The organism is Amaricoccus sp., from assembly GCF_017995835.1.
Lineage (GTDB): Bacteria > Pseudomonadota > Alphaproteobacteria > Rhodobacterales > Rhodobacteraceae > Amaricoccus.
The window spans coordinates 1-44,752 of the sequence record NZ_JAGOID010000014.1 but is presented as its reverse complement, the minus strand read 5'-3'; the positions used below and the strand labels follow the sequence as shown (position 1 = coordinate 44,752).

Genomic DNA, 44,752 nt, shown 5'->3' with positions numbered 1-44,752 from the left:
TCGGGGTCTCGTCGACGGCGGTCTGGTCTTCACCCGGGGTCGGCGTCGGCCCGTCGACGGCCGTCGGGGTCTCGTCGACGGCGGTCTCGTCGCCAGAAGTGGGCGTCGAGCTGTCCCCGCTCGTCGATGCGCCATCATCGACCGCCCCGTCCTCGCGCGGCGTCGGGTCATCCACGGAGGTCGGGGTGTCGTCGGTGGCGGTCACCTCGGTGGCGGCGGAATCATCACCTGCGGTCGTCGCCTCGACGGCCCGAGCGGCGGCCCGCTCGGCCTGGCCCGAGGACTTCTTCGACCGCTCGGCGCGGCTCGCCGCCTTGCCGGACTTCTCGGAACGCCCGGCGGACTTTCCGGAACGGCTGGCCTTCTCGGACCGGCTGGCCTTCTCGGATCGGCTGGACTTCTCGGACCGGCTGGACTTCTCGGACCGGCTGGACTTGTCGGACCGGCTGGACTTGTCGGACCGGCTGGACTTGCCGCCGCGGTCCGCTGCGAGCTCGAGGGTTGCGCCATGGAAGTCCGCGGACTGCGAGAAATCCACTGCCTGGGCATGGGCGGGCGCCACTGAAACGAACCGCCCGGCGGCGCCCGGCGAGATCGCCAGCGCCAGCACCGTGAAACCGATGGAAAAGCGCCGAATCCACCCCATGCCGCACCCCTGTTCGACGCCGCATGAATACGGCCAGCCGCGGCGCCGATCAAGATAGGTGCGGAATAATTTCGCTGTCCGTGCGTTATGTCCCCAGAACGTCCTTCCCTCGGGTGTCAGTCTTGGACAGCAGTTTTCAGCGCGACCTCGTCGCCCTCGTCCCGCGGCTTCGGCGCTTTGCCTATACCCTTTGCGGATCGGCGGACGCCGGGGACGACCTCGTCCAGGCCGCCTGCGAGCGGGCGCTCAGGAACGCGGCCGCGTTCCAGCCCGGCACGCGGATGGACAGCTGGATGTTCCGGATCATCCAGAACCTGTGGCTCGACGACCGCCGCAAGCGGAAGGTGCGCGGGGCCCAGATCGATCCGGAGACGCTGGCGATGTCCGACGACGGCCTCGGCGCCCGCCAGGCCGAAGACCGGATCACGCTCGAAAGGGTTCGGGCCTCGGTCGAAAAGCTCCCCGACGAACTGCGACTCGTCGTCGCCCTCGTCGCCATAGAGGGCCACAGCTACCGCGAGGCGGCCGAGTCCCTCGACATTCCCATCGGCACCGTAATGAGCCGATTGTCCCGCGCCCGAGCCATGCTGCTGCCGCTCGTGAAGGCGCCCGACCAGAGGAGCCGGTCATGGACACAGTGATCGAACCCCAGACCCTCGAATCCTTCGTCGACGGCGCGCTGTCGCCGGAGGAATCTGCCCGCGTCGTGCTGCACCTCGCCGACAGCCCCCGGGACGCGGCCTATGTCGACGCCCTGATGGAACTCAACGCCATGCTGGGCGCCGCCTTCGCCGGCCCGACGAACCAGGCGATCCCGGAGCGCATCCGCGCGGCGATCTTCCCCGCCCCGGCCGCCACCGCCCCTGCCCGGCCGTCCGGCCGTGGCGGATGGCGCATGGCGCGGCCCGGCGCGCGGCGGATCGCCGCCTGGACCGCCGTCGCGGCCGCCGCGGCGCTGGCCGTCGGCGTCGCGATCGACCTGCGGCCGGCAGGCGACACGGTGCAGATCGCGGACGCTTCCGGTGCGGACGAGGCCCTTCGCATCGCGCTCGAGGGGGCGCCGAGCGGGGTGGCGCCGTCGGGCGGCGAGGAGAGGATCACGCTGATCGCCACCTACCGCGACAGGATCGGCCGGCCATGCCGCGAGTACGAGATCCTGCACGACGCCGATCGCGCCCTCACCCGCGGTCTCGCCTGCCGCAACTCCGGCGAGGACTGGGAGACGGAGCTGGCGGTGGCGAGCCGGCTGCCCTCGCCCGCAATGGCAGGAGGCGACGGTTTCGTCCCGGCGCAGGGGGCGGCCTCCGAGACGCTCGACGCCGCTCTCGACCGGCTCGGCATCGGGATGGCGCTCCCCCCCGAGGAGGAGCGGGCGTTGATCGGTTCGGGCTGGGTCGAGTAGTCCCGGCGCGCCGACCCAACCCGAAGCCCGTGCGCGACGGCCTCGACCGCCCGATCGTCCCCGAGGCCGGCGTCGCTCTGGAACGGCAGCAAGAAACCCCGGCTGGAAGGCGGCTGGAAAGGCTCGCCACTTCCTTAGGCGCTGTTAACCCGCGGCGGGCGCGTCAGTCGTCGCTGACGGGGGACCAGTCGGGGCCGGGATCGAACGACGCGATGGCCGAGGCGACGGCGAGTGTGTCCTCGCCGAGGTCGGCCTCGTAGACTACGCCCGCCTCGCCGACCATGAAGCTCATCACCCCGGTGTCGCCCCAGGCGGACGGGAAGGCGAGGAGCGCGTGACCGCCAAGGAGCCGGCCGCCGATCATGTAGTCGGCGACGCCGCCGGGCGCCGCGGCGCCCTGGCGGGTCAGAATGCGGAAATAGTAGCCGTGGAAGGGCTCGGGGTCCTGGTCCTGGCCGTCGACCGAGTAGCCATCGGCGGCGGCGCGGGCCATGAAGTCGCCCACGGGGCTCTCCGGCACGCCGGGCTCGGGCGGCCAGTAGAGCCCGTCGCGCGTGCCGGGGTCGCTGATCAGGCTGGCGGCGAAGGAGGGCGCGCCGTCGCCGTCGGGGTCGGCGGCGCGGTAGGCGCGCTGGGCGGCGACGTAGAGGCGCATCACCTCGATCACGTCGAGCTCGTTCTGGCCGATGCGGCGCATCAGCACTTCCTCGCGCGCCGCGGCGGCGTCGAAGGACCAGCCGGCGTCGCCCTCGACGATCGGGCCGGGGAAGGGCCACTGGTCGCGGCCGACATAGAGCGTCGCCTTGTCGCCGGCCGTCTCGATCCGGTGCATGGCGCGCCAGTCGGCGAGGAACTCGGCCCAGGCGGCGCGGTCGGCGACGTCGTCGCCGGAAAGGATCACGTCCTCGTTCTCGGGGCCGAACACGGCGACGAGCGCGTCGCGGTCCTTCGCCTCCAGCGCGGCGATCACCGCCTCGGCGGCGGCCTCGGGCGTGGGGAAGGTTTGCGGCGCGGCGAGCGCGGCCGGGGCCATCGCGAGGGCCGCGAGCCCGAGCGCGAGACGGAATGCGGTCATGGCCTCATCTCCCAGGGCTGATCTCACCGGCGTCGCCCGCTGCTGTGCCGGCCGCGCGCGCCGGCATGGCCGGCGCGGTGCGCTTTCGGCGGCTTCTTGAAGGCGGTGGGCTTCGCGGCGTGCTTCCTGACCGGCGGGCGCGATGCGGACGGCTTGCCGACCGGCTTGCGCTTGGCGGCGGCCGCCTTGGCCCCCGGGCCGGCGCTCGCCTTGGCGCGGGCGCGCGCCGCATCGACCTTGGGCGCGCCCTCGGGGCGCGGGGTGAAGGCGCGGTCCGCGGCGGGTTTGCGCGCCGGCCCCTCAGGCCGGTTCGCCCGCGCCGCGTCGAGCTTGGCGCGCGCCGCGCCGCCGCCGCCCGGGTGCGCCGCCTGGATCTTGTTGCGCGCCGCCCCGCCGCCGGCCGCCTGCGCGGCCTCGAGTCTGCTGCGCGCGGCTCCGTCGCCGCGGGCGGCGGCCAGTCCGGCCCCCGCCCCCGCCCCGGCGAGCGCGGCGGCGGCCGCGCCGCCGCCCGCCTCGTGGCGCGCCTCGAGCTTGGCCCGCGCCTCGTCGCGCCGGGCCGGGTCCGCCTTGAAGGCGCCTGCCCGCCGCGGGTGGTCGGGATCGACGCCGCCGAGCCGGTCGCGCGCCCCGTCGAGCCTCGGCGTGTCGCCGGCGTCGATTCGCGCGCGCGCCGCCTCGACACGATCGGGATCGAGCGGCCGGTCGCGGTCGACGATCACCCGGTCGCGGTCGATGTTGACGTCGCCGTCGATCCTGATGTCCCGGTCCGGGCGCGGGTAGAACTCGCCGTCGTCCCAGTCCACATGCACGTCGTTGTGGCGCCAGTAGTCGTTCCAGTCGTCGTCATCGTCGAAGATCTCGTCGACGAGGAGCGCGCTGCCGAAGGCGATCGCCCCCGTCGCGAGCCAGTTCCCCGGACCGTAGCCGACCGGGTCGGTGGTGACATAGGTCGAGCCGGCCGGAGCGGTCGCGTAGACGACAGAAGGATCGTAGCTCGGGACGTAGACCGTGTCGGGGTCGGCCGGGGCGATGCTGATGGCGCCCTCCTCGTCGACCTCGACGGTCTGCGCCTCGTTCGAGGCGAGTTGCCCGACCGCCTGCGCCTGGCCGCGCAGGCGCTGCACCGAATCGAGCACGTCGTCGGTCTGGGCGAGAACGGCGTCGCCGAGCGTCTCGGTGGCGTCGAGATCCTCGGCCATGCGCTGGATCACCACCGGGAACCCCGCCGCCAGCACGGCGACGCTCGGATCCCAGCCCGCGCCGTCGACGGCGGCCTCGCGATCGGCCGCGGGCAGATCCTGGTTGTCGGCGACCCAGCGATCGGCCTTGGCGACGTCGAGCGGGAAGGTCGCGGCGACGAGGATCTGGTTCATCAGCGAATCGGGGTAGAGCGCGTAGGGCGCGAGCAGCGCGTCGAGCTCGTCGTCGGTCAGCAGGGCGTCGGCCGGCGCGGCGGCGTCGGCGGCCGCCGGCTGCGCCAGCCCGGCGGGGCGCGGCTCTGGAGCAGGTTCCTGCGCGCTCGCCCCGGCCGCGACGGCCAGCGCTACGGCCGACAGGACGATGGCTGTCCGCATCGGGTCGGTCCTCCCCCACGCCGAGGCTCGCGCCTCGCCCGCCCGGATGATAGCACTCCCGCCCCCCACCACCAACGGGTTCTGCGTCAGCCGATTCTTCAGCCGACCCTGCCGCCGAGCTCGTCCTCGACATGGGCGGCGACGATGTCGTCGAAGGTGGCGTCGGCGCGGAACCCGAGGCCCTCGGCGCGGCTGGCGTCGAACTGCGTCGGCCAGCCGGCGACGATGCGGCGGATCGTCTCGTCGGGCTCGCGCCGGATCAGCGCCACCGCACCCTCGCCGGCGGCGCGGCGCAGCGCCTCGATCTCCTCGCCCACCGTCGCCGAGAGGCCGGGCATGGTCAGGTTGCGCCGCGGGCCGATCTTCGCGAGGTCCATGGCGAGGGCGTGGCGGAAGAAGCCCACGGCGGCGCGGGGGCTCGCGAACCAGTGGCGCACGTCGTCCTCGACCGGCAGCACCGCCTCCTGCCCGGCGAGGGGCTCGCGCAGGATGTTGGAGAAGAAACCCGAGGCGGCCTTGTTCGGCTTGCCCGGCCGCACGCAGATGGTGGGAAGCCGGATGCCGACGCCGTCGAGGAAGCCCTTGCGGGTGTAGTCGGCGAGCATCAGCTCGCCCATCGCCTTCTGCGCGCCGTAGCTCGTCAGCGGCGTGAGGTGGAAGTCGTCGGGGATCGTGTCCGGGAAGGGCGCGCCGAAGACGGCGATCGACGAGGCGAAGATCACCCTCGGGCAATAGTCCGGCAGGGCGCGGATCGCCTCGAGGAGCGCGCGGGTTCCGTCGAAGTTGACCTTGTAGCCCTTCTCGAGGTCCGCCTCCGCCTCGCCCGACACGACGGCGGCGAGGTGGAAGATCACGTCGGGCCGCTTGGCGATTCGCGCCGCGACGGCCGCCGCGTCGGCGATGTCGAGCGTGCTGGCGACGGTCGCCACCGACGCGCCGGCGGGAACCTTCGGCTCGACGACGTCGACGAGGGTCAGCCGGGTCAGGCCCGGCGGCGGGTCGCTCACCAGCGAGCGCGTGAGCTTGACGCCGACCATGCCGGCGGCGCCGGTGACGAGGATGTGCATTGCGGGGTCCTCCCGAGGCTTTTGTCGAGCTAGCACGCACCCGACGCCGCCGGCAACGGCGCAGGGCGCTGCGGATGCGACGCAGGCAGAGGTCAGACCAGCACCGGCTCCTCGACCTGGGCGCCGACGCCGAACACCCGCTTGTAGCGGGCGATCTGGTCGGCGGGGCCCATCGCCTTGGCGGGGTTGTCGGAGAGCTTCACCGTCGGGCGGCCGTTGGCGGAGACCGCCTTGCAGACGAGGCTGAACGGCGCGAGGGCGTCGCCGGGGGCGAGGCCGCGGAAGTCGTTAGTCAGCAGCGTGCCCCAGCCGAAGCCGAGCTTCACCCGGCCGTGGAACCGGGCGTAGAGCGCCTCGATGCGGTCGACGTCGAGCCCGTCGGAGAAGATCACGAGCTTCTCGCGCGGGTTCTGGCCGCGGCTCTCCCACCACGCGATCGCCGTCTCCGCCCCGTCCTCCGGCTTGCCGCTGTCGATGCGGATGCCGGTCCACGCCGCGAGCCAGTCCGGGGCCCGCTCGAGAAAGCCCTTCGTGCCGTAGGTGTCGGGCAGGATGACGCGCAGGTTGCCGTCGTAGTCGCGATGCCAGTTCTCCAGCACCCGGTAGGGCGCCTCGGCGAGCGCGGCGTCGTCCTCGGCGAGCGCGGCGAAGACCATCGGCAGCTCGTGGGCGTTGGTGCCGATCGCCTCGATGTCGCGGCGGAGCGCGATCAGGCAGTTGGACGAGCCGGTGAAGCGCTCGCCCAGGCCCTCGATCATCGCCTGCACGCACCAGTCCTGCCACAGGAACGAGTGCCGCCGCCGCGTGCCGAAGTCGGAGATGCGCAGGTCCGGCAGCGCGCGCAGCCGCTCGATCTTTTCCCAGACGCGGGTCATGGCGCGGGCGTAGAGCACCTGGAGCTCGAAGTAGCCCATGCCCTTGAGCACCGCGCGCGAGCGCAGCTCCATCAGCACGGCGAGGGCGGGGATCTCCCACATCATCACCTCGGGCCAGGAGCCGCGGAAGGTGAGCTCGTACTGGTCGCCGCGGCGCTCGAGCTCGTAGGGCGGGAGTTGGAAAGCCTCGAGCCATTCCATGAAGTCCGGCCCGAACATCTGGCGCTTGCCGTAGAAGGTGTTGCCACGCAGCCAGGTCGACTCGCCGCGCGAGAGGCGGAGCGTGCGGATGTGGTCGAGCTGCTCGCGCAGCTCGGCCTCGTCGATCAGGTTCGCCAGCGGCACCTGCGCCGAGCGGTTGATCAGGCTGAACTCCACCTCCACGTCGGCGTTGCGCTGGAACACCGTCTGGAGCATCAGCAGCTTGTAGAAATCGGTGTCCATCATCGAGCGGACGATCGGGTCGATCCGCCAGGCGTGGTCGTAGACGCGTTTCGCGATCTCGGTCACGGGTCTGTCCATGTCAGGCCGCGAACTCGGCGGTTCGGACGAACGCGACGCCCGCCTCCCCCATCGCAGCGAGCGCGGCGGCGTGCGAGCCGTCGAGGTCGATCTCGCGGCAGGCGTCCTCGACGAGCGTCACCCGGAAGCCGAGCCGCACCGCGTCGAGCGCCGAGTAGTGGACGCAGAAGTCGGTGGCGAGCCCGGCGAGCCAGACCGACGCGATCCCGCGCTCGCGCAGGTATCCGGCGAGCCCGGTCGGCGTGACGCGGTCGTTCTCGTAGAAGGCGGAGTAGCTGTCGACATGCGGCCGGAAGCCCTTGCGCAGGATCAGGTCGGCCGGCTCGAGGTCGAGGCCGGGGTGGAACTCGGCCCCCGGCGTGCCCTGCACGCAGTGGTCGGGCCAGAGCACCTGCATCCCGTAGGACATCTCGGTGGTGGAGAAGGGCGAGGCCCCCGGGTGGCTCGACGCGAAGGACCGGTGGTCGGCCGCGTGCCAGTCCTGGGTGTAGACGCGCACGCCGAAGCGGCGGGCGATCCGGTTGACCAGCGGCACGACGGCGTCGCCGTCCGCCACGGCGAGCGCACCGCCGGGGCAGAAGTCGTTCTGGACGTCGACGACGACGAGAGTGGCGGCGGAGGTGTCGGCTGGATCTGGCACAGGCGGTCGCGCCTCCGGTCGGATTCCACCGGAGATTGACAGGCGCGAGGCCGGTTTTCAACCGGCCTCGCGGAAGCGTCCCCGGAATGGTGGCGACGGCCTCAGTCGACCTTCTCGACCGTGCGGCCGATCACCTCGCCGCCGAGGCGGAAGATCCGGGTCGCCTCCTCGGAGTACTGGCTGACCGCCGTGCGGAAGAAACGCGACTGCACGTCGCGAACCTCGTCGAACGACTTGCAGCGCAAAAGCTCCTGCTGCGCCTCCATGTCCTGGCGGATGCGGTCGGAGACGAACTCGGCGATACGGCGCTGCACGCGGGCGACGCTCTCGAACATCGTCGCGCTCGCGGCTTCGAGGCTCTCGATCGCCTGCTGCTGGTTGACCGTCACCTGGTCGATCATCGAATCGACGGCGGTGGAGATCTCCTCGACGGGCTCCCCGCCGCGGGTGGCCGCAACCCCCGCGACAGATTCGTCGCGAACGCTCGCCTCCTCCGCCGGGACGGTGGTCGGCTTCGCTTCGATCGTGGACTTGGGGCTGGACATACTGGTTCCTCGCTGATTCGCGTCAGAGTAGAGAAGGAGATCTATTGCCACGGGGTTACGGCGCAAGCCTTGATCTGGCTCAAATCTCGGTTAGACACACAATTTTTGGGATGGACTTACATAACTAGTTGATAACGTGCCTCGAATGGATGGTCGCCTTGGTTGCGATCTGATCGTATTACGATCATGCGTGCCTAATTCTCGATCACCAGGTCGCCGGCGCCTGCCGGGCCGTCCGGCAGGGCGACGAGGGCGGGTCCGACGCCGAGATCGTCGAGTTGCTCGACCACGCCGAGCCGACGCTCGAGATGCCCCCTGCCGATCACGCCGACCGCCAGCGCCTCCGGCGTCTCGCCGAGGATTCCGGCGATCCCGCAGGCGAAGGCGCGATCCCACACGCCCTGGGCCCGGGCGAACCGGTCGAAGGCCGGATCCTCCGGCGACTGCGCCTTGCGGTCCGGGCGGACCCCCCCGGTCAGATCGAAGATCGCACGCCGGTAGGCCGGCGAGGCGGGGCGCGCCGGCGAGAGCCAACCGCGCTCGGCCTCGGGCAGCGCCTCCCAGCCGTCGCGCCCGATCAGCGACACCAGCGGCCGGTCGACGTTCAGGCCGCGCATCGCGATCCCCTCGGCGCGGCAAAGCTCGAAGATCGGCATGTAGAGATCCGGGTCCATGCCCCAGACCTCGCGCCAGCGCGCCGCCTCGAGAAAGCGCTCGCGGTCGAGCCCGCCGGCGACCCAGGCGTCGAGCGCCGGGCGGGCATGGCGCGGGAACATCTCGAAGCCGACCACGACGGGGCGACGCCGCGCCGCCAGTCCGGCGATGACACGCGCCTGCCACAGGTGATCCTCCACCCGGTCGTGCCGCTCGCCGAGGAGCGCGATCCGCGCCGTCGCCAGCCGGTCAAGCGCCGCGCCCTCGTCGAGGCGCGCCCCCGCCGCGTCGATCCAGCCCCCTGCGCCGACCATCGCAACCTCCCGGATTTCCGCGCGGATCCGGCCGAATCCGCCGCGGCCTGTCAACATCGCGCCGCCGCCGCGAAAGCGAGGATTGACATAGGCGAGTGATTTTGTCAGCTTTCAGTTCAGCCAGTTCGCAGGAACGAGCCATCCCATGAACCCACGACCGGAGTCGATGGCATGACCTGCAACCGCACCGCCGCCCCTGCCACCCCCACCCGTGGGGTCCGCCCATGACCGTCCATTTCGTCACCCGCCGCGACGATCCCGCCCGCGCCGACGACCGCCCGCGGCGCTTGTCGCACCCGGTGCGCGAGACCGTCGCCGTGCCGGTCCACGACGCGCGCAACCTCACCGACGGCGGAGTCGAGGCGCGCATCCTGCTCGACAACACGCCCTACGTCCTGCGCATCACCCGGCTCGGCAAGCTGATCCTGACGAAGTGAGCGCGTCGTGAGCGCGCTCGACCCCCGTCTCGCGAAGCTGCTCGCGGGCTGGCCGCAGCCCGCCCCGACGCGGGCGCTGTCGCCCGAGCCGCAGCCGCCCTGCCCCACGCGCGCCTGGCTCGTGGCCGGCCGCCTCGTCAGGACCGCGTCGCCCCGCCCGTCCCCGGAACCGGACGACGCCGCCCGGTGACCGACCCGCCGCCGCCGGCCTCGATCCGGGCCACGGCGGCGGCGAGCGGCTCGAGCGCCACCGCCATGTGGTGCGCGTTGGCGTGCAGAAGGGTCTCCGCATCGACCATCATTCCGACATGCCCGCGCCAGAACACCAGATCGCCCCGCCGCGCGGGCGCGTCCGCCGGCAGATCGACCCCGAGCAACGCCGCCTGCATGTCGCTGTCGCGCGGCGCCGGAACGCCCGCGGCCATGTGCGAGAGCTGGACCAGCGCCGAGCAGTCGAGCCCCCGCGCGCTGCGCCCGCCCCAGAGATAGGGCGCGCCGAGAAAGCGCATCGCCGCGTCGACGGCGTCCCCGGCCAAGGGCGCGAGATGCGCGGCCGGCACGAACCCGTCGTCGGCCAGCGCGACGAATCCCTCGCCCTCCCCCTCGGCCGCGACCTCGGCGAGGAACGGCAACTCGCCGATCACCCGGGCCTTGACCGCCGGCGCCGCGTAGCGATGGCTCCAGATCGCGCTCACCCGCCGCGCGCGCCCCGGCGCCGGCGCGCCGAGCCCGGCGGCGGCGACATAGCCGACATAGCCGTCCGCCTCCGCCTGCCCCCACGCCAGGCCGTCGTCGCGCATCTCGTAGACCGTGAACGCCTCGCCGTGCAGGAGTTGGGTCGCGAGCCCCGCGGTCGGATCGGCAGCCAGCCGCAGGTCGAGGAGCGCCGCCGTCACGCGCCGCCGCCCGCCGTCGGCGAACCGCCCGGCGGTGACCCGCCCCAGCAGGCGCCGCGCGGCGAGGTCGGGGCGGGCGGGCGTGAGCCGGCCGGCGAACTCGGTCAGGTCGTGGAACAGAACCGTTCCTCCAGCACGGCGAGGATCGCCCTCGCGGCCTGACAGGCGCCGCCCTTCGGCCGCGCCGGCCTCGCGACCGGCGTCCAGCCGTAGATGTCGACATGGAGATAGGGCGTCGCCGTGACGAATCGGCGCAGGAAGAGCGCGGCGGTGATCGCGCCGGCCATGCCGCCGCCCGGCGCGTTGTCGAGATCGGCGATCCCCGGCTCGATCAGCGGCTCGTAGGGATCCCAGAACGGCAGCCGCCACAGCGGATCGGCCTGCGCGCGCGACTGCCGGGCCAGCGCCTCGGCCAGCGCCTCGTCGTCGGTGAAGAACGCCGGCACGTCCGGCCCCAGCGCCACCCGCGCGGCGCCGGTCAGGGTCGCGAGGCTGACGATGAGCGCCGGCCCGTCCTCCTCGGCGAGCGCCAGCGCGTCCGCGAGCACGAGCCGGCCCTCGGCGTCGGTGTTGTTGATCTCCACGGTGAGGCCCTTGCGGCTCGGCAGGATGTCCCCCGGCCGCATCGCCGCGCCGGAGATGGCGTTCTCGACCGCCGGGATCAGCACGCGCAGTCGCAGGTCGAGCCCGAGGCCCATGATCATGTCGGCGAGGGCGAGCGCCGTGGCGGCGCCGCCCATGTCCTTCTTCATCAGCCCCATCGAGGCGGCCGGCTTGATGTCGAGCCCGCCCGTGTCGAAGCAGACCCCCTTGCCCACGAGCGTGACCTTCGGCGCGTCAGTCCGCCCCCAGGCGAGGTCGAGAAGCCGCGGCGGCTCGACCGCGGCGGCCCCGACCGCCGCGATCATCGGGAAACCCGCGTCGAGTTCCGGGCCCGAGACGACGGCGAAGTCCGCGCCGTGCCGTCCGGCGAGGGCGCGCGCCGCTTCCTCCAGCGCGGCCGGGCCCATGTCGCGCGCCGGCGTGTTGATCAGGTCCTGCGCCAGCGCCGAAGCCGCGGCGAGGCGCTCGACCCGGGCGGCGTCCACGCCCGCCGGCGCGACGAGCTCCGCCAGCCGCCGCGGCTCCTTCGGCGCGCGATATCGCTCGAAGCGATAGCCGGCGAGGAGCCAGCCGAGCGCCTCGATCTCCGCGTCGAGATCCGCCGGCTTGTCCACGAGCGCGTAGCGCCCGGCCGGCAGCTTCGCCGCCGCGGCGGCGAGGTGGAACCGTTCGCGCGCCCGCGCCGCCGGCTTGCCCCAGCCGACCGCGGCAGCGGCGGGAGCGCCGTCGGGTCCTGGCAGGACCACGATCTCGCCGAGACCGGCCTCGAAGCCGAGAGCGGCGGCCCAGGCCGCCTGGGCGGGCGGCAGCGCCTCGCGCCAGGCCGCGAGCCCGTCGGCCGGGACGATGTGGAGCGGAATCGCGCCCGGGTCGGGCGCTGGCGGCAGCTTCATCGGCGCGGGCTCCCGGGCGGCGCAGGTCGCGCCCTGTCTATCCGGCCCGCGCGCGTCGCGGCAAGGGGCGCGCCCGTCGCCCTGCCGGCGCCCCGTTCAGAGGGCGGACTGCTCGGCGTAGGCGACCAGCGAGGCGAAGGACTCCTCCCCCAGCCGGTCGAGCCGCGCCCCGACGGCGCCCTCGGCCGCCGGGTCGCCGAGGGCGAGACAGGCTTCTAGGTCGCGCGCGACCCGGGCGAAGCTGACGAGGCCGACCTGCTCGCCCATGGCCGCGATCCGCGAAGCGCAGACCCGCGCCTCATCGAGGTTGCGCGCCGCCCGCGCGGCGGCCAGCATCGCGAGCCGGTCGGCGAGGTGGAACGCCGTCTCCTCCAGGATCTCCCGCGCGCGCTGGTCGCCGAGCGACCGGCGCAGCAGCGTGATCCGCGCGGCGTCGAGCACGACGGCCTCGCGCTTGCGCCACTGGTAGACTTGCGCGCTCATTCTATCCTCCCTCGTCGGCCTTGGCCGGCCACCCGCGCAGGAGCATCGGGCGCCTTCGTGAAGGCATTCTTGTTGCAGCTGCGTGAAATTGTGCGAATGCCCTCGAATTCCCCCTCGCCTTTGAGGCAAAGTCGCGCGAGCAGCCGCCGCGCCGAGGAGCGACCATGCAACACGCCAGCCCCCTGCCCGCCTTCCTCGTCGGCCGCTACCGCGAATGGCAGGCCCGAATGAGCGCGCCCGAGCGCAGCCGCTTCTCGGAGCTCGCGAGCCACGGCCAGCGCCCCCGGGCGATGATCGTCGCCTGCTGCGACAGCCGGGTCATGGCGACGGAAGTGTTCGGCGGCGAGGTCGGGGATTTCTTCGTGCACCGCAACATCGCCAACCTCGTGCCACGGTCCCGGCCCGACGGCACGGAGCGCGGAACCTCGGCGACGATCGAGTACGCCGTGACGGTTCTCAACATCGACCACCTGATCGTCATGGGCCACTACGGTTGCGGCGGCGTCGCCGGGTGCTACGACATGAACGCGGGAAACGCGGGAGCGCCGAGCCCGGAGAGCTACGTCGGACGCTGGCTGACCATCCTCGCGCCGGGATACGCGCGCGTGGCGGGCCTCGGCCTCGACCGGGACGCGGCGCTGCGCGCGCTGGAGCGGCAGGCCATCGTCCTCAGCCTCGAGAACATGATGAGCTTCCCCTTCGTCGCCCAGCGCGTCGCGACCGGGCGGCTCCAGCTCCACGGCGTCTGGAAGGACATCGCGGAGGGCGCCCTCCAGTACTACGACGCGCCGAGCCAGTCCTTCCGCCCGGTCTGACCCCGGCCGTCAGGAGGCGAGTCGCACGAGGCGGCGGTCCCGCCCCCGGCCGGATGTCAAGAACGCCCTTTTCCGGCGGCGCGAACCCGCTAGAAATCATGGCGACAGCGAATCAGCGAGGGGCAACATGTTCAAGAAACTGACGGCGGAGGCGCTCGGCACGTTCGTGCTCGTCTTCGGCGGATGCGGCAGCGCGGTGCTCGCGGCGGGCTTCCCCGAACTCGGCATCGGCTTCGTCGGCGTCTCGCTCGCCTTCGGCCTTACCGTGCTGACCATGGCCTATGCGGTGGGCGGCATCTCGGGCGGCCATTTCAATCCGGCCGTGACCTTCGGACTCGCCATCGCCAACCGCTTCGAGTGGGCCGAGGTGATCCCCTACTGGGTCGCCCAGCTCGTCGGCGGCGTCCTCGCCGCCCTGGTGCTCTACGTCATCGCCTCCGGGCAGGCAGGCTGGACCGGGCCGGGCGGCTTTGCTTCGAACGGCTTCGGGGCGAACTCGCCCGGCGGCTACGGGCTCGTGTCGGCCTTCACCATCGAGGTCGTCCTGACGGCGTTCTTCCTCGTCGTCATCCTCGGCGCGACCCAGCGCGGCGCGCCGGCCGGCTTCGCCCCGATCGCGATCGGCCTGGCGCTGACGCTGATCCACCTGGTCGCCATTCCGGTGACCAACACGGCCGTCAACCCGGCGCGCGCCACCGCGGCGGCGCTCTTCGCCCAGGCGCCCGAGGGCAACCCGACCTTCCTGTCGCAGCTCTGGGTGTTCTGGCTCGCGCCGCTGGTCGGCGCCGCCGTCGGCGGGCTGATCTGGGACAACATGCTCGAGAACGACTGACGTCCCGACGGGGCCGGCTGTTCGGGCCGGCCCCTTTCCCGACCGGCCGGCCGGCCTCATACGGCCTCCGCCCGAATGCCTCGCGCCTGCATTGACGATTCAATTCTGACTCTTTTGCTTTGCATATGCGTCGTGCATACGTCGTGCATGGAGCGTGCATCGAAGGATCCGCCGCAAACCCTTGACGCCGAAGTCTTCGGACAGGGCCCCTATCAGCCCTTCACCAGCGGGTCGGTCAGCCGGCGATGCTCCTGCAGCGCGAACCGGTCGGTCATCCCCGCGATGTAGTCCGAGACCACCCGCGCCCGGCCCGTCTCGTCGAGCGCCACGCAGGCGTTCCAGTCCTGCGGCATCAGCTCGGGCGACTCGAGGAACGTCTCGAACAGCTCGCGGACCACGCGCTTGGCCTTGCGCCGCATCCGCTGCACCGTCCAGTGCCGGTACATCCGCGCATAGAGGAAGGCCCTGATTTCCTTCAGTTCGGCGAAGGTGCCGTCCGAGAACCGCACCATCGTCCGCCCGGCATGGCGCACGTCGCGCGCCGAGCGCGGATCGGCCTCGACCAGCCGCGCCCGGCTGGTCGCCAGCACGTCCTCGACCAGGAGCCCGAAGAAGCGCCGCAGCGCCTCGTGCTCGCGCCGCCCCGGCGCCAGCCCCGGCCAGCGCGCGTCCACCCCCGCGACGCACGGTCCGATCAGCGGCAGCCCGCGCAGATCGTCGAGGGTGAACAGCCCGGCGCGCAACCCGTCCGCGAGGTCGTGGTTGTTGTAGGCGATGTCGTCCGAGATCGCCGCCACCTGCGCCTCGACGCTGGCGTGGGTGTCGAGCTCGAGGTCGTGGCGGGCCGCGTACTCGGCGAGGCCGTAGGGCACGGGGCCGGTCGCGCCGCCTGTCACCGGGCCGTTGTGCTTGGCGAGGCCCTCCAGCGTCTCCCAGGTCAGGTTCAGCCCGTCGAACTCGGCGTAGTGCGCTTCCAGCCGCGTGACGATCTTGATCGCCTGGGCGTTGTGGTCAAAGCCGCCGAACGGCGCCATCAGCCGTTGCAGCTCGTCCTCGCCGGTATGGCCGAACGGGGGATGCCCGAGGTCGTGCGCGAGCGCCACCGCCTCGGCCAGATCCTCGTTGACGTCGAGCGTGCGCGCGAGCGTGCGCGCCACCTGCGCCACCTCGATCGAATGGGTGAGCCGGGTGCGGTAGTAGTCGCCCTCATGCTCGACGAAGACCTGGGTCTTGTGCTTCAGGCGACGGAAGGCGCTGGAATGGATGATCCGGTCGCGATCGCGCTGGAAGGGCGAGCGATGGGCCGAATCCTCCTCGGGGAACGACCGCCCGCGGCTCTCCTCCGGCCGGATCGCGAAGTCGGCGGTCATGAGGCTCCCTCGCGCGACACGGGAAAACACGTGCCGGAAACCGGCTTAGACCATCGCGAGCGGGACGTGAAGCTCCCCGCCCCGCTGGCTCATTCCCTCGGCGGTCCGGCCATCGCCCGCTTGCCCCTCCGGCCCCGTGCGCCTATCTGCGGAGAGAACCGAGAACGGGGGCCCGACCGATGTCCTTCGCCATTCCCCCGCGCGTGACCGAACGCGCCTTCGCCCGCCTCGCCGAGATCGGCGCCGCGCCCCGGGCGCTGCGCGTCGCCGTCGAGGGCGGCGGCTGTTCCGGATTCCAGTACGACATCCGGCTGGAGGAGGAGGCCGACGCCGACGACCTCGTGCTGGAGAAGGACGGCCAGCGCGTGCTGATCGACCCGGTCTCGCTGCCCTTCCTCGCCGACGCCGAGATCGATTTCGCCGACGAACTCATCGGCGCGCGCTTCGTGGTGAAGAACCCCAACGCCACGGCGTCCTGCGGCTGCGGCACCAGCTTCTCGATCTGACCGATTGCGGCGCGGGCGGGCGGGCCTACAGCCGGTCCCGGAACGCCTCGAACACCGCGCGATAGGTCGCGCGCTTGAAGGGCACGATCATTTCGATCAGCTCGTCCGGCGCCGCCCAACGCCAGGCCCGAAACTCCGGCTCCGGCGTGGCGATGTCGATGAGACCCTCGCCGCCCGTCAGCCGCATCAGGAACCAGCGTTGCTGCTGGCCGCGGAAGCGGCCCTTCCACAGCTTCGGCACCAGATCGTGCGGCAGGTCGTAGGCGATCCATTCCGCGGCCTCGGCCAGGATCTCGACCGCCGCGGCCGGCACGCCCGTCTCCTCGCGCAGCTCCCGCAGGGCGGCGTCGACCGGCTCCTCGCCCGGGTCGATTCCGCCCTGCGGCATCTGCCAGGCCTCGGCCGTGCTGTCGATCCGCTGCCCCGCGAAGACGAGCCCGTCGGCATTGGTCAGGATCACCCCGACACAGGGCCGGTAGGGCAGCGCGAGGATCTCGGATTCGGTCATCTCGCGCGGGCGCTTCGCCATCGGTTCAGTTCTGCTTGCCGCTCTGCTCGCTGTCGAGCACCGAGAGGCCGCGGAGGATGTCGATCGCATAGGAGAGCTGATAGTCCTCGGTGCGCAGCCGCGCCGTCTCCTCGCGCCGCTCGCGTTCCTGCTCCAGCGTCTTCTTCTCGTCCTCGGTCAGCGAGTCGTTGCTGAGCGAGCCGCGCAGGTCGGCCTCGGTGCGCTGCGGGTTGACGCTCGGCGTGGCGCTCTTCTCGCCCTCCGCCGCCGCCGTCGGGTCGACCGGGCGCGGCTCGACGATGATGTCCGGCGAGACGCCGAGCGCCTGGATCGAGCGGCCGGACGGCGTGTAGTAGCGCGCGGTGGTGAGCCTGATCGCGCCCTCGCCCTGCACCGGCATGATCGTCTGCACCGAGCCCTTGCCGAAGCTCTGGGTGCCGACGACAACGGCGCGGTGGTGGTCCTGAAGCGCGCCGGCCACGATTTCCGAGGCGCTGGCCGAGCCGCCGTTGATGACGACGACGATGGGCTTGCCCTCGGCGAGATCGCCCTCGGCGGCGTTGTAGCGCTCGCTGTCGCGCGGGTCGCGGCCGCGGGTCGAGACGATCTCGCCGGAATTGAGGAAGGCGTCGGCGACCGAGATCGCCTGGTTGAGCAACCCGCCGGGGTTGTTGCGCAGGTCGATGACGAAGCCCTTGACCTTGTCCATGCCGCCGGCGGCCTCGACCTGCTCCTTGAGCTGCTTTTCCAGACCCTCGTAGGTCTGCTCGTTGAACGTGGTCAGCCGAAGGACGACCGCGTCGTCCTCCAGCCGCGAGCGCACGGCGGCGATGGTGATGGTCTCGCGCGTGAGCGTGACGTCGAAGGGCTCGGGCGTGCCTTCGCGGGTGATGGTGATGGTGATCTCCGAGCCGACCGGGCCGCGCATCATGTCGACCGCGTCGTTGAGGTTCAGCCCCAGCACGCTCTCGCCGTTGACGTGGGTGATCAGGTCGCCGGCGAGGATCCCCGCGCGGTCTGCGGGCGTGTCGTCCATCGGCGAGACCACCTTCACGAAGCCGTTCTCCTGCGTCACCTCGATGCCGAGGCCGCCGAATTCGCCCTTGGTCTGCACCTGCATGTCGTCGAAGTCGTCGGGCGGCAGGTAGCTCGAGTGCGGGTCGAGCGACTGGAGCATCCCGTTGATGGCGCTCTGGATCAGTTCCTTGTCCGCGACTTCCTCGACATAGGAGCTGCGGATGCGCTCGAAGATGTCCCCGAAGAGGTCGAGCTGCTCGTAGACGCTGGCCTCGTCCTCGCTCTCCTGCGCGAGCAGCGGGCCCGCGAACTGGGCGCTCATGACGAACCCCGCGACCGCGCCGCCGAGGCCGGCCAGAAACACCTTGCGCATGCTGTTCGTCCTACCCGTTCCCGCCAGCGAACCACGGGGCCGGATCGACCGGTCCCTTCCCGTGGCGAAGCTCTATATACAGGGTCTCGGCGCCCGTCGCGCCGTTTCCGGCCCCCGCGAGCATCAAATATTCTTGGGCGTCGAGTTGCCGACCGCCGAGAAATCCGAGGAGCTGGCCCGCCTGCACCCGCTCGCCGGCCTTCGTCTCCAGCGTCGCGAGCCCGGCCAGCACCACCTGCACGTCCGGGCGCGCCTCGATCACGACCACGTAGCCGTACTCCAGGAACGGCCCGGCATAGAGCACCACGCCGTCGGCCGGCGCGACGACGAGCGAGAGCGGCGCCGCCTCGACGACGAGGCCGGGACGGCGGACGCCGGCGGAATCCTTCGCCTCGAACTCCGAACGCAGGCTGCCCACGACCGGCCACCGCAGCGCCAGCGGGTCGGACGACGCGGCGGCAGGGCCGGCGACGCGGGCCGCCAGCGCGCTCAGCGTCTCGGCCTCGCGGGCGAAGCCCGGCGGCGCGTCGCGGGCGGCGAGCCCGATCGGCGCCGTCGCCTCCGGGTCGGCCTCGTGCGCCGGGGCGAGCGCTGCGACGAGCGCCGCGCGGCCTCGCGCCAGCCGATCGAGCCCCTCGCCCACCTCGGCGAGGCCCGCCTCCTCCTGGGCCCGCGCCGCCTCGATCTCGGCGAGCCGGGCCGCGAGCCGCTTCGCCTCGGCCTCCAGCGCCGGCTTCATCCAGTCGAGCAGCCGCTCCGCGCGCGCCGCCGCCAGCGGTCCGCCGGGATGCGGCGCCGGGCCGGCCTGCCCCGCGAGGCTCATCGCCTCGAGCGTGGCGAGCAGGCGCTGCATCCCGCCGCGATCGGCGTCGAGCGCCTCCGCAAGCGCGCGCTCCTTCTCGCCGCCCGCCCACACGGAGGCGCTGAGCGCGACCAGCGCCGCCTCCTGCTCGCGCAAGGCCGCGACCAGTTCCGGCACCGTCCCCGGGGCGGCGGCCCCGGGCGCGACGGCGGCGGCGGCGATCGCCGCATCGACGCGGGCGGCGATCCGGCCCTCGGCCGGGCCGATGGTCCCCGCCGGCGCCGGAGCGGCGAGGACGAGACCGACGAGAACGAGCGCCCGCCGTCTCATGCCGCGTCGATCAGGCTGCGGCCCGACATCTCGGGCGGCTGCGGCAGGCCGAGGAGCTCGAGCAGCGTCGGCGCGAGATCCGCGAGCCGCCCGCCCGCCCGCAGCCGCGCGCCCGGCGGCCCGCCCACGAGGATCACCGGCACCGGGTTCAGCGTATGCGCCGTGTGCGGTCCGCCGGTCTCGGGATCGACCATCACCTCGGCGTTGCCGTGGTCGGCCGTGACGATCATCGCGCCGCCGACCTCGTCGAGCGCCGCCAGCGCCACGCCGAGGCCGCCGTCCACCGCCTCGCAGGCGCGGATCGCCGCGCCGAGATCGCCGGTATGCCCGACCATGTCGGGATTGGCGAAATTCACCACGATGAGATCATGCCTGCCCGAGCGGATCGCCGCGGCGAGCTGGTCCGTGACCTCCGCGGCCGACATCTCGGGCGCGAGGTCGTAGGTGCGAACTTTGGGGCTCGGCGCCATGTAGCGCGTCTCGCCCGGCGCCGGCGCCTCGACGCCGCCGCTGAGGAAGAAGGTCACGTGCGGATACTTCTCGGTTTCGGCCAGCCGGAACTGCGTCAGGCCGTGCGCCGCCACCCAGGCCCCGATCGGGTTGACGATCGGCTCGGCGGGAAAGACCGCCGGCATCAGCGCGTTCAACCGGTCGGAATACTCCACCATGCCGAGGGTCGCGGACCAGGCCGGTCGCCCCGCCACTTCGAAGCCGTCGAAGGCCGGGTCGAGGAGCGCGCCGAGGATCTCCCGGGCCCGGTCGGCGCGGAAGTTCTGGAAGAAGAGCCCGTCGCCATCGCGCGCGCCGGCGTAGTCGCCGATGGCCGTCGGGACGACGAACTCGTCGGTCTCGCCCCGGGCATAGGCCGCCGTGATCGCCTCGGCCGCCGTCGGCGCATGCAGGCCCTCGCCGCGCAGGATGACGGCGGCGGCCTTCTCGACCCTGTCCCAGCGCTTGTCACGGTCCATCGCGTAGAAGCGCCCGCTCACCGTTGCGATCCGCGCTCCCGGCGGCAGCGACGCCTCGAGCTCGGCGATCTGCGAGACCGCCGATTGCGGCGGAACGTCGCGCCCGTCGAGGAAGGCATGCACGGCCACGGGCACGCCCGCCGCCGCGGTCGCCGCCGCCGCCGCGGCGATGTGGCGCTGGTGGGCGTGGACGCCGCCCGGCGAGGCGAGCCCGGCCAGATGCGCCGTACCCGACGCGGCCTTCACCGCTGCGACGAAGGCCGCGAGCGCCGGGCTGGCGGCGAAACTGCCGTCGGCGATGGCGTTGTCGATGCGCGGCAGGTCCATCCAGACCACCCGGCCGGCGCCGATATTGGTGTGGCCAACCTCGGAATTGCCCATCTGCCCCTCGGGCAGCCCGACGTCTGGCCCGTGCGCGACCAGCGTCGCGGTCGGACAGGCCGCGCGGATACGGTCGAAATTCGGGGTTCGGGCCAACGCAACAGCGTTCGCCTCGATCTCCGGCCGGTCGCCCCAGCCGTCGAGGATGCACAATACAACCGGACGCGCCATCGTTCGTGGCCTTCTTGTTCGTTCACTGCTCTCGCCCGGCGCGATGTAACCAGAGGCCCGCCGCCTTGCCAACGCCAATCTGGCGCGGACGGGCCGGGCGGACCTTGATTGCGCGGCGTGGCGCCGATACCTCCCGGGAAGAGAACGGGGACTTCGTCATGCCGGAGAGACGCACGCTGCTGCTGACCGGAGCGAGCCGAGGTATAGGCCATGCCACGGTGAAGCGCTTTTCCTCGGCGGGGTGGCGGGTCATCACCTGCTCGCGCCATCCCTTCCCCGAAGACTGCCCCTGGGAGGCAGGCGCGGAGGACCACGTCCAGGTCGACCTCGCCGATCCCAACAGCGCGATGGAAGCGGTGGCCGACCTGCGTGGCCGGCTGCACGGCGGCCGGCTCGAGGCGCTGGTCAACAACGCCGGCATCTCGCCCAAGGGGCCGGGCGGCGCCCGGCTCTCGACGCTCACGACCGACCTCAGATCCTGGGGGCAGGTGTTCCACGTCAACTTCTTTGCGCCCGTCATCCTCGCCCGCGGCCTCGCCGGGGAGCTCGCCGCGGCGAAGGGCGCCATCGTCAACGTCACCTCGATCGCCGGCAGCCGCGTCCACCCCTTCGCCGGCGCCGCCTACGCCACGTCCAAGGCCGCCCTCGCCGCGCTGACCCGCGAGATGGCCCACGACTTCGGCCCGATGGGGGTGCGGGTGAACGCCATCGCCCCCGGCGAGATCGACACCGAGATCCTCAGCCCCGGCACGGAGGAGCTCGCAAACGCCATCCCGATGCGCCGCCTCGGCAAGCCGGAGGAGGTGGCGCGCACGATCTACTTCCTCTGCACTCCGGAAAGCTCCTACGTCACGGGCGCCGAGATCGAGATCAACGGCGGCCAGCACGTCTGACCGGACCCGCGCGCGATGCGACGACCCGACGCCGGTGAGATCAATCGGAGGTTGTAAAATGGAAATGTGACTTTCCGCGCACGTTCATTGCTTGCGTTTTAGTCAAGTGCGGTCGAATATCTGCGCGGGGGTCGATTGCTGGATGGGTATTCGGGTTGACGCCGCCCTGCGGCCGCCATCGGCGACGGTGGCGTGTGGGGACAACCTCTTCGATGTATGTGTGATGATGGTGCGTGGCCGCGTGAAATGGTTCGATACCACGAAGGGATACGGCTTCGTGGTGGCCGAAGACGGTGGCGGCGACATACTGCTGCATGGCAATGTGTTGCGTGTCTTCGGGTATTCCTCGGTCGCCGAAGGCGCCGAGATCCTGGTCAACGTCCAGCAGACCGAGCGCGGCCGCCAAGCGGTCGAGGTCATGGAGATCGTTCCTGCCGCCACCCCGCCCGAGGTGATGGCGGCGCTGTTCGACCCCGCCAACGGTCAGGCGGCCGGCCCGTTGCAGCCGGCGCGGGTGAAATGGTTCGACCGGGTCAAGGGCTTCGGCTTCGTGAATGTCTACGGCAAGGCCGACGACGTGTTCCTGCACATGGAGACGCTGCGCCAGTTCGGCTACGGCGAGGTGGCGGCGGGCGACGTGCTGGCAGTCCGGGTGACGGCCGGTCCGCGCGGGCCGATGGTCTACGAGGTCCGCAGCTGGGACTACGTGGCGCGGCAGGGCGCCGATGAGGCCTGACGGCCGGGCGCGGATCGCCGGCGCGCTCCTCCTCGCCATTTGCGCCGGCCCGGTCGCGGCTGCCTGCGCCTCCGACGTGGTAGAGCTTCGCCAGGGCGCGAGCGTCATGCGCTTTCAGGTCGAGGTCGCCGACGACGAGGCGGAGCGCGCCCGCGGCCTGATGTTCCGCGAGAGCCTGCCCCGATTCGGCGGAATGCTGTTCGTCTACGAGACGCCCCAGCCGGTGGCGTTCTGGATGAAGAACACCCTGATCCCCCTCGACATGCTGTTCTTCGACGCCGCCGGACGGCTGGCGGCGCTGCACGAGAACGCGGTGCCCGGCGACCTGACGCCGATTTCCGGCGGCCCGGCGCCGGTGCAGTTCGTGCTCGAGCTCGCCGGCGGTTCCGCCGCCCGGCTCGGCGTCGCCCCGGGAGCCGAGATGCGCCACCCCGCCGTCGCGGCCGACGCGGCCGCCTGGAGCTGCGAGGCCGGCTGACGCAAGCTCTGACGCCGGTGGCCCTCGAGACCATCGCCCCGATCCCCGATGATCCGTTCATCGGCCTGCCTCCCATGGCGGCGGGCTGATCAGCCCCGGCCGACGCCGGAGCTCGCGCTGGAACTCGTCAGCTACACCACGTCCGGGGACACGATCCCGCCCCATTCTTTCGGCGTCCCCTGCCCCGGCAACGGACATTCTCCGCCCGCAAGCGCATTCCGGGGGCGTTTCCTGTTGCGATGAGGGCGCACATGGGCCTACATCGCAACCGGTTTGAGTGAGACGGTCTGCGGAGGAGGTCTGTCCGATGAACGAGGCGTCTCACGGGATGCATGAACCCCATCACCGCGCCGCCGCCGATCCCGACGCGCTCGCCCGCGAGATCGTCGAGCGGCTGGTCTACCGCATCGGCAAGGATCCCAAGGTCGCGCGGCCGCATGACTGGTTGCAGGCGACCATCCTCATCGTGCGCGACCGCGCCATCGACCACTGGATGCGCTCGACGCGCGCCACCTATGAGGCCCGGGACAAGCGGGTCTACTACCTCAGCCTCGAGTTCCTCATCGGGCGGCTGATGCGCGACGCGGTGTCGAACCTCGGCCTGACCGAGCCGCTGCGCGCGGCGCTGAAGACGCTCGACGTCGATTTCGACATGATCGCCGAGCTCGAGGCCGACGCGGCGCTGGGGAATGGCGGGCTGGGGCGGCTCGCGGCCTGCTTCATGGAAAGCATGGCCTCGATCGGGGTGCCGGCCTATGGCTACGGCATCCGCTACCGGCATGGCCTTTTCCGGCAGGAGATCGTCGACGGGTTCCAGGCGGAGCTGCCGGAGACCTGGCTCGAGCACGGCAACCCCTGGGAGTTCGACCGGCGCGAGAGCGCCTACGAGGTCGGGTTCGGCGGGTTCGTGGAGTATCTTGAGGCGAACGGCTCGGAGGCGCACTTCGTCTGGAAGCCGTCGGAGCGGGTGATCGCCACGGCCTACGACACGCCGATCGTCGGCTGGCGCGGCAAGCGGGTGAACACGCTGCGACTCTGGTCTGCCGACCCGATCGACCCGATCAAGCTCGACGCCTTCAACGCCGGCGACCACATCGGATCGCTCCGGGAGAGCAACCGGGCCGACGCGCTGACCCGGGTGCTCTACCCCGCCGACGCCTCGCCCTCGGGGCAGGAACTGCGGCTGCGGCAGGAGTATTTCTTCTCGTCCGCGGCCTTGCAGGACATCCTGCGCCGGCACCTCCAGCAATATGGGACGCTCGCCAACCTGTCGGACAAGGTGGCGATCCAGCTCAACGACACCCATCCGGCCGTCTGCGTCGCCGAGCTGATGCGGCTCCTGACCGACGTGCACGGACTGGAGTTCGCCGAAGCCTGGGAGACGACGAAGCAGACGATCGGCTACACCAACCACACGCTGCTGCCCGAGGCGCTGGAGAGCTGGCCGGTGCCGCTCTTCGAGGCGCTGCTGCCGCGGCACATGCAGATCATCTACGACATCAACGCGAGGCTCCTGCGCGAGGCGCGGCGCGATCACGGCTTCGACGATGCGGCGATCCGCTCGATCAGCCTGATCGACGAGACCGGCGAGCGGCGGGTGCGGATGGGCAACCTCGCCTTCGTCGGCGCCCATTCGATCAACGGCGTCTCGGCGCTGCACACCGAGCTGATGAAGGCGACGGTGTTCTCCGACCTGCACCGGATGTATCCACTCCGGATCAACAACAAGACCAACGGCATCACGCCGCGGCGCTGGCTGATGCAGTGCAACCCCGAGCTGACGGCGCTGATCGCCGAGCGGATCGGGCCGGCCTTCCTCGACGACATCGGCGCGCTGGCCGAGTTCGAGAAGTTCGCCGACGACCCGGACACCCAGGACGCCTTCGCCAGGGTCAAGCGGCGCAACAAGGACCGGCTGGCGGCGGTGGCGCGGGCGCGGATGGGGATCAAGGTCGACCCGAACGCGCTCTTCGACATCCAGATCAAGCGCATCCACGAATACAAGCGCCAGCTCCTCAACATCATCGAGGCGGTGGCGCTCTACGACCAGATCCGCTCGCACCCGGAGAAGAACTGGACGCCGCGGGTGAAGTTCTTCGCCGGCAAGGCGGCGCCGAGCTATCACAACGCCAAGCTGATCATAAAGCTCGCCAACGACGTGGGCCGGGTGATCAACGCCAACCCGCTGGTGCGCGACGTCCTGCGGGTGGTGTTCGTTCCCAACTACAACGTCAGCCTCGCCGAGGTGCTGGTGCCGGCGGCGGACCTGTCGGAGCAGATCTCGACGGCGGGGATGGAGGCGTCCGGCACCGGCAACATGAAGTTCGCGCTGAACGGGGCGCTGACGATCGGGACGCTCGACGGGGCGAACGTCGAGATCCGTGACAACGTCGGCGCGGACAACATCGTGATCTTCGGGATGACGGCCGAGGAGGTCGCCGCCGCGCGGGCGGGCGGCCACAACCCGCGCGAGATCATCGAGCGGTCGCCGGAGCTGAGCCAGGCGCTGAAGTCGATCGCCTCGGGGGTATTCTCGCCGGACGATCCCGGGCGGTATCGCGGCCTGGTCGACGGGCTCTACGAGCACGACTGGTTCATGGTCGCCGCGGATTTCGACGCCTATGCGGCGGCGCAGCGGCGGGTGGACGCGCTCTGGGCCGAGCCCTCGGTCTGGTGGCGCAAGGCGATCCTCAACACGGCGCGGATGGGGTGGTTCTCGTCGGACCGCACCATCGGCGAATATGCGCGAGACATCTGGGGAATCCGCCTGTAGCCTCGCCTGCCGACCGACGTCCTGATCGACCAGAACAAGAACCCCGGGAGGAAGATCGCGTGGCGACGACGAAGACGACGCGGCGAAAGGCCGTTCCCGGCATCGACGCCGCCACCGTGGCGGCCATCGTCGGCGGATCGCACGGCGACCCGTTCGCGGTGCTGGGGCTTCAGGAGGTGGACGGCAAGCTGGTGGCGCGCTGCCTGATCGAGGGCGCGGACGAGGTCGAGGCGCTGACGCTGGAGGGGAAGCCGGCGGGGACGCTGGCGAAGCTCCATGACGGCGGCTTCTTCGAGGGACGCCTCAAGATCCGCAAGCGCCAGCCGCTGCGCTACCGGGCGCGCAACGCCGGCGGCGAATGGGTGGTCGGCGACGCCTATTCCTTCGGGCCCGTGCTCGGGCCCATGGACGACTATTATATCCGCGAGGGCAGCCACCTGCGCCTGTTCGACAGGATGGGCGCGCATCCGATCCGCCACGAGGGGGCGGACGGGGTGCATTTCGCCGTCTGGGCGCCGAACGCGCGGCGGGTGAGCGTCATCGGCGACTTCAACGCCTGGGACGGGCGGCGGCACGTGATGCGCCTGCGCCGGGACACCGGGATCTGGGAGATCTTCGTGCCCGACATCGGCGCGGGCGCGACCTACAAGTTCGAGCTGATCGGGCCGTCCGGCGACCGGCTGCCGCTCAAGGCCGACCCCTTCGCGCGGGCGAGCGAACTGCGGCCGAAGACCGCCTCGATCGTCGCGAACTGGATGGACCACGACTGGGGCGACAAGGCGCACCGGGACTTCTGGAGCCGCGCCGACGCGCGGCGGCAGCCGATCACGATCTACGAGGTTCATGCCGGCTCGTGGCGGCGGCGGGACGGGACGGAGTTCCTGACCTGGGACGAGATGGCGGAACAGCTCATCCCCTACGTCGTCGAGATGGGCTTCACCCATATCGAGTTCCTGCCGGTCAGCGAACATCCCTACGACCCGAGTTGGGGCTACCAGACGACCGGGCTCTATGCGCCGAGCGCGCGGTTCGGCCCGCCGGAGGGGTTCGCGCGCTTCGTCGACGGGGCGCACCGGGCGGGGGTGGGCGTCATCCTCGACTGGGTTCCGGCGCATTTCCCGGTGGACGAGCACGGGCTGGCGCATTTCGACGGGACGGCGCTCTACGAGCACGCCGACCCGCGGCAGGGGTTCCACCCGGACTGGAACACCGCGATCTACAATTTCGGCCGGCAGGAGGTGTTCAGCTTCCTGGTGAACAACGCGCTCTACTGGTCGGAGAAGTTTCACATCGACGGGCTGCGCGTCGATGCGGTGGCGTCGATGCTGTATCTCGACTACTCGCGCAAGGAGGGCGAGTGGATCGCGAACGTGCATGGCGGCCGGGAGAACCTGGAGGCGATCGCCTTCCTCCAGGCGACGAACAAGGCGGTCTATGGCAGCCACCCGGGGACGGTGACGATCGCCGAGGAATCGACCTCGTTCCCGAAGGTGAGCGCGCCGGTGCACGAGGACGGGCTCGGGTTCGGGTTCAAGTGGAACATGGGATGGATGCACGACACGCTCGCCTATCTGGCGCGCGACCCGGTGCATCGGAAGTACCACCACAACGAGCTGACCTTCGGGCTGCTCTATGCATTCAGCGAGAACTTCGTGCTGCCGCTCAGCCATGACGAGGTGGTGCACGGCAAGGGCAGCATGATCGCCAAGATGCCGGGGGACGGCTGGCAAAAGTTCGCGAACCTGCGCGCCTATTACGCCTTCATGTGGGGCTATCCGGGCAAGAAGCTGCTGTTCATGGGGCAGGAATTCGCGCAGGGGGCGGAGTGGTCCGAGGCGCGGAGCCTCGACTGGCATCAGCTCGACATCGACGCGCACCGCGGGGTGCAGGCGCTGGTGCGCGACCTCAACCACCTCTACCGGGCGAAGCCGGCGCTGCACGCGCGCGACTGCGAGGGCGAGGGCTTCGAGTGGCTGCTCGCCGACGACGCCGAGACCTCGGTCTATGCCTGGCTGCGCAAGGCGCCGGGGGCGACGCCGGTGGCGGTGATCTCCAACTTCACGCCGGCGCCGCGCGAGGGCTATCGCGTGCCGCTGCCCCATGCCGGGCGCTGGCGCGAGATCCTCAACAGCGACGCGGGCGTCTATGGCGGCAGCGGCGTCGGGAACGCGGGCTATGTCGAGGCCCGCGACGAGGGCGGCGTCGCGGCGCGGATGACGCTGCCGCCGCTGGCGACGGTCTGGCTGGAACACGAGCCGGACTGAAGTCCGGCCACGAAGGGGGAAGCGAGCGATGGACCACCGGACCCAACCCCTGGCGCGCGACGCCATGGCCTATGTCCTCGCCGGCGGGCGGGGCAGCCGGCTCAAGGAGCTGACCGACAGGCGGGCGAAGCCGGCCGTCTACTTCGGCGGCAAGACCCGGATCATCGACTTCGCGCTGTCGAACGCCCTGAACTCCGGCATCCGCCGCATGGGCGTGGCGACCCAGTACAAGGCCCACAGCCTGATCCGCCACCTGCAACGCGGCTGGAACTTCCTGCGGCCGGAGCGGAACGAGAGCTTCGACATCCTGCCCGCCTCGCAGCGCGTGAGCGAGACCCAGTGGTACGAGGGCACCGCGGACGCGGTCTATCAGAACATCGACATCATCGAGAGCTACAGCCCGGAGTTCATGGTCATCCTCGCCGGCGACCACATCTACAAGATGGACTACGAGCTGATGCTGCGCCAGCACGTCGACAGCGGGGCGGACGTCACCGTCGGCTGCCTCGAGGTGCCGCGGATGGAGGCGACGGGCTTCGGGGTGATGCATGTCGACCCGGTCGACACCGTCACCGCATTCGTCGAGAAGCCGGCCGACCCGCCGGGCATCCCCGGCAATCCCGACATGGCGCTCGCCTCGATGGGCATCTATGTCTTCCAGACGAAGTTCCTGATGGACCTCCTGCGCCGCGACGCGGCCGATACGCATTCGACGCGCGACTTCGGCAAGGACCTGATCCCCTACATCGTCGAGCACGGCAAGGCGGTGGCGCACCGCTTCTCGCGCTCCTGCGTGCGGACGAGCACGGAGGCGGAGGCCTACTGGCGCGATGTCGGCACCGTGGACGCCTACTGGGAGGCGAACGTCGACCTGACCGACGTGATCCCGGAACTCGACCTCTACGACACCTCCTGGCCGATCTGGACCTATTCCGAGCTGACGCCGCCGGCGAAGTTCGTCCACGACGAGGAGGGCCGCCGCGGCATGGCGATCTCGAGCCTCGTCTCCGGCAACTGCATCGTCTCGGGCGCGAGCCTCAAGCGGTCGCTGCTGTTCACCGGGGTGCGGGCGAACTCGTATTCGCATCTGGAGGAGGCGGTGATCCTGCCGGAATGCGAGATCGGGCGGAACGTGCGGCTGCGGAAGGTCGTCGTGGACCGCGGCGTCGTCATCCCCGAGGGGCTGGTGGTGGGCGAGGATCCGGAGCTCGACGCGAAGCGGTTCCGGCGCACCGAGAACGGGGTCGTGCTCATCACCCAGCCCATGATCGACCGACTGGAGCTCTGAAGCGTTGCAAGTCCTCTCCGTCGCCTCCGAGGCGTTTCCCCTGATCAAGACCGGCGGGCTCGCCGACGTGGCGGGGGCCCTGCCGCCGGCGCTGGCGCGGCAAGGCGTGGAAATGCGCACGCTCCTGCCCGGCTACCCGGCGGTGATCGCCCGGCTGGAGGACGTGCGCGAGGTCCATGCCTGGCGCGGGCTGATCGGGGCCGAGGCGCGGCTTCTGGAGGCGCGGGCGGCGGGGCTGCATCTCTACGTGCTCGACGCGCCGGAGTTCTTCGACCGGCCGGGGAACATCTACCTCGACGAGACGGGCCACGACTGGGCGGACAACTGGCGGCGGTTCGCGGCCCTGTCCAAGGCGGCCGTCGCGATCGCCTCCGGGTCGGCGGCGGGGTTCGCGCCGGATCTCGTCCACGCGCACGACTGGCAGGCGGGGCTCGCGCCCGCCTATCTGCGCTACTACGGGATCGCCGTTCCCTCGGTGCTGACCATCCACAACCTCGCCTTTCAGGGCCACTATCCGGCGGCGATCTTCGGCGGGCTGGAGCTGCCGCCGCAGGCCTTCGCGCTCGATGGGGTCGAGTATTTCGGCGGCGTCGGCTACCTGAAGGCAGGCATCGCCGCGGCCTCGGCGATCACCACGGTAAGCCCGACCTATGCGAACGAGATCCTCACCCCGGCCGAGGGGATGGCGCTCGACGGGCTCCTGCGCTCGCGCGGGGCGGATCTGGTCGGCATCGTCAACGGCATCGACGTCGACGTCTGGAACCCCGAGACCGACCCGCACCTCGTGGCCCCCTTCTCGACGCGGGCGCCGAAGGGGCGGGCGAAGAACCGGGCGGCGGTGGAGACCACCTTCGGGCTCGACCACGACGCCGCCCCGCTCTTCTGCGTCGTCAGCCGGCTGACCGGGCAGAAGGGGATGGACCTCGTCGTCGACGCGGCCTGGGATCTGGTCGCGGCCGGGGGCAAGCTCGCGGTGCTGGGCTCGGGCGACGCCGGGCTCGAAGGCGCGCTGTTCCGGCTCGCCGCCGAGTTCCCCGGGCGGGTGGGCGTCGTCATCGGCTACGACGAGCCGCTGGCGCACCGGATGCAGGCGGGGGCGGACGCGATCCTGATCCCGTCGCGCTTCGAGCCCTGCGGGCTCACCCAGCTCTACGGGCTGCGCTATGGCTGCGTGCCGGTGGTGGCGCGGGTGGGCGGGCTCGCGGACACGGTCATCGACGCCAACGTCGCGGCGCTGAACGCGGGCGTGGCGACGGGGCTGCAATTCGCGCCGGTCGACGCGGACGCGCTGCGCGCCGCGGTGCGCCGGGCGATCGCGCTCCACGGCACGCCGCACTGGGCGGCGATGCAGCGGGCAGGAATGCGCTCGGACGTCTCCTGGGACCGGAGCGCCGCGCTCTATGCCGACGTCTACCGGCGGATCGCGCCGGGAAGCGCTGAGTGAGGGACAAATGATCGAGATCGTCGCGACGACCCCCTATGCCGACCAGAAGCCCGGCACCTCGGGTCTGCGCAAGAAGGTGCCGCACTTCCAGCAGCCGCACTATGTCGAGAACTTCGTGCAGGCGATCTTCGACAGCCTCGAAGGCTTCGGGGGCAAGACGCTGGTGATCGGCGGGGACGGCCGCTACTTCAACCGCGAGGTGATCCAGGTCGCGATCAGGATGGCGGCGGCGAACGGCTTCGGCCGGGTGCTGGTGGGCCGGGGCGGCATCCTGTCGACGCCGGCGGCGTCGAACGTCATCCGCAAGAACCGCGCCTTCGGCGGCATCATCCTCTCGGCCAGCCACAACCCCGGCGGGCCGACCGAGGATTTCGGCATCAAGTACAACATCGGCAACGGCGGCCCGGCCCCGGAGCGGATCACCGAGGCGATCTTCGCGCGGACGAAGGAGATCGACGAGTTCCGCATCGTGCAGGCGCCGGACGTGGACCTCGACACGGTGGGAACCTCCGAGGTCGGGGGGATGAACGTCGAGGTGATCGACCCGGTCGCCGACTATGCCGAGCTGATGGAAAGCCTCTTCGACTTCGACGCCATCGCCGCAATGTTCGCGGGCGGGTTCCGCATGTCCTTCGACGCGATGAGCGCGGTGACGGGGCCTTATGCGCTGGCGATCCTAGAGACGCGGCTCGGCGCCCCGGCGGGCACGGTGAAGAACGCGACCCCCCTTCCCGATTTCGGCGGGCATCACCCCGACCCGAACCTCGTCCATGCGAAGGAACTATACGACCTGATGATGAGCGCCGAGGCGCCGGACTTCGGCGCCGCCTCGGACGGGGATGGCGACCGCAACCTCGTCATCGGCAAGGGGATCTTCGTCACGCCGTCGGACAGCCTCGCGCTCCTCGCCGCGAACGCGCATCTCGCGCCGGGCTATGCCGGCGGGCTCGCGGGGATAGCGCGGTCGATGCCGACGAGCGGCGCGGCCGACCGGGTGGCGGAAAGGCTCGGGGTCGGCCTCTACGAGACGCCGACGGGGTGGAAGTTCTTCGGCAACCTGCTCGACGCCGGCATGGCGACGATCTGCGGCGAGGAGAGCGCCGGCACCGGCTCGAACCATGTCCGCGAGAAGGACGGGCTCTGGGCGGTGCTGCTGTGGCTGAACGTGCTCGCCGCGCGCAAGGAGCCGGTGAAGGACATCGTGACGAAGCACTGGGCGGAGTTCGGGCGCAACTACTACGCGCGGCACGACTACGAGGGCATCGACAGCGACGCCGCGAACGGGCTGGTGGCGGCCCTGCGCGACAGGCTGAAGTCGCTGCCCGGCACGAAGGTCGGGCCGCTGACGGTCGCGGCGGCAGACGATTTCGCCTATCTCGACCCGGTCGACGGGTCGGAGAGCAAGCATCAGGGGATCCGCATCCTGTTCGAGGGCGGCAGCCGGGTGGTGTTTCGGCTGTCGGGCACCGGCACCTCGGGCGCGACCCTGCGGGTCTATATCGAGCGGTTCGAGCCCGACCCGTCGCGGCACGGGATGGAGACGGCCGAGGCGCTGGCCGACCTGATCGCGGCGGCCGAGGCGCTGGCGCAGATCCGGGAGCGGACCGGCCGGGCCGCGCCGGACGTGATCACCTGAGCGCGGTCGCTGATCCGTGCGCCGCCGGGGCCGATGTCGTGTCGGCGCTGATTTGCCCGCGCGATCTGGCCCGTGAGAAATCGCGCCGCGCCTGCCGGCCCGGACAGGCGCGGCAACTGCGCCCCTCGCGGCATTCGTCCAGATCGAGAGTGGCTTTGCCCGCGAACCGCGGTATGTCCGGGGGGCGCTATCGGACCACGAACCCTCGCTCGAACACACGGCAATCCCATTCAACTTGAAGCGCCTGCTGAAGCAGGCAGAGGTGCCCAAATGAAGTCTCCGAGTAAAAGCACCCTGAAAAAGAGCATTGTCTTGCATCTCCAAGATGCCAGCGACCGCCGACTTACTCGGTCCAGCCTATGGCAAAAAATTGATGGACTGAACGGAAAACCGACACCTGCATACTGGGACGCTGAGCAACATCTTGTTGATCAAGGTAAGATTGAGCGAAGGCAAGGCCGGAATGGGGGTATCTACCTGATTGAGGAACCGGCCAGAAGCGATGCCGACCTCGTTGATGTTGCAGCTGAAGCTGCGCGCGATGAATTCAGCGGGGAACTTGACCATTACGACCCGATTATATCGCAGATTGAAGCACATTGGAACGATCAGCTAGGGTACACGAAGGTCTTTTGTGCAAAGACTGCCTTGCAAGGTCGTCGCACTACGGGAGGGAAGTGGAGCAGGCCGGATATTATTCTTTGCACAATCTCTGATTGGATATTTTCTTCTCGACATGAAGGGGAAGTCAGAACTATAGAAGTCAAGCGCTTCGAAACACTAGATGTCTTGGCTGTGTATGAGGCGCTGTCCCACAAGAGCAGAAGCCACTATGCATATTTGATGATCGTTAACTTTCCATCTGCTCTAAATTCTGATGAAAAGTCCCTATTTGACAACGTGTTAGCGGTTGCAGGCAAGAATGGCATTGGAGTGATCACTGCTGTTGACAGCAGTAATTGGTCAACATGGTCGTTTGAACTAAGTCCCGCCAAGAGTGATGCCGATAATCAGTCCATCCATCAGCTTCTTATGGATCAGTTTCCAGCCGAAAGGCGCGATCAGTTTCGAACAGCACTTCGCGAATTTCGTGTAGTCACATAGGACGTCTGCGTCGTGGCCTGTCCTGCCGCTTCGCGTCCGGAAGCGCCGCAGGGATCGCTCGGGGCGCTTGTCGGGACCGACGGCGTGCGCTTCGGCGTCTGGTCGCGGACCGCGGAGCGGATCTGGCTCTGCCTCCACGACGAGACCGACGCGGAGATCGCCCGCGTCGTGATGGACCGCGATGCGGAGGGCGTGTTCCGCGCCTTCGTGCCCGGCCTCGGGGCCGGGGCGCGCTACGGGTACCGCGCCGACGGGGCGTACGACCCTGCTGCCGGACTGTGGTTCGATCCCGCGAAGCTGCTCGTCGATCCCTATGCGCTGGCGCTCGACCGGCCCTTCGCATACCACCCCGACCTCGCGCATCCCCGCCTCGATGCGCCCGACACCGGGCCGCTCGTGCCGAAGGCGGTGGCGACCGCCCTGCCCCCGCCGATCGCGCCGCCGCCGCCGCTGTTCCGGCCGGGCGGGCTCGTCTACGAGTTGCCGGTGCGGCCCTTCACCATGCTGCATCCCGACATCCCCGCCGTGCTGCGCGGCACGGTGGCGGCGCTGGCGCATCCCGCCGTCATCGAGCACCTGACGCGGATCGGCGTCGATGCGGTGGAGCTGATGCCGGTCACCGCCTGGATCGACGAGCGCCACCTGCCGCCGCTCGGGCTCTCGAACGGCTGGGGCTACAACCCTATCGCGATGCTGGCGCCCGATCCGCGGCTCTGCCCGGGCGGGATCGCCGAGCTGCGGGCGACGGTCGCGGCGCTGCGCGCGGCGGGGATCGGAACGATCCTGGACGTGGTCTACAACCACACCGGCGAGAGCGACGCGCTCGGGCCGACGCTCTCCATGCGCGGGCTCGACGCGCGGGCGTACTACTGGCATGCGCCCGACGGGCGGCTGGTCAACGACACCGGCTGCGGCAACACGCTCGCCTGCCAGCACCCGGTGGTGCGCCGGCTGATCCTCGATGCGCTGCGGCACTTCGTCCTTCAGGCGGGGGTGGACGGGCTCCGCTTCGACCTCGCCCCGGTCCTCGGGCGGACGGCGACGGGGTTCGACCCGGAGGCGCCGCTGCTGGCGGAGATGCTGGCCGATCCGGTCCTGGCCGACCGGGTGCTGATCGCCGAGCCCTGGGACATCGGGCCGGGGGGCTACCAGCTCGGGCGGTTCCCGGAGCGGTTTCTGGAATGGAACGACCGCTACCGCGACCGGGTGCGGCGGTTCTGGCGCGGCGACCGGCACATGTCGGGCGAGATCGCGACGGCGATCGCGGGATCGAGCGACGTGTTCGCGCCGCCGGCGACGCGGAGCGTCAATTTCGTCGCCGCCCATGACGGGTTCACCCTCGCCGACCTCGTTTCCTATCGCCACAAGCACAATCTCGCCAACGGCGAGGACAACCGCGACGGCCACGACGACAACCATTCCTGGAACAACGGCCATGAAGGTCCGACCGGGGACGAGGGTGTCCGGGCGGCGCGGGCGCGCGACCTGCGCGCGCTGATGGCCACGCTCTTCGCCTCGCGCGGCACGATCCAGATCACCGCAGGCGACGAGTTCGGCCACAGCCAGCATGGCAACAACAACGCCTATGCCCAGGACAATCCGATGACCTGGCTCGACTGGCAGGACCGCGACCGCGCGCTCGAGGACTGCGTCGCCGCCCTAGCCGCCCTGCGCCGCGCCACGCCGGCGCTGGCGGATCCGCGCCTGCTGACCGGCGCGGCGGGGCCGGACGGCGTGCCGGACGTCGCCTGGCTTACGCCGGAGGGCGCCGCGATGACGGAAGCGGACTGGGAGGACGCCAACGGCCCGGCGCTGGCGATGGCGCTGGCGCGCCCGGGAGCGGGGCGGATCGCGGTGGTCCTGAACCGGGGCCCCGAAGTCGCGCTGCGGCTGCCGGCGCGGCCCGGCTGGGCATGGCCGGAGGCCATCGTCCCCGCGCGCAGCGTCGTGTTCGTCGAGGAGACCCCCGACCCTTGAGCCTCCGGGGCGAAGCCCGTAGGTGAGCCGCGAGGGGCAAGAGCCCGGATCGGAACGCATACAATCTGGAGCGCCAATGCATCGCCGCAGCCTGATCGGAACCGCGCTCGCCGGGATCTTCGGCGCCGCCCTGCCCCGGCTCGCGACGCCGGCCCACGCACAGGACGCCGCGCCCTTCGGCTTCGACACGGTGATCGCGCGCGCCCGCGCCGCGGCGGCCGAGCCGTTCACGGACCCGCGCATGGCGCTGAGCGAGCCGTTCGCGGGGCTGAGCTACGACGCCTTCCGGGCCATCCGCTTTCGCGACGAGGCGCGCGTCTTCGCGGGCGGCGGCGGGTTCCAGATGGACCTGTTGCCGCCGGGCTTCCACTACGACCAGAGGGTCGAGATCAACGTCGTCTCCGGCGGCGTCGCGCGGCCGCTCGACTTTTCGGCGGACCTCTTCACCTTCGGCCCGAACTACTTCCCCTATCCGGACGGGCGGGCGCCGGCGGGGCTCGGTCAGGGGCTCGGCTTCTCGGGGTTCCGGCTGCGCCACCCGCTCAACCGGCCCGATGTCTGGGACGAGTTCGCGGTGTTCCAGGGCGCGAGCTATTTCCGGGCGGTGGCGCGCGACACGCTCTATGGCCTGTCGGCGCGCGGGATCGCCATCGGGACGGCCGGGCCGGACCCGGAGGAGTTCCCGCTGTTCAAGGCCTTCTGGATCGAGGAGCCCGCCGCGGGGGCGACGACGCTCAGGCTCTACGCCCAGCTCGACGGACCTTCGGTGGCGGGGGCCTACGCCTTCGCGATCACGCCCGGGACCGAGACGGCGATGCAGGTCGACTGCCGGCTGTTCCCCCGCGTCGACATCAACGCCGCCGGGATCGCGCCGCTGACCTCTATGTACTACTTCGGGCCGGAGAGCCGCCGCGACATCGACGATTTCCGCGACGCGGTGCATGACAGCGGCGGCCTCTGGATGGTCAACGGCGTCGGCGAGCGCCTGTGGCGGCCGCTGCGCAACCCGGGCCGGGTGGAGATCTCGGCCTTTGCCGACACGAACCCGGAGGCGTTCGGGCTGGTGCAGCGCTTCCGCGACTTCGAGCATTTCCAGGACGCCGAGGCGCGCTACGAGTTGCGGCCCTCGGCCTGGGTGGAGCCGGCGGGCGACTGGGGATCGGGGCTGGTGACGCTGATCGAGATCCCGACGGACGACGAGGCCACGGACAACATCGTGGCCTTCTGGCGCCCGCAGGAGCCGCTGCGCGCCGGTGTCGAGCGGGCCTATGCCTATCGGCTGGTCTGGGGGCAGACGCCGGGCGAGCCGCTGCCGCTCGCGCGGGTGGCGGCGACGCGCACCGGGCGCGCCATCGTCGCGCCGCACGAGGACCGGGTGTTCGTGGTGGATTTCGACCTCGGCCAGATCGACTTCGAGACGGTGACGCCACGACTCGAGGCGACGGCCGGCGAGGTGAAGGGGCTCAGCGTCGCACCGCTTCCCGGCGGCAATCTGGCGCGCGTCGGGTTCAGCTTCGCCCCGAACGGCGCGGCGCAGACGGAGTTCCGTCTGCGCCTGGAGAGCGCCGGTCGCCCGGCGTCGGAGATCTGGCTCTACCGCTGGAGCGCGTAGCGGCCCGGAAGCTGCAACGCCGGCAGCGGCAGCGCGAAGCGCGTGCCGGGCCGGGCGTCGAGCCAGGCCGTGATCAGCGGCGCGGCGAGGAGCGGCGCCGCGATCGGCGCGACCAGCAGCACGTGCCAAGGCGTGGCGAGGCCGGGCAGGACCGCCGCGATCAGGGCGGCGCCGGCGGCGGGCTCCAGCCACGGCATGTCGCCCGCCTTCTTCGCGCCGGCCGGCGGCTTCCAGCCGCAGTCCTGGCCGGCGAAGATCGACGCGACCGAGACTGTCTGGCGCAGCATGACCAGCGGCGCCAGCAGCGTCGAGAGCGCGAGCTCCCGCACGGCGGCGCCGAGGACGATGCGGCGCGCCCAGGCTCCGCGCCGGCGGAGCAGGCGGTCGATGACGCCGGCGGCCTTCTGCACGAGGATCAGCGCGATGGCGCCGAGGGTCGGCCACAGCATGCCGTCGACCTGGTGGGCAAGGATCGCGACCACGACCAGCCCGAGCCAGAGCGGCGCGGCGAGGTAGCCGGCGATGCCGAGCAGCAGATGCAGGCGGCTGACCGGGTGCAGGCCGCGGGCGCGCAGGAGCCGCAGGTGTTGCAGGTTGCCCTGGGCCCAGCGGCGATCGCGCTTGTGGTAGGCGATCAGGGTCTCGGGGCCGCCCTCGGCGCTGCCGACCGAATCGGGGTCGACCTCGACGGCCCAGCCGGCGCGCCGCATCCAGGCCGCCTCGACGAAGTCGTGGCTGAGGATGTCGCCGCCGAACGGCGCGGCGCCGGGCAGGCGCGGCAGGCCGGCCGCGCCCGAGAAGGCGGCGACGCGGATCAGCGCGTTGTGGCCGTAATAGTTGCCCTCGGACCCCGACCAGCCGGCGAGCCCGGCGATGAACGGCGGGCCGTAGAGCCGCCCGGCGCGCTGCTGGAGGCGGGCGAAGCGCGAGGAGCCCCCCGAGAGGCGGATGCCGCTCTGGATCAGGCCGAGGCGCGGCCGGGTCTCCATGCGCCGGATCATCGAGGCGATGCGGCGGGCGGACATGACGCTGTCGGCGTCGAGGGTCAGCATGTAGGCGTAGTGGCCGCCCCACTGGCGCAGCCAGTTCGACAGGTTGCCGACCTTGCGGCCCTCGTTGCCGAGGCGGCGGCGGTAGTAGAGCCGCGGCCGGCCGCCGCAGGCAAGCTCGATCGCCAGCCGCTCCTCGCCTGCGATGGCGCGGGGATCGTCCGAATCGGAGAGCAGGAAAAGGTCGACATGGGCGGCGAGTCCGCGGTCGCCGAGGTCGGCCATCAGCGCGCGAATGCGCTGGCCGAGGCCGGCGATGTCCTCGTTGCGCGAGGGGATGAGGATCGCGGTGCGCTTCGCGGGGCGCCACTCGGCGGGCGGGTCGGCGCGGCGGCGGCGGCGCACCCAGAACAGCCCGGCGAGCGCGGTCGCGGCCGCGAAAGCATTCAGCGCCACGTTGGGCAGGTAGAGGCCGAAGATCAGCGCGTCACCGAACTGGAGCCCGTCCCCGAGGAGGCCGCGGATCATGGCCCAGGCGAGCAGGCCGACCACGCTCGCCGCGAGCATCGCGACGATCAGCCGCCGCATGGCCACCCCCGGCGGCCGCGGCAGGGCGCGGGTTTCCACCGGCCCGTCGACCGGTCGGACCGGCATGGAAAGCGGCGCGAGCGCCGGCGTGAGAGCGGAAGCGAGAAGCGACGACGGAGTCCGGAGATTCATCTTTGTGCCAGCTGATCAAGCCCGCGCCAACGCCTGGTCGCGCGCATCCACATTGTAGGGCGCCGCGTGCGTGAATTAAAGGTCATCTCGCACCTGCAAAACCCCGATAGGCGACATTCAGCCGACGCAGCAGGCTGAATTCAGGTCGAAAATGGCGGCCACATTCGGCTCGCCACGCCATCCCGACGCACGAGTCCGTGATAGGACGCACCTGCAACATGAAGCAGGATCAGGGCCATCAACGCGAGCGCGCCGCCGAAATGGAACGTCGACGCCGCAGCGGCCAGCGGCTCGTTCTTGCCGAGGAGCGGCGGGACGCCGAGGGCGTTCAGAAGCTCGATCGGAAAGCCCCCCGCAATGACGCGGACATAGCCGCTGACCGGCATGGCGAGGAGGAGCGCGTAGAGGCCGAGATGGGTCGCCCGTGCAACGCGCCGTTGCAGGGCCGGGATCGAGGCCGGCAGCGGCGGCGGCGGATTGGCGAGGCGCCAGGCGATCCGCAGGACCACGACCACGAGCACCACGACCCCGAGCCCCTTGTGAAGTATGAAGAGCGGGTCCTGGATGGAGCGTGGTATCTCTTGTGTCATGATCAGGCCGACAGGGATCATCACGACGATCATCAGGACGGTTCCCCAGTGGAAGATGCGCGCGACAACGCCGTACCCCATGGCCTCGTTCCCCGACCGGAGCCCCCGGCGCGAAACGTAGCGATTTTCCGCCGAAGGGGAAGCCGTCGGTGACGATGACCCTCGCGACAACTGCCACCCGCGCTTCGGTCGCGCCGGGGGCGCTGGGGCTCGGCGTCGTGGCGGGCGGCGTCGCCGCCGCGCTGCTGCCGCCGGCCGGCGCGGCGCTCGCCGTCGCCGTCTATGCCGCCTGCGCCGGGGTCGTGATCCTCACCGCGGCGCGCCACGCGCTGCCGCGATTCGGGCTGGGGAACGCGCTGACGCTGGCGCGGCTTGCCGGCGCCGCGGTGCTGGCGGGGTTCGTCGCGGCGCCGGGGACCCTGTCCGGGGCGGGCGGGTGGTATGCCGCTTCGGCGGCGGGGGCGCTGCTCGCGCTCGACGGGGTCGACGGCTGGGCGGCGCGCCGGCAGGGAACGAACACGCCCTTCGGCGCCCGGTTCGACATGGAGACGGACGCGCTGACCATTCTCGTGCTCGCCGCGCTGGCGCTGGCGCTCGGCAAGGCCGGGGTCTGGGTGCTCGCCCTCGGGGCGATGCGCTACGTCTTCGTGCTGGCCGGCGCGATCGCGCCGCGCCTCGCCGCGCCGCTGCCGCCGTCGTTCCGGCGCAAGGCGGTCTGCGTGGCGCAGATCGCGGCGTTGTCGCTCCTGCTCGCACCTCCGGTCGCGCCGCCGCTGTCGGGCGCGATCGCCGCGGCGGCGCTGGCGGCGCTGAGCTGGTCGTTCGCCGTCGACGTGCGGTTCCTGCTCCGGGCGGGGCGGTGAGCCTGCGCGGCCTCGCGGGCATGGCGCGCTCGCTCGCGATCTATCGCGGGCGGCCGTGGCGCATACGGGCGCTGGCGCGGTTCTACGGGGCGATGGTCGGCCCCGGCGACCTCGCCTTCGACATCGGGGCCCATGTCGGCAACCGCAGCCACGCGCTGGCGCGCGCCGGGGCGCGGGTCGTCGCGCTGGAGCCGCAGGCAGCCTTCCACGCCTTCCTCGCCCGCGACCTGCCGGAGGGGGTCACGCTCCTGCGCGCCGCCGCCGGCCCGGCGGCGGGCGAGGCGACGCTGCGCGTCTCGCGGCTGCACCCGACGCTTGCCTCCGTCGCCCCCGGCTTCGCCGAGCGCATGGGCGGCGCGGCGGGATTCGCCCATGTCGCCTGGGACGCCGAGGAGACGGCGCCGGTGGTCACGCTCGACAGCCTGATCGCCACGCACGGGCTGCCGCGCCTGATCAAGATCGACGTCGAGGGCTACGAGGCGGAGGTTCTGGCCGGGCTGTCGGCGCCGGTGGACTGGATCTCGTTCGAGTACCTGCCGGCGGCGCTCGACCTCGCCTTCGCCTGCATCGACCGGCTCGAGGCGCTGGCGCCGCGACGCTACAACCTCATGCAGGGCGAGCGGCTGGCCTTCGCCCTGCCCCGCTGGCTCGCCGCCGCGGCGTTCCGCGCAGCACTCGTGGCCGCCGCGCGCGACGGGCGCTCGGGGGACGTCTATGCGCGGGCGTAGCCTGATCGCCGCCCTCGCGGGCGCGGGCGCGCTCTACCTGGCGCTCGCCATGCCGAACCATCCGGGGGCGGCGACCTGGGGGGCGCTCGCGGTCGTTCCGCTGGAGCTGCCGGCGCTCGTGCTCGCCTTCGCGCTGGCCCGGGGCGCGGGCGCCCGGATCCTGCGGGCGGCGGCGGCCGGGACGCTGACGGCGATGGTCGTGGTCAAGGCCGCCGACCTCGCCGCGCATCTCGCCTTCGGCCGCGCCTCGAACCTGGCCTTCGACCGGCCGCTCGTGGTCGCCGGCGTGCGGCTGGCGCGCGGGGCGCTGGGACTTCCGGCGACGGTCGCGCTCGTCGCCGGGGTCGTTCTCGTGGCGGCGGCCGTCGCCGCCGGGCTCTGGCGCGCCACGGGACCGCTCGCCCGGCTGGAGGTTCCGCAGCGGCTGCGCCTGCCGGCGGCGGCGGCGGCGGCGGTCGCGCTGGCGCTCGTCGCAGCCGACGCATTGCGGCCGTTCGATCCGCCGGGGGCGGCCTTCACCACCCGCCTTGCCAAGGAGCATGTCGCCGACGCGCTGCAAGCACGGCGCGACCTCGCCGAGTTCCGCGCCGCTGCCGCGACCGACCCGGCGGCTGCCACTCCGGGGACGGCGCTCGGCGCGCTCGCGGGACGCGACGTGTTCGTGATCTTCGTCGAATCCTACGGGCGCGTCGCGCTGGAGATGCCGGAAGCGGCGGCGGCGGTTCCGCCCGCCCTGCGCGAGACGGCGGACATGCTGGCGGCGCGCGGGCTCGCGGCGCGCTCGGGCTACGTCGCGAGCCCGATCGTCGGCGGCCAAAGCTGGCTCGCCCATGCGACCGCGCTCTCCGGGCTGACCGTCGACAGCGAGGCGCGCTATCGCGCGCTGACGTCGAGCCCGCGCCGGACGCTGCTGCACCTCGCCGCCGCGGCCGGCTGGCGAACGGTAGGGGTGATGCCGGCGATCACCCTCGCCTGGCCGGAGGGCGCGTGGTTCGGCTACGACCGGGTGCTCGCCTCGGCGGATCTGGGCTATGGGGGCGCGGCCTTCGGGTGGATGGCGATGCCGGACCAGTTCACGCTCGCGGCGCTGGAACGGGCCGAGCTCGACCGGCCGGGGCGCCCCCCCGTCCTTGCGGAAGTGGCCCTGGTGTCGTCGCATGCGCCCTGGACGCCGCTCCCCCGCCTCGTGCCCTGGGAGACGCTCGGCGACGGCGCAGTCTTCGCCGCGCAGGCGGCGGAGGGCCCGGCGCCGGAGGAGATCTGGCGCGACCGCGACCGGCTGCGAGCCCAGTATGCGGCCGCCATCGCCTACAGCCTGCGCGCGGTGACGGGCTTCGTCGAGCGACGCGCGGCGACCGGACCGCTCGTCGTCGTGCTCGGCGACCATCAGCCGGCGCCCGTCGTCACCGGGGTCGGGGCGGGCCGGGACGTGCCGGTCCACGTCATCGGCCCGCCGGACCTCGTCGATCGGCTGGCCGGCTGGGGCTGGGCCGCCGGAATGACGCCGGACCCCGGCGCCCCGCCGATGGCGATGGCCGATCTGCGCGACCGGCTGCTTGCGTCCTTTACTGGGCCGGCCCCGACGCTAGTCTCAAACAGATGACGACGGAACACGCGCCAGCGAACGGGACAGGCTTCGCGCAGCAGGCCGAGGCGAGCGCGGCGGTATGGGCCGCGCTCCTCGCCGTGCGCGGCGGCGCCGCGCCGGCGCCGGACCCGGGGTGGAGCCCAGCGGAGCGGGCGGCGTGGCAGCTCTACCTGCCGCTCGCGGGCGCGGGTGGTCGGACGCCCTTCTGGTTCGGGCAGGTCGGGCAGTCGCTGGACGGCCGGGTGGCGACGGTCGCCGGCGACGCGACCGCGGTCTCGGGCCAGCAGGGACTGGCGCACCTGCACCGCTGCCGGGCGCTCGCCGATGCGGTGATCGTCGGGGTGTGCACCGCCCTCGCGGACGACCCGCGGCTGACGGTGCGGCTGGTCGAGGGGCCGAACCCGGCGCGCGTGATCGTCGATCCGCGCGGGCGGATGCCGAACGACGTGGCGGCCTTCGCCGACGACGGCGCGCGGCGGCTGGTGGTGCAGGCGTGCAGCACACGTCGGCCGCGCGGCGTCGAAGTGGTGGCGCTGCCGGCCTGCGAGGGCTGGATCGCGCCGGCGGCGATCCGCGCGACATTGGCGGCGCGCGGGCTCGGGCGGGTGCTGGTCGAAGGCGGCGGCCGGACCCTCGCCGGCTTTCTGGAGGCGGGGTTGCTCGAGCGGCTTCACGTCGCCATCGCCCCGCTGATCATCGGGTCGGGGCCGTCGGGGCTCCGGACCGCGCCGATCGCCCGCCTGTCGGACGCGCTGCGGCCGGAGACCCGGGTCTACGGGCTGGAGACCGACGTCGTCTTCGACTGCGCGCTCGCGGGCGGCAGCGCCAGCACGTCGACGTGGCCGACGAAGACGGAGACGGCGGCGGAGGCGGTCGCGGTGCGGGCCTGACCCCAGGCCGGGGCGTCGACGAATCCGGCCTCGGCGGCGGCTCCGGCGATCCCCTCGACGAGCGCCGAGACGAGCGCCCCGGGCGGCAGGCGCCACGGGCTGTCGGCGCAGCGGACCGTGTAGCCGCGGGTGCGGAATGCGGCGCAGAGCGCGCCGGGCGCGTGCGGACCGAGGGCGGGTCCGCCGAGCCCCTTGTCGCGTCGCATGTGCTGACGGAACGCCGCGGCGACCGCGGCGTCGCCGGCGATAGGCGGGTCGAATGCGAGCCGTCCGTCGAAGGTCAGGGCCGCATAGAGGGCGAGGCCGTGGGCGGCGAGCCGATCGGCGAGGCCGGCGATCCAGTCCTCCGCGGCGAGGTCGAACAGCGCGGAAGCGACGACGAGGCGGACGCCGTCGAGCGGCAGGGCGTCGAGGTCGGCAAGCTCCAGGCGGCAGGTCTCGGCGCCCGGCGTGCGGGCGGCGGCGAGGGCGAGGAGGCCGGCGTCGCGGTCGGCGAGCCGCCAGCGCGGTCCGGGCGGGAAGGCCCGGGCGAGCGCGCCGGTTCCGCAGCCGAGGTCGAGCCCGAGTCCGTCGCCGAGGTGCGCGGCGGCCGCCGCGAGCAGACCGGGGGCGCGCGCCGCGCGGTCGGCCGGCTCGCGCAGGTCGAGCCAGGCAGCGTCGAAGCCCGGGGGATCAGCGGCGGCCAGCGGCGAGCGCGCCCGCGACGATCGCCGCGGCGTCGGCCCAGCGCGGCAGGCCGAGGCCGGCGCGGAACGCCGCCTCGGCGGCGGCGGCGCGGCGCGCGGGATCGTCGAGAAGAAGGGAAAGCACCGCGGCGAAGGCCTCCGGGTCGCCGGGCGGCACGAGTCCGCCGGCGTTGGCCGGAACGAGCGCGGCGATGGCGGCGGCGTTGCACGCCACCACGGGCAGGCCCTGGCTCATCGCCTCGGCGAAGGCCATGCCGTAGCCCTCGTACTCCGACGCCAGCGCGAAGACGTCCGCCTCGGCCATCAGGGCGCGGGTGTCGGCGACCACGCCGAGGAGTTCGATCCGATCGCCGAGGCCGGCCGCCTCGACGCGGGCGGCGAGGTCCGCGGCGCAGGCGGGATCGAGCGCGGCCGATCCGACGATGCGCGCGCGCCAGGGGCGGTCGGCGAGCCGGGCGAGCGCATCGACCAGCACGTCGTGCCGCTTGCGCGGGATCAGCGAGCCGACGGACAGGATCAGCGGCGGCTCGCCCGCTCCCCGGCTGCGCGGAGCCGGATCGACGCCGGGCGGCGCGACGACGATGCGCTCGAGCCCGACGCCGAACCCCGCGGCCAGCCGGGCGGCGGTGGCGGGGCTGGTGCAGATCACCGTCTCGGCGCTGGCCAGCGCCGCGCGCTCCGAGGCGAGGAGCGCCGCGGCTTGCGCGGGCGTCAGCCCGGTTTCGTCGCCGAGGGGATGGTGGACGAGCGCGACGAGCCGCAGCCGGGCCGCCGCAGCGGCGGCAGCTTCGGGC

General features: G+C 71.8%; 41 protein-coding genes. 21 read left to right on the top strand and 20 right to left on the bottom strand.

Going from position 1 to position 44,752, the window contains the following annotated elements; genetic code table 11:
• Window positions 1-610, bottom strand: a 610-nt coding sequence (locus KBA23_RS04250; protein ID WP_290737130.1) for a hypothetical protein, incomplete at its 3' end; no start/stop codon positions are given.
• A gap of 158 nt (window positions 611-768) precedes the next feature.
• On the opposite strand from KBA23_RS04250, the gene KBA23_RS04245 reads away from it, so the two are divergent.
• Both KBA23_RS04245 and KBA23_RS04240 read left to right on the top strand, forming a co-directional pair.
• Window positions 769-1,287, top strand: coding sequence for an RNA polymerase sigma factor (locus KBA23_RS04245; protein WP_290737129.1), 519 nt, complete (start codon window positions 769-771; stop codon window positions 1,285-1,287).
• Window positions 1,275-2,048: a hypothetical protein gene (locus tag KBA23_RS04240; protein WP_290737128.1), complete on the top strand. Its 774-nt coding sequence runs from the start codon at window positions 1,275-1,277 to the stop codon at window positions 2,046-2,048. The genes KBA23_RS04245 and KBA23_RS04240 overlap by 13 nt, the downstream gene beginning before the upstream one ends.
• Window positions 2,049-2,211: 163 nt before the next feature.
• Here the strand turns inward: KBA23_RS04240 and KBA23_RS04235 are convergent, their stop codons facing one another.
• The 7 genes from KBA23_RS04235 to KBA23_RS04205 form a co-directional block, all read right to left on the bottom strand.
• Window positions 2,212-3,123 (bottom strand): DUF2950 domain-containing protein, encoded by a 912-nt coding sequence (locus KBA23_RS04235; protein ID WP_290737127.1) that lies wholly within the window; start codon window positions 3,121-3,123, stop codon window positions 2,212-2,214.
• Window positions 3,124-3,146: 23 nt separating this feature from the next.
• On the bottom strand, window positions 3,147-4,697 hold the full coding sequence (locus tag KBA23_RS04230; protein ID WP_290737126.1) for a DUF3300 domain-containing protein: 1,551 nt from the start codon (window positions 4,695-4,697) through the stop codon (window positions 3,147-3,149).
• Between the two features lie 98 nt (window positions 4,698-4,795).
• Entirely contained in the window at window positions 4,796-5,764 is a 969-nt protein-coding gene (gene denD / locus KBA23_RS04225) for a D-erythronate dehydrogenase (RefSeq protein WP_290737125.1), read from the bottom strand.
• A 92-nt stretch (window positions 5,765-5,856) separates the two neighbouring features.
• Window positions 5,857-7,161, bottom strand: a complete 1,305-nt coding sequence (pncB, locus tag KBA23_RS04220; RefSeq protein ID WP_290737124.1) for a nicotinate phosphoribosyltransferase — start codon at window positions 7,159-7,161, stop codon at window positions 5,857-5,859.
• Window position 7,162: 1 nt separating this feature from the next.
• Window positions 7,163-7,801 carry a bifunctional nicotinamidase/pyrazinamidase gene (gene pncA, locus KBA23_RS04215; RefSeq protein WP_290737123.1) on the bottom strand — a complete coding sequence of 213 codons (639 nt, stop codon included), beginning with the start codon at window positions 7,799-7,801 and terminating at the stop codon, window positions 7,163-7,165.
• Between the two features lie 101 nt (window positions 7,802-7,902).
• A complete protein-coding gene (locus KBA23_RS04210; RefSeq protein ID WP_290737122.1) occupies window positions 7,903-8,346 on the bottom strand; it encodes a phasin family protein in 444 nt (147 codons plus the stop codon).
• Window positions 8,347-8,540: 194 nt separating this feature from the next.
• On the bottom strand, window positions 8,541-9,314 hold the full coding sequence (locus tag KBA23_RS04205) for a ChaN family lipoprotein (RefSeq protein WP_290737121.1): 774 nt from the start codon (window positions 9,312-9,314) through the stop codon (window positions 8,541-8,543).
• Window positions 9,315-9,601: 287 nt separating this feature from the next.
• On the opposite strand from KBA23_RS04205, the gene KBA23_RS04200 reads away from it, so the two are divergent.
• The gene (locus KBA23_RS04200) at window positions 9,602-9,751 is read left to right on the top strand and encodes a hemin uptake protein HemP (protein WP_290737134.1); all 150 of its coding nucleotides are present in this window, start codon (window positions 9,602-9,604) and stop codon (window positions 9,749-9,751) included.
• A gap of 137 nt (window positions 9,752-9,888) precedes the next feature.
• Here the strand turns inward: KBA23_RS04200 and KBA23_RS04195 are convergent, their stop codons facing one another.
• The 3 genes from KBA23_RS04195 to KBA23_RS04185 all read right to left on the bottom strand — a co-directional run bounded on the left by KBA23_RS04195 (window position 9,889) and on the right by KBA23_RS04185 (window position 12,626).
• Window positions 9,889-10,647: an NlpC/P60 family protein gene (locus KBA23_RS04195; protein WP_290737120.1), complete on the bottom strand. Its 759-nt coding sequence runs from the start codon at window positions 10,645-10,647 to the stop codon at window positions 9,889-9,891.
• A gap of 104 nt (window positions 10,648-10,751) precedes the next feature.
• Window positions 10,752-12,143 carry a M17 family metallopeptidase gene (locus KBA23_RS04190; RefSeq protein ID WP_290737119.1) on the bottom strand — a complete coding sequence of 464 codons (1,392 nt, stop codon included), beginning with the start codon at window positions 12,141-12,143 and terminating at the stop codon, window positions 10,752-10,754.
• 96 nt (window positions 12,144-12,239) lie between these two features.
• On the bottom strand, window positions 12,240-12,626 hold the full coding sequence (locus KBA23_RS04185; protein WP_290737118.1) for a hypothetical protein: 387 nt from the start codon (window positions 12,624-12,626) through the stop codon (window positions 12,240-12,242).
• A 164-nt stretch (window positions 12,627-12,790) separates the two neighbouring features.
• Between KBA23_RS04185 and KBA23_RS04180 the strand changes: the two genes are divergently transcribed.
• Both KBA23_RS04180 and aqpZ read left to right on the top strand, forming a co-directional pair.
• Window positions 12,791-13,441 (top strand): carbonic anhydrase, encoded by a 651-nt coding sequence (locus KBA23_RS04180; protein ID WP_290737117.1) that lies wholly within the window; start codon window positions 12,791-12,793, stop codon window positions 13,439-13,441.
• A 127-nt stretch (window positions 13,442-13,568) separates the two neighbouring features.
• Window positions 13,569-14,273 (top strand): aquaporin Z, encoded by a 705-nt coding sequence (gene aqpZ, locus KBA23_RS04175; protein WP_290737116.1) that lies wholly within the window; start codon window positions 13,569-13,571, stop codon window positions 14,271-14,273.
• Between the two features lie 212 nt (window positions 14,274-14,485).
• On the opposite strand, the gene KBA23_RS04170 is transcribed toward aqpZ, so the two are convergent.
• Complete coding sequence (locus KBA23_RS04170; RefSeq protein ID WP_290737115.1) at window positions 14,486-15,643, bottom strand: deoxyguanosinetriphosphate triphosphohydrolase; 1,158 nt, start codon at window positions 15,641-15,643, stop codon at window positions 14,486-14,488.
• A 179-nt stretch (window positions 15,644-15,822) separates the two neighbouring features.
• On the opposite strand from KBA23_RS04170, the gene KBA23_RS04165 reads away from it, so the two are divergent.
• The gene (locus KBA23_RS04165; RefSeq protein ID WP_290737114.1) at window positions 15,823-16,149 is read left to right on the top strand and encodes an iron-sulfur cluster assembly accessory protein; all 327 of its coding nucleotides are present in this window, start codon (window positions 15,823-15,825) and stop codon (window positions 16,147-16,149) included.
• A gap of 25 nt (window positions 16,150-16,174) precedes the next feature.
• On the opposite strand, the gene KBA23_RS04160 is transcribed toward KBA23_RS04165, so the two are convergent.
• Genes KBA23_RS04160 through gpmI form a run of 4 tightly spaced genes read right to left on the bottom strand, consistent with a single transcriptional unit; the run spans window position 16,175 to window position 20,699 of the window.
• Window positions 16,175-16,657, bottom strand: coding sequence for an RNA pyrophosphohydrolase (locus KBA23_RS04160; protein ID WP_290737133.1), 483 nt, complete (start codon window positions 16,655-16,657; stop codon window positions 16,175-16,177).
• 25 nt (window positions 16,658-16,682) lie between these two features.
• On the bottom strand, window positions 16,683-18,047 hold the full coding sequence (locus KBA23_RS04155; protein ID WP_290737113.1) for a S41 family peptidase: 1,365 nt from the start codon (window positions 18,045-18,047) through the stop codon (window positions 16,683-16,685).
• A gap of 10 nt (window positions 18,048-18,057) precedes the next feature.
• Complete coding sequence (locus KBA23_RS04150; RefSeq protein ID WP_290737112.1) at window positions 18,058-19,179, bottom strand: peptidoglycan DD-metalloendopeptidase family protein; 1,122 nt, start codon at window positions 19,177-19,179, stop codon at window positions 18,058-18,060.
• Window positions 19,176-20,699 (bottom strand): 2,3-bisphosphoglycerate-independent phosphoglycerate mutase, encoded by a 1,524-nt coding sequence (gene gpmI, locus KBA23_RS04145; RefSeq protein WP_290737111.1) that lies wholly within the window; start codon window positions 20,697-20,699, stop codon window positions 19,176-19,178. The genes KBA23_RS04150 and gpmI overlap by 4 nt, the downstream gene beginning before the upstream one ends.
• A gap of 158 nt (window positions 20,700-20,857) precedes the next feature.
• Here gpmI and KBA23_RS04140 point away from each other — a divergent pair, with 158 nt between their 5' ends.
• From KBA23_RS04140 to KBA23_RS04090, 11 genes are all read left to right on the top strand, one after another.
• Window positions 20,858-21,592 carry an SDR family oxidoreductase gene (locus KBA23_RS04140; protein WP_290737110.1) on the top strand — a complete coding sequence of 245 codons (735 nt, stop codon included), beginning with the start codon at window positions 20,858-20,860 and terminating at the stop codon, window positions 21,590-21,592.
• Between the two features lie 223 nt (window positions 21,593-21,815).
• Window positions 21,816-22,328 (top strand): cold shock protein, encoded by a 513-nt coding sequence (locus KBA23_RS04135; protein WP_290737132.1) that lies wholly within the window; start codon window positions 21,816-21,818, stop codon window positions 22,326-22,328.
• Window positions 22,318-22,806 carry a DUF192 domain-containing protein gene (locus KBA23_RS04130; protein WP_290737109.1) on the top strand — a complete coding sequence of 163 codons (489 nt, stop codon included), beginning with the start codon at window positions 22,318-22,320 and terminating at the stop codon, window positions 22,804-22,806. Before KBA23_RS04135 ends, KBA23_RS04130 begins: the two co-directional genes overlap by 11 nt.
• A gap of 307 nt (window positions 22,807-23,113) precedes the next feature.
• Window positions 23,114-25,579 (top strand): glycogen/starch/alpha-glucan phosphorylase, encoded by a 2,466-nt coding sequence (locus tag KBA23_RS04125; protein ID WP_290737108.1) that lies wholly within the window; start codon window positions 23,114-23,116, stop codon window positions 25,577-25,579.
• A gap of 59 nt (window positions 25,580-25,638) precedes the next feature.
• Window positions 25,639-27,843, top strand: coding sequence for a 1,4-alpha-glucan branching protein GlgB (gene glgB / locus KBA23_RS04120; RefSeq protein WP_290737107.1), 2,205 nt, complete (start codon window positions 25,639-25,641; stop codon window positions 27,841-27,843).
• 28 nt (window positions 27,844-27,871) lie between these two features.
• Entirely contained in the window at window positions 27,872-29,131 is a 1,260-nt protein-coding gene (glgC, locus tag KBA23_RS04115; protein WP_290737106.1) for a glucose-1-phosphate adenylyltransferase, read from the top strand.
• A gap of 4 nt (window positions 29,132-29,135) precedes the next feature.
• Window positions 29,136-30,575, top strand: coding sequence for a glycogen synthase GlgA (gene glgA, locus KBA23_RS04110; protein WP_290737105.1), 1,440 nt, complete (start codon window positions 29,136-29,138; stop codon window positions 30,573-30,575).
• Between the two features lie 7 nt (window positions 30,576-30,582).
• The gene (locus KBA23_RS04105) at window positions 30,583-32,211 is read left to right on the top strand and encodes an alpha-D-glucose phosphate-specific phosphoglucomutase (protein ID WP_290737104.1); all 1,629 of its coding nucleotides are present in this window, start codon (window positions 30,583-30,585) and stop codon (window positions 32,209-32,211) included.
• A 270-nt stretch (window positions 32,212-32,481) separates the two neighbouring features.
• Window positions 32,482-33,315, top strand: coding sequence for a hypothetical protein (locus KBA23_RS04100; RefSeq protein ID WP_290737103.1), 834 nt, complete (start codon window positions 32,482-32,484; stop codon window positions 33,313-33,315).
• Between the two features lie 12 nt (window positions 33,316-33,327).
• Window positions 33,328-35,292, top strand: a complete 1,965-nt coding sequence (gene glgX / locus KBA23_RS04095; protein WP_290737102.1) for a glycogen debranching protein GlgX — start codon at window positions 33,328-33,330, stop codon at window positions 35,290-35,292.
• 76 nt (window positions 35,293-35,368) lie between these two features.
• Window positions 35,369-36,904, top strand: coding sequence for a glucan biosynthesis protein (locus tag KBA23_RS04090; RefSeq protein ID WP_290737101.1), 1,536 nt, complete (start codon window positions 35,369-35,371; stop codon window positions 36,902-36,904).
• Here the strand turns inward: KBA23_RS04090 and mdoH are convergent.
• Both mdoH and KBA23_RS04080 read right to left on the bottom strand, forming a co-directional pair.
• Entirely contained in the window at window positions 36,886-38,613 is a 1,728-nt protein-coding gene (mdoH, locus tag KBA23_RS04085; RefSeq protein ID WP_290737100.1) for a glucans biosynthesis glucosyltransferase MdoH, read from the bottom strand. The two genes, KBA23_RS04090 and mdoH, sit on opposite strands and share 19 nt — an antisense overlap.
• Before the next feature lie 140 nt (window positions 38,614-38,753).
• Window positions 38,754-39,284 (bottom strand): cytochrome b/b6 domain-containing protein, encoded by a 531-nt coding sequence (locus tag KBA23_RS04080; RefSeq protein ID WP_290737099.1) that lies wholly within the window; start codon window positions 39,282-39,284, stop codon window positions 38,754-38,756.
• Between the two features lie 74 nt (window positions 39,285-39,358).
• On the opposite strand from KBA23_RS04080, the gene KBA23_RS04075 reads away from it, so the two are divergent.
• The 4 genes from KBA23_RS04075 to KBA23_RS04060 are packed head-to-tail and all read left to right on the top strand — an operon-like array spanning window position 39,359 to window position 43,272.
• On the top strand, window positions 39,359-40,066 hold the full coding sequence (locus KBA23_RS04075; RefSeq protein ID WP_290737131.1) for a CDP-alcohol phosphatidyltransferase family protein: 708 nt from the start codon (window positions 39,359-39,361) through the stop codon (window positions 40,064-40,066).
• Window positions 40,063-40,794 (top strand): FkbM family methyltransferase, encoded by a 732-nt coding sequence (locus KBA23_RS04070; protein ID WP_290737098.1) that lies wholly within the window; start codon window positions 40,063-40,065, stop codon window positions 40,792-40,794. The genes KBA23_RS04075 and KBA23_RS04070 overlap by 4 nt, the downstream gene beginning before the upstream one ends.
• The gene (locus tag KBA23_RS04065; protein ID WP_290737097.1) at window positions 40,781-42,397 is read left to right on the top strand and encodes a sulfatase; all 1,617 of its coding nucleotides are present in this window, start codon (window positions 40,781-40,783) and stop codon (window positions 42,395-42,397) included. The genes KBA23_RS04070 and KBA23_RS04065 overlap by 14 nt, the downstream gene beginning before the upstream one ends.
• Complete coding sequence (locus KBA23_RS04060) at window positions 42,394-43,272, top strand: RibD family protein (RefSeq protein ID WP_290737096.1); 879 nt, start codon at window positions 42,394-42,396, stop codon at window positions 43,270-43,272. Before KBA23_RS04065 ends, KBA23_RS04060 begins: the two co-directional genes overlap by 4 nt.
• Here KBA23_RS04060 and KBA23_RS04055 read toward each other — a convergent pair.
• A complete protein-coding gene (locus KBA23_RS04055; RefSeq protein ID WP_290737095.1) occupies window positions 43,155-43,478 on the bottom strand; it encodes a hypothetical protein in 324 nt (107 codons plus the stop codon). The genes KBA23_RS04060 and KBA23_RS04055 overlap by 118 nt on opposite strands.
• 466 nt (window positions 43,479-43,944) lie before the next feature.
• On the bottom strand, window positions 43,945-44,752 hold an 808-nt coding region (locus KBA23_RS04050; RefSeq protein WP_290737094.1), incomplete at its 5' end, for a glycosyltransferase family 4 protein.

Bases quoted from the DNA above. Each gene is read 5' to 3' on its own strand.
- KBA23_RS04165 (WP_290737114.1), top strand. From the start codon at position 15,823: ATGTCCTTCGCCATTCCCCCGCGCGTGACCGAACGCGCCTTCGCCCGC.
- KBA23_RS04180 (WP_290737117.1), top strand. From the start codon at position 12,791: ATGCAACACGCCAGCCCCCTGCCCGCCTTCCTCGTCGGCCGCTACCGC.
- glgC (WP_290737106.1), top strand. From the start codon at position 27,872: ATGGACCACCGGACCCAACCCCTGGCGCGCGACGCCATGGCCTATGTC.
- KBA23_RS04185 (WP_290737118.1), bottom strand. From the start codon at position 12,626: ATGAGCGCGCAAGTCTACCAGTGGCGCAAGCGCGAGGCCGTCGTGCTC.
- KBA23_RS04205 (WP_290737121.1), bottom strand. From the start codon at position 9,314: ATGGTCGGCGCAGGGGGCTGGATCGACGCGGCGGGGGCGCGCCTCGAC.
- KBA23_RS04140 (WP_290737110.1), top strand. From the start codon at position 20,858: ATGCCGGAGAGACGCACGCTGCTGCTGACCGGAGCGAGCCGAGGTATA.
- KBA23_RS04055 (WP_290737095.1), bottom strand. From the start codon at position 43,478: ATGCGACGCGACAAGGGGCTCGGCGGACCCGCCCTCGGTCCGCACGCG.
- KBA23_RS04100 (WP_290737103.1), top strand. From the start codon at position 32,482: ATGAAGTCTCCGAGTAAAAGCACCCTGAAAAAGAGCATTGTCTTGCAT.
- KBA23_RS04230 (WP_290737126.1), bottom strand. From the start codon at position 4,697: ATGCGGACAGCCATCGTCCTGTCGGCCGTAGCGCTGGCCGTCGCGGCC.
- KBA23_RS04235 (WP_290737127.1), bottom strand. From the start codon at position 3,123: ATGACCGCATTCCGTCTCGCGCTCGGGCTCGCGGCCCTCGCGATGGCC.
- KBA23_RS04075 (WP_290737131.1), top strand. From the start codon at position 39,359: ATGACCCTCGCGACAACTGCCACCCGCGCTTCGGTCGCGCCGGGGGCG.
- pncB (WP_290737124.1), bottom strand. From the start codon at position 7,161: ATGGACAGACCCGTGACCGAGATCGCGAAACGCGTCTACGACCACGCC.
- KBA23_RS04080 (WP_290737099.1), bottom strand. From the start codon at position 39,284: ATGGGGTACGGCGTTGTCGCGCGCATCTTCCACTGGGGAACCGTCCTG.
- KBA23_RS04060 (WP_290737096.1), top strand. From the start codon at position 42,394: ATGACGACGGAACACGCGCCAGCGAACGGGACAGGCTTCGCGCAGCAG.
- KBA23_RS04125 (WP_290737108.1), top strand. From the start codon at position 23,114: ATGAACGAGGCGTCTCACGGGATGCATGAACCCCATCACCGCGCCGCC.
- KBA23_RS04240 (WP_290737128.1), top strand. From the start codon at position 1,275: ATGGACACAGTGATCGAACCCCAGACCCTCGAATCCTTCGTCGACGGC.
- KBA23_RS04150 (WP_290737112.1), bottom strand. From the start codon at position 19,179: ATGAGACGGCGGGCGCTCGTTCTCGTCGGTCTCGTCCTCGCCGCTCCG.
- KBA23_RS04065 (WP_290737097.1), top strand. From the start codon at position 40,781: ATGCGCGGGCGTAGCCTGATCGCCGCCCTCGCGGGCGCGGGCGCGCTC.
- KBA23_RS04170 (WP_290737115.1), bottom strand. From the start codon at position 15,643: ATGACCGCCGACTTCGCGATCCGGCCGGAGGAGAGCCGCGGGCGGTCG.
- KBA23_RS04160 (WP_290737133.1), bottom strand. From the start codon at position 16,657: ATGACCGAATCCGAGATCCTCGCGCTGCCCTACCGGCCCTGTGTCGGG.
- gpmI (WP_290737111.1), bottom strand. From the start codon at position 20,699: ATGGCGCGTCCGGTTGTATTGTGCATCCTCGACGGCTGGGGCGACCGG.
- KBA23_RS04135 (WP_290737132.1), top strand. From the start codon at position 21,816: ATGATGGTGCGTGGCCGCGTGAAATGGTTCGATACCACGAAGGGATAC.
- aqpZ (WP_290737116.1), top strand. From the start codon at position 13,569: ATGTTCAAGAAACTGACGGCGGAGGCGCTCGGCACGTTCGTGCTCGTC.
- KBA23_RS04190 (WP_290737119.1), bottom strand. From the start codon at position 12,143: ATGAAGCTGCCGCCAGCGCCCGACCCGGGCGCGATTCCGCTCCACATC.
- mdoH (WP_290737100.1), bottom strand. From the start codon at position 38,613: ATGAATCTCCGGACTCCGTCGTCGCTTCTCGCTTCCGCTCTCACGCCG.
- KBA23_RS04090 (WP_290737101.1), top strand. From the start codon at position 35,369: ATGCATCGCCGCAGCCTGATCGGAACCGCGCTCGCCGGGATCTTCGGC.
- KBA23_RS04130 (WP_290737109.1), top strand. From the start codon at position 22,318: ATGAGGCCTGACGGCCGGGCGCGGATCGCCGGCGCGCTCCTCCTCGCC.
- denD (WP_290737125.1), bottom strand. From the start codon at position 5,764: ATGCACATCCTCGTCACCGGCGCCGCCGGCATGGTCGGCGTCAAGCTC.
- KBA23_RS04105 (WP_290737104.1), top strand. From the start codon at position 30,583: ATGATCGAGATCGTCGCGACGACCCCCTATGCCGACCAGAAGCCCGGC.
- KBA23_RS04210 (WP_290737122.1), bottom strand. From the start codon at position 8,346: ATGTCCAGCCCCAAGTCCACGATCGAAGCGAAGCCGACCACCGTCCCG.
- KBA23_RS04155 (WP_290737113.1), bottom strand. From the start codon at position 18,047: ATGCGCAAGGTGTTTCTGGCCGGCCTCGGCGGCGCGGTCGCGGGGTTC.